Origin of the sequence: Streptomyces sp. NPDC127197, assembly GCF_042672405.1 — a bacterium.
Taxonomy (GTDB): Bacteria; Actinomycetota; Actinomycetes; order Streptomycetales; family Streptomycetaceae; genus Streptomyces; species Streptomyces flavusporus.
The window spans coordinates 1-55,215 of sequence record NZ_JBHXVG010000007.1; the positions used below are offsets into that span (position 1 = coordinate 1).

55 protein-coding genes and 3 pseudogenes (1 of these 58 only partly in view) are annotated in these 55,215 nt (G+C 71.1%); 34 read left to right on the forward strand and 24 right to left on the reverse strand.

Translation table 11 applies throughout. The annotated features are described in order from the left end of the window. Together ACFVJQ_RS12990 and ACFVJQ_RS12995 are read right to left on the reverse strand one after the other, a co-directional pair. On the reverse strand, positions 1-407 hold a 407-nt coding region (locus ACFVJQ_RS12990; protein ID WP_385783362.1), incomplete at its 3' end, for a (2Fe-2S)-binding protein. 252 nt (positions 408-659) lie between these two features. After that, positions 660-1,475, reverse strand: a complete 816-nt coding sequence (locus ACFVJQ_RS12995) for an SAM-dependent methyltransferase (protein WP_385515745.1) — start codon at positions 1,473-1,475, stop codon at positions 660-662. 193 nt (positions 1,476-1,668) lie between these two features. Here ACFVJQ_RS12995 and ACFVJQ_RS13000 point away from each other — a divergent pair, with 193 nt between their 5' ends. The 4 genes and pseudogenes from ACFVJQ_RS13000 to ACFVJQ_RS13015 all read left to right on the forward strand — a co-directional run. Then, the gene (locus ACFVJQ_RS13000) at positions 1,669-2,355 is read left to right on the forward strand and encodes a transcriptional regulator (protein WP_385783366.1); all 687 of its coding nucleotides are present in this window, start codon (positions 1,669-1,671) and stop codon (positions 2,353-2,355) included. Further along, on the forward strand, positions 2,352-3,329 hold the full coding sequence (locus ACFVJQ_RS13005) for a threo-3-hydroxy-L-aspartate ammonia-lyase (RefSeq protein WP_385515743.1): 978 nt from the start codon (positions 2,352-2,354) through the stop codon (positions 3,327-3,329). The genes ACFVJQ_RS13000 and ACFVJQ_RS13005 overlap by 4 nt, the downstream gene beginning before the upstream one ends. A 140-nt stretch (positions 3,330-3,469) precedes the next feature. Continuing rightward, complete coding sequence (locus ACFVJQ_RS13010; RefSeq protein ID WP_385515742.1) at positions 3,470-3,835, forward strand: cupin domain-containing protein; 366 nt, start codon at positions 3,470-3,472, stop codon at positions 3,833-3,835. An 85-nt stretch (positions 3,836-3,920) separates the two neighbouring features. Continuing rightward, a pseudogene (locus tag ACFVJQ_RS13015) lies at positions 3,921-4,323 on the forward strand (short-chain dehydrogenase); the annotation flags it as partial. On the opposite strand, the gene ACFVJQ_RS13020 reads toward ACFVJQ_RS13015, so the two are convergent. Next, entirely contained in the window at positions 4,324-5,685 is a 1,362-nt protein-coding gene (locus tag ACFVJQ_RS13020) for a VWA domain-containing protein (RefSeq protein WP_385783370.1), read from the reverse strand. Then, on the reverse strand, positions 5,682-6,539 hold the full coding sequence (locus tag ACFVJQ_RS13025) for an AAA family ATPase (RefSeq protein WP_385783807.1): 858 nt from the start codon (positions 6,537-6,539) through the stop codon (positions 5,682-5,684). The genes ACFVJQ_RS13020 and ACFVJQ_RS13025 overlap by 4 nt, the downstream gene beginning before the upstream one ends. A 130-nt stretch (positions 6,540-6,669) precedes the next feature. Between ACFVJQ_RS13025 and ACFVJQ_RS13030 the strand changes: the two are divergent. From ACFVJQ_RS13030 to ACFVJQ_RS13045, 4 genes and pseudogenes are all read left to right on the forward strand, one after another. Then, positions 6,670-7,010, forward strand: a pseudogene (locus ACFVJQ_RS13030) (TetR/AcrR family transcriptional regulator); the annotation flags it as partial. 260 nt (positions 7,011-7,270) lie between these two features. Continuing rightward, positions 7,271-7,948: an ABC transporter permease gene (locus ACFVJQ_RS13035; RefSeq protein WP_224735913.1), complete on the forward strand. Its 678-nt coding sequence runs from the start codon at positions 7,271-7,273 to the stop codon at positions 7,946-7,948. Further along, positions 7,945-8,616 carry an ABC transporter permease gene (locus ACFVJQ_RS13040; protein WP_385515738.1) on the forward strand — a complete coding sequence of 224 codons (672 nt, stop codon included), beginning with the start codon at positions 7,945-7,947 and terminating at the stop codon, positions 8,614-8,616. The genes ACFVJQ_RS13035 and ACFVJQ_RS13040 overlap by 4 nt, the downstream gene beginning before the upstream one ends. Then, a complete protein-coding gene (locus tag ACFVJQ_RS13045; RefSeq protein WP_385515737.1) occupies positions 8,613-9,554 on the forward strand; it encodes an ABC transporter substrate-binding protein in 942 nt (313 codons plus the stop codon). Before ACFVJQ_RS13040 ends, ACFVJQ_RS13045 begins: the two co-directional genes overlap by 4 nt. Positions 9,555-9,573: 19 nt before the next feature. Here ACFVJQ_RS13045 and ACFVJQ_RS13050 read toward each other — a convergent pair whose 3' ends face one another. Beyond that, positions 9,574-10,728, reverse strand: a complete 1,155-nt coding sequence (locus ACFVJQ_RS13050; protein ID WP_385783374.1) for an ATP-binding cassette domain-containing protein — start codon at positions 10,726-10,728, stop codon at positions 9,574-9,576. A 245-nt stretch (positions 10,729-10,973) separates the two neighbouring features. On the opposite strand from ACFVJQ_RS13050, the gene ACFVJQ_RS13055 reads away from it, so the two are divergent. Beyond that, the gene (locus ACFVJQ_RS13055) at positions 10,974-14,111 is read left to right on the forward strand and encodes a family 78 glycoside hydrolase catalytic domain (RefSeq protein ID WP_385783377.1); all 3,138 of its coding nucleotides are present in this window, start codon (positions 10,974-10,976) and stop codon (positions 14,109-14,111) included. Here ACFVJQ_RS13055 and ACFVJQ_RS13060 read toward each other — a convergent pair. The 6 genes from ACFVJQ_RS13060 to rhaI all read right to left on the reverse strand — a co-directional run bounded on the left by ACFVJQ_RS13060 (position 14,084) and on the right by rhaI (position 21,870). Continuing rightward, positions 14,084-14,785, reverse strand: a complete 702-nt coding sequence (locus tag ACFVJQ_RS13060) for a lactate utilization protein C (RefSeq protein WP_385515734.1) — start codon at positions 14,783-14,785, stop codon at positions 14,084-14,086. The two genes, ACFVJQ_RS13055 and ACFVJQ_RS13060, sit on opposite strands and share 28 nt — an antisense overlap. Further along, positions 14,782-16,260 (reverse strand): LutB/LldF family L-lactate oxidation iron-sulfur protein, encoded by a 1,479-nt coding sequence (locus ACFVJQ_RS13065; RefSeq protein ID WP_385515733.1) that lies wholly within the window; start codon positions 16,258-16,260, stop codon positions 14,782-14,784. Before ACFVJQ_RS13065 ends, ACFVJQ_RS13060 begins: the two co-directional genes overlap by 4 nt. Beyond that, complete coding sequence (locus ACFVJQ_RS13070; protein WP_385515732.1) at positions 16,257-17,012, reverse strand: (Fe-S)-binding protein; 756 nt, start codon at positions 17,010-17,012, stop codon at positions 16,257-16,259. The genes ACFVJQ_RS13065 and ACFVJQ_RS13070 overlap by 4 nt, the downstream gene beginning before the upstream one ends. 72 nt (positions 17,013-17,084) lie before the next feature. After that, on the reverse strand, positions 17,085-18,533 hold the full coding sequence (locus tag ACFVJQ_RS13075; RefSeq protein WP_385783382.1) for a rhamnulokinase family protein: 1,449 nt from the start codon (positions 18,531-18,533) through the stop codon (positions 17,085-17,087). After that, positions 18,530-20,569 carry a bifunctional aldolase/short-chain dehydrogenase gene (locus tag ACFVJQ_RS13080; RefSeq protein WP_385783385.1) on the reverse strand — a complete coding sequence of 680 codons (2,040 nt, stop codon included), beginning with the start codon at positions 20,567-20,569 and terminating at the stop codon, positions 18,530-18,532. Before ACFVJQ_RS13080 ends, ACFVJQ_RS13075 begins: the two co-directional genes overlap by 4 nt. A 140-nt stretch (positions 20,570-20,709) precedes the next feature. Next, positions 20,710-21,870, reverse strand: a complete 1,161-nt coding sequence (gene rhaI / locus ACFVJQ_RS13085; RefSeq protein ID WP_385515729.1) for an L-rhamnose isomerase — start codon at positions 21,868-21,870, stop codon at positions 20,710-20,712. Between the two features lie 272 nt (positions 21,871-22,142). Here rhaI and ACFVJQ_RS13090 point away from each other — a divergent pair, with 272 nt between their 5' ends. The 9 genes from ACFVJQ_RS13090 to ACFVJQ_RS13130 all read left to right on the forward strand — a co-directional run bounded on the left by ACFVJQ_RS13090 (position 22,143) and on the right by ACFVJQ_RS13130 (position 31,964). Further along, positions 22,143-23,660 carry a sugar ABC transporter ATP-binding protein gene (locus ACFVJQ_RS13090; RefSeq protein ID WP_385515728.1) on the forward strand — a complete coding sequence of 506 codons (1,518 nt, stop codon included), beginning with the start codon at positions 22,143-22,145 and terminating at the stop codon, positions 23,658-23,660. Further along, positions 23,657-24,697, forward strand: coding sequence for an ABC transporter permease (locus ACFVJQ_RS13095; RefSeq protein ID WP_385515727.1), 1,041 nt, complete (start codon positions 23,657-23,659; stop codon positions 24,695-24,697). The genes ACFVJQ_RS13090 and ACFVJQ_RS13095 overlap by 4 nt, the downstream gene beginning before the upstream one ends. Next, positions 24,690-25,673 (forward strand): ABC transporter permease, encoded by a 984-nt coding sequence (locus tag ACFVJQ_RS13100; protein WP_385515726.1) that lies wholly within the window; start codon positions 24,690-24,692, stop codon positions 25,671-25,673. Before ACFVJQ_RS13095 ends, ACFVJQ_RS13100 begins: the two co-directional genes overlap by 8 nt. 107 nt (positions 25,674-25,780) lie before the next feature. Further along, entirely contained in the window at positions 25,781-26,863 is a 1,083-nt protein-coding gene (gene rhaS, locus ACFVJQ_RS13105; RefSeq protein WP_385515725.1) for a rhamnose ABC transporter substrate-binding protein, read from the forward strand. Positions 26,864-26,879: 16 nt separating this feature from the next. Then, on the forward strand, positions 26,880-27,200 hold the full coding sequence (locus ACFVJQ_RS13110; RefSeq protein ID WP_385515724.1) for an L-rhamnose mutarotase: 321 nt from the start codon (positions 26,880-26,882) through the stop codon (positions 27,198-27,200). A 15-nt stretch (positions 27,201-27,215) separates the two neighbouring features. After that, the gene (locus ACFVJQ_RS13115) at positions 27,216-28,646 is read left to right on the forward strand and encodes a BNR repeat-containing protein (protein ID WP_385783391.1); all 1,431 of its coding nucleotides are present in this window, start codon (positions 27,216-27,218) and stop codon (positions 28,644-28,646) included. A gap of 79 nt (positions 28,647-28,725) precedes the next feature. Then, positions 28,726-29,751: a LacI family DNA-binding transcriptional regulator gene (locus ACFVJQ_RS13120; protein ID WP_385515722.1), complete on the forward strand. Its 1,026-nt coding sequence runs from the start codon at positions 28,726-28,728 to the stop codon at positions 29,749-29,751. A 103-nt stretch (positions 29,752-29,854) separates the two neighbouring features. Continuing rightward, positions 29,855-31,156, forward strand: coding sequence for an alpha/beta fold hydrolase (locus tag ACFVJQ_RS13125; RefSeq protein ID WP_385783394.1), 1,302 nt, complete (start codon positions 29,855-29,857; stop codon positions 31,154-31,156). 64 nt (positions 31,157-31,220) lie between these two features. Beyond that, positions 31,221-31,964 (forward strand): PIG-L deacetylase family protein, encoded by a 744-nt coding sequence (locus tag ACFVJQ_RS13130; RefSeq protein ID WP_385783397.1) that lies wholly within the window; start codon positions 31,221-31,223, stop codon positions 31,962-31,964. Between the two features lie 7 nt (positions 31,965-31,971). Here ACFVJQ_RS13130 and ACFVJQ_RS13135 read toward each other — a convergent pair whose 3' ends face one another. Then, positions 31,972-32,172 carry a DUF5999 family protein gene (locus tag ACFVJQ_RS13135; protein WP_385515719.1) on the reverse strand — a complete coding sequence of 67 codons (201 nt, stop codon included), beginning with the start codon at positions 32,170-32,172 and terminating at the stop codon, positions 31,972-31,974. Between the two features lie 149 nt (positions 32,173-32,321). On the opposite strand from ACFVJQ_RS13135, the gene ACFVJQ_RS13140 reads away from it, so the two are divergent. Beyond that, a complete protein-coding gene (locus ACFVJQ_RS13140; RefSeq protein WP_385783401.1) occupies positions 32,322-33,143 on the forward strand; it encodes a pentapeptide repeat-containing protein in 822 nt (273 codons plus the stop codon). 96 nt (positions 33,144-33,239) lie between these two features. Next, positions 33,240-33,965 carry a DUF2470 domain-containing protein gene (locus tag ACFVJQ_RS13145; protein ID WP_385783404.1) on the forward strand — a complete coding sequence of 242 codons (726 nt, stop codon included), beginning with the start codon at positions 33,240-33,242 and terminating at the stop codon, positions 33,963-33,965. On the opposite strand, the gene ACFVJQ_RS13150 is transcribed toward ACFVJQ_RS13145, so the two are convergent. The 4 genes from ACFVJQ_RS13150 to ACFVJQ_RS13165 form a co-directional block, all read right to left on the reverse strand. Continuing rightward, positions 33,933-35,132 (reverse strand): lactonase family protein, encoded by a 1,200-nt coding sequence (locus ACFVJQ_RS13150; protein WP_385783407.1) that lies wholly within the window; start codon positions 35,130-35,132, stop codon positions 33,933-33,935. The genes ACFVJQ_RS13145 and ACFVJQ_RS13150 overlap by 33 nt on opposite strands. Positions 35,133-35,245: 113 nt before the next feature. After that, the gene (locus ACFVJQ_RS13155; protein WP_385783410.1) at positions 35,246-36,292 is read right to left on the reverse strand and encodes a hypothetical protein; all 1,047 of its coding nucleotides are present in this window, start codon (positions 36,290-36,292) and stop codon (positions 35,246-35,248) included. Positions 36,293-36,337: 45 nt separating this feature from the next. After that, on the reverse strand, positions 36,338-37,594 hold the full coding sequence (locus tag ACFVJQ_RS13160; protein ID WP_385515714.1) for an aromatic acid exporter family protein: 1,257 nt from the start codon (positions 37,592-37,594) through the stop codon (positions 36,338-36,340). A 46-nt stretch (positions 37,595-37,640) separates the two neighbouring features. Next, positions 37,641-38,135, reverse strand: coding sequence for an FBP domain-containing protein (locus ACFVJQ_RS13165; protein WP_385783413.1), 495 nt, complete (start codon positions 38,133-38,135; stop codon positions 37,641-37,643). Positions 38,136-38,321: 186 nt separating this feature from the next. Here ACFVJQ_RS13165 and ACFVJQ_RS13170 point away from each other — a divergent pair, with 186 nt between their 5' ends. After that, complete coding sequence (locus ACFVJQ_RS13170; RefSeq protein WP_385783416.1) at positions 38,322-38,594, forward strand: hypothetical protein; 273 nt, start codon at positions 38,322-38,324, stop codon at positions 38,592-38,594. 16 nt (positions 38,595-38,610) lie between these two features. Here the strand turns inward: ACFVJQ_RS13170 and ACFVJQ_RS13175 are convergent, their stop codons facing one another. The 3 genes and pseudogenes from ACFVJQ_RS13175 to ACFVJQ_RS13185 form a co-directional block, all read right to left on the reverse strand. Continuing rightward, positions 38,611-39,639: an SDR family oxidoreductase gene (locus tag ACFVJQ_RS13175; RefSeq protein WP_385515711.1), complete on the reverse strand. Its 1,029-nt coding sequence runs from the start codon at positions 39,637-39,639 to the stop codon at positions 38,611-38,613. Positions 39,640-39,963: 324 nt separating this feature from the next. Further along, positions 39,964-40,621 (reverse strand): annotated as a pseudogene (locus ACFVJQ_RS13180) (HAD family hydrolase). A 76-nt stretch (positions 40,622-40,697) separates the two neighbouring features. After that, on the reverse strand, positions 40,698-41,735 hold the full coding sequence (locus ACFVJQ_RS13185) for a PHP domain-containing protein (RefSeq protein WP_385515709.1): 1,038 nt from the start codon (positions 41,733-41,735) through the stop codon (positions 40,698-40,700). 149 nt (positions 41,736-41,884) lie between these two features. Between ACFVJQ_RS13185 and ACFVJQ_RS13190 the strand changes: the two genes are divergently transcribed. Further along, positions 41,885-42,121, forward strand: a complete 237-nt coding sequence (locus ACFVJQ_RS13190; protein ID WP_385515708.1) for a hypothetical protein — start codon at positions 41,885-41,887, stop codon at positions 42,119-42,121. Between the two features lie 12 nt (positions 42,122-42,133). On the opposite strand, the gene ACFVJQ_RS13195 is transcribed toward ACFVJQ_RS13190, so the two are convergent. Next, positions 42,134-43,366: a ricin-type beta-trefoil lectin domain protein gene (locus tag ACFVJQ_RS13195; protein ID WP_385515707.1), complete on the reverse strand. Its 1,233-nt coding sequence runs from the start codon at positions 43,364-43,366 to the stop codon at positions 42,134-42,136. 138 nt (positions 43,367-43,504) lie between these two features. Next, positions 43,505-44,050 carry a VanZ family protein gene (locus ACFVJQ_RS13200; RefSeq protein ID WP_385515706.1) on the reverse strand — a complete coding sequence of 182 codons (546 nt, stop codon included), beginning with the start codon at positions 44,048-44,050 and terminating at the stop codon, positions 43,505-43,507. 214 nt (positions 44,051-44,264) lie between these two features. On the opposite strand from ACFVJQ_RS13200, the gene ACFVJQ_RS13205 reads away from it, so the two are divergent. The 6 genes from ACFVJQ_RS13205 to ACFVJQ_RS13230 are packed head-to-tail and all read left to right on the forward strand — an operon-like array spanning position 44,265 to position 48,005. Continuing rightward, the gene (locus ACFVJQ_RS13205; protein WP_385515705.1) at positions 44,265-44,447 is read left to right on the forward strand and encodes a hypothetical protein; all 183 of its coding nucleotides are present in this window, start codon (positions 44,265-44,267) and stop codon (positions 44,445-44,447) included. Next, on the forward strand, positions 44,444-44,896 hold the full coding sequence (locus ACFVJQ_RS13210; RefSeq protein ID WP_385783421.1) for a monovalent cation/H+ antiporter complex subunit F: 453 nt from the start codon (positions 44,444-44,446) through the stop codon (positions 44,894-44,896). The genes ACFVJQ_RS13205 and ACFVJQ_RS13210 overlap by 4 nt, the downstream gene beginning before the upstream one ends. Then, positions 44,889-45,149, forward strand: coding sequence for a hydrogenase subunit MbhD domain-containing protein (locus ACFVJQ_RS13215; protein WP_385267607.1), 261 nt, complete (start codon positions 44,889-44,891; stop codon positions 45,147-45,149). The genes ACFVJQ_RS13210 and ACFVJQ_RS13215 overlap by 8 nt, the downstream gene beginning before the upstream one ends. Next, complete coding sequence (locus tag ACFVJQ_RS13220) at positions 45,146-45,898, forward strand: MnhB domain-containing protein (RefSeq protein WP_385515702.1); 753 nt, start codon at positions 45,146-45,148, stop codon at positions 45,896-45,898. The genes ACFVJQ_RS13215 and ACFVJQ_RS13220 overlap by 4 nt, the downstream gene beginning before the upstream one ends. Beyond that, complete coding sequence (locus ACFVJQ_RS13225) at positions 45,898-46,245, forward strand: sodium:proton antiporter (RefSeq protein WP_385515701.1); 348 nt, start codon at positions 45,898-45,900, stop codon at positions 46,243-46,245. Before ACFVJQ_RS13220 ends, ACFVJQ_RS13225 begins: the two co-directional genes overlap by 1 nt. Beyond that, the gene (locus tag ACFVJQ_RS13230; protein ID WP_385783426.1) at positions 46,245-48,005 is read left to right on the forward strand and encodes a complex I subunit 5 family protein; all 1,761 of its coding nucleotides are present in this window, start codon (positions 46,245-46,247) and stop codon (positions 48,003-48,005) included. Before ACFVJQ_RS13225 ends, ACFVJQ_RS13230 begins: the two co-directional genes overlap by 1 nt. Here ACFVJQ_RS13230 and ACFVJQ_RS13235 read toward each other — a convergent pair whose 3' ends face one another. From ACFVJQ_RS13235 to ACFVJQ_RS13245, 3 genes are all read right to left on the reverse strand, one after another. After that, positions 48,006-48,668 (reverse strand): DUF4230 domain-containing protein, encoded by a 663-nt coding sequence (locus ACFVJQ_RS13235; RefSeq protein ID WP_385783429.1) that lies wholly within the window; start codon positions 48,666-48,668, stop codon positions 48,006-48,008. It abuts the gene before it with no gap. A gap of 99 nt (positions 48,669-48,767) precedes the next feature. After that, positions 48,768-49,142 (reverse strand): anti-sigma factor antagonist, encoded by a 375-nt coding sequence (locus tag ACFVJQ_RS13240; RefSeq protein ID WP_385515698.1) that lies wholly within the window; start codon positions 49,140-49,142, stop codon positions 48,768-48,770. 171 nt (positions 49,143-49,313) lie between these two features. Next, positions 49,314-50,264 (reverse strand): NADP-dependent oxidoreductase, encoded by a 951-nt coding sequence (locus ACFVJQ_RS13245; RefSeq protein ID WP_385515697.1) that lies wholly within the window; start codon positions 50,262-50,264, stop codon positions 49,314-49,316. A 71-nt stretch (positions 50,265-50,335) separates the two neighbouring features. Here ACFVJQ_RS13245 and ACFVJQ_RS13250 point away from each other — a divergent pair, with 71 nt between their 5' ends. From ACFVJQ_RS13250 to ACFVJQ_RS13275, 6 genes are all read left to right on the forward strand, one after another. After that, positions 50,336-51,316 carry a GlxA family transcriptional regulator gene (locus tag ACFVJQ_RS13250; RefSeq protein ID WP_385783432.1) on the forward strand — a complete coding sequence of 327 codons (981 nt, stop codon included), beginning with the start codon at positions 50,336-50,338 and terminating at the stop codon, positions 51,314-51,316. A 265-nt stretch (positions 51,317-51,581) separates the two neighbouring features. After that, positions 51,582-53,318, forward strand: a complete 1,737-nt coding sequence (locus tag ACFVJQ_RS13255; RefSeq protein WP_385783435.1) for an ATP-binding protein — start codon at positions 51,582-51,584, stop codon at positions 53,316-53,318. Further along, positions 53,315-53,725: a roadblock/LC7 domain-containing protein gene (locus tag ACFVJQ_RS13260; RefSeq protein ID WP_385515694.1), complete on the forward strand. Its 411-nt coding sequence runs from the start codon at positions 53,315-53,317 to the stop codon at positions 53,723-53,725. The genes ACFVJQ_RS13255 and ACFVJQ_RS13260 overlap by 4 nt, the downstream gene beginning before the upstream one ends. Then, positions 53,722-54,093 carry a DUF742 domain-containing protein gene (locus ACFVJQ_RS13265; protein WP_385515693.1) on the forward strand — a complete coding sequence of 124 codons (372 nt, stop codon included), beginning with the start codon at positions 53,722-53,724 and terminating at the stop codon, positions 54,091-54,093. Before ACFVJQ_RS13260 ends, ACFVJQ_RS13265 begins: the two co-directional genes overlap by 4 nt. Next, the gene (locus ACFVJQ_RS13270; protein ID WP_224737533.1) at positions 54,074-54,679 is read left to right on the forward strand and encodes an ATP/GTP-binding protein; all 606 of its coding nucleotides are present in this window, start codon (positions 54,074-54,076) and stop codon (positions 54,677-54,679) included. Before ACFVJQ_RS13265 ends, ACFVJQ_RS13270 begins: the two co-directional genes overlap by 20 nt. Then, positions 54,676-55,215, forward strand: the 5' portion of a protein-coding gene (locus tag ACFVJQ_RS13275; RefSeq protein WP_385783439.1) for a cytochrome P450. 705 nt of this gene lie beyond the right edge of the window; the window shows 540 of its 1,245 coding nt (coding positions 1-540); it begins with the start codon at positions 54,676-54,678; its stop codon lies off the right edge, out of view. The genes ACFVJQ_RS13270 and ACFVJQ_RS13275 overlap by 4 nt, the downstream gene beginning before the upstream one ends.

Below are 55,215 nucleotides of genomic sequence, written 5' to 3' on the forward strand. Positions count from 1 at the left end.
CCCTCGGCGATGAGCGAGACCGCCGACATGATCTGGCCCGGGGTGCAGTAGCCGCACTGGAACGCGTCATGCCGGGCGAACGCCTCCTGCATGGGATGCAGCTCCCCCTTCGGGCACAGGGATTCCACCGTGGTGATCTCACGGTCCTCGTACTGCGCGGCCAGCGCCAGACACGACACCACACGCTTGCCGTCCACCAGCACCGTGCAGGCCCCGCACGCGCCCTGGTCACACCCCTTCTTGGCGCCGGTCAGGCCCAGGTGGTCGCGCAGCGCGTCCAGCAGCGTGACACGTGAGTCGATCTCCAGCCGATGAGCTGTGCCGTTGACAGTGAGAGTGACATCAACCCGGGAGACACCAGGCGGTGACTGGCCGGCCGACCGTGCCTCGGTTTCCACATGCTTCATGGCGCCTCAATTCTGGGTGAGTGCGCGTCACACTTCGCCGGCGACTCGGTGGCCGACAAGCAGCAGCCTGGACAACCCGGGAGGGTCCGGCAAGTCGATCAGCTCGGTCAGGTCGAGTCTGCGCACCTCGGTGTTTCCGTCGACGGCGTGTGCCACCGTCTGCGCTCTGACACGACCTGACCGACGGGACGCCGACGGGGCGCGGCACCGCGAACATGGCCGAATCCGGATCCTGACGGCGAATCCGGGCTCCTACAGCCGGCGTCCCACCCCGCAGTACGCGTCGACGGGCTGGGCCGGGGCCGAGGAGTCCGGGCGCCACTCGGGAACCTGGACGACACCGGGCTTCACCAGTTCGAGCCCGTCGAAGTAGCCGGCGATCTCCTCGACGCTGCGCACGTAGTACGGCACTGCGCCGCTCGCGTTGTACGCCTCCGACGCGGCGATCATGCCTTCGCTGGTGGACGTGCTGTCGCTGATGACCAGATGACTTCCCGACGGCAGTCCCGCCATGAGTCGGCGCACCAGGTCGCGCGCCTGGTCGTAGTCGGCGACATGGCCCAGCGTGTTGAGGATCATCAGGGCGATCGGCCGGGAGAAGTCGAGTGTGCCCTCGGCGGCCTTGAGGACGGCCTCGGGGTCGTACAGGTCGGCGTCCAGATAGGCCGTCCTGCCTTCGGGTGTGCTCGTGAGCAGGGCGTGGGCGTGTGTCAGCACGATGGGGTCGTTGTCGACGTACACGATGCGGGAGTCCGGGGCCACGCGCTGCGCCACCTCGTGCGTGTTGTCGGCGGTCGGAAGCCCGGTGCCTATGTCCAGGAACTGCCGGACGCCCTGCTCTCCGGCCAGGTAGCGGACGGCCCGCCCCAGGAAGTGCCGGCTCGTGACCGCCACGTCGACGAGGCCGGGGAAGATCTCCTTGATGTGGTCCCCGATCTCCCGGTCGACCTCGTAGTTGTCCTTGCCGCCGACGAAGTAGTTCCAGAAGCGGGCCGAATGCGGCTTGGACGTGTCGATCCGGGTACGCGTCTGCGCGGCAGCGATGATCTCGGGGTTGGAGTCCGACACGGCAGAGCCTCCTGCAGTTTGATGGTGGTGATCAGATCACCAACGTAGGCGAACTTGCCGCTCATGCTGCGGCGTTGGGGGACTTGCCTCCCGCGAGCCACGGCGTTTTCCGGCCATTGCCGTTGCCCTCCCCCCGAACCCTCCGGTTAGACTGTGAGTCCAGCGTTGGATTTTCAGTCCAAGGGAGTGCGGTGTGGTCGAACACGACCCGGACGCCGAGCGGGACGCGATCATCGGCGCCCTCGTCCCGGTGGTTCATGGCATCGCGGCGACCTTCGGGCCCGTGTGCGAGGTCGTGCTGCACGACTACCGGCAGCCGGAGAAGTCGGTGGTCGCGGTCGCCGGTTCGGTCACCGGGCGGGCGGTGGGCGGGGCGATGAGTGAAATCGGTATGCGGGTGCTCGCCCGCGGCGACGAGGCGCGCGACGAACTGAACTACGTCACGCGGACCGGGACCGGGCAGCTGCTCAAGTCGTCCACGATAGTGCTGCGCGACTCCGCGGGAGCGGTGTTCGGAGCCCTGTGCGTCAACGTGGACGCCGGCGCGGTCCGGCAGGCCCACGCGCTGCTCGGCGCCCTCGCCGGCATCGGCGGCGACCCGGGGCCGGCGCCGGTCACCACCTTCGGCAACGACATCGACTCGGTCGTCGACGCCATCCTCGACGCCCACCAGCTCCGCCAGCACCAGACGTGGGCCGGCCTCGACCGCACCGAGCGCCTCGCGTTCTTCCGCAGCCTGGACGAACACGGCGCGTTCGCGGTGCGCCGCGCGGTCGAGCAGGTCGCCGCCCGCCTCGGCATCTCCCGTGCCTCCGCCTACAGCTACCTCTCCCAGGCCAGAGCCGTCACCGACCCGACGTCCAAGGGGGACAACCAGTGACGACCACCACTCCGCCCGTCACGATCGACGACGTCCGGGACGCCGCCGCCCGGCTCAAGGGCGTCGCCCACCGCACGCCGGTGCTGCGCTCCCGGACCCTGGACGCGCTCGTCGGCGCCGAGGTCTTCCTCAAGTGCGAGAACTTCCAGCGCGTGGGCGCCTTCAAGTTCCGCGGCGCCTACAACACCGCCTCCCGGCTCACGCCCGAACAGCTGGCCCGCGGCATCGCCGCCTACTCGTCCGGCAACCACGCCCAGGCCGTCGCCCTCGCCGCCCGTGAACTGGGCACCACCGCGGTGATCGTCATGCCCGAGGACGCCCCGCCCGCCAAGCGGGACGCCACCCTCGGCTACGGCGCGGAGATCGTCACGTACGACCGCTACACCGGCGACCGGGTCGCCATCGCCGAAGGGCTGGCCGCCGAGCGGGGCCTCACCGTCATCCCGCCGTACGAACATCCCCACGTGATCGCCGGGCAGGGCACGGCGGCACTCGAACTCCTCGAAGAAGTAGGGGAGTTGGACGCGCTGATCACGCCGGTCGGCGGCGGCGGGCTGATCGCCGGGAGCGCCACCGTGGCCAAGGGAATGCACCCCGGCATCCGTGTGATCGGCATCGAGCCGGAGGCCGGCGACGACACCAAGCGGTCCCTCGCGGCAGGCCACCGGATCGCCATTCCGGTGCCGCGCACCATCGCCGACGGGCAGGCGCTGCACACGCCCGGTGAGCTGACCTTCTCCGTGAACCGGCGGCTCGTCGACGGGATCGAGCTGGTCGGTGACGACGAGATCCGGGACGCGATGCGCTTCGCCTTCGAGCGGCTGAAGATCGTCGTCGAGCCGAGCGGCGCCACCCCGTTGGCCGCCCTGCTCTCCGGCCGGGTGGACAGACTTCCGCGCCGGATCGGCGTGATCGTCTCCGGTGGCAACGTCGACGCCGACCGCTTCGCACGGCTCTGCGCGGGAGGCGAGTGAGGGAGGTGGCGGGCAGGGGGCGTACGGGCGGACGATGAAGGGGAGGGGCTCGGCCCCGCCGGTTCCGCTCACGACCCACGGGAGCGGGAGACGGAGACCGGCCCCGGCCGCAACAGGCGCGGCCGGAAAGGAGGACCCTCATGTTCGAGGTGAAGACGCTCGACAAGCCGGACGAGCGGCGCGACTTCCCGCGCGGTCACCTGGAGGCCGTCCACCTCACGGGACTCGACTTCGCGGTGGCCACCTTCGAGCCGGGCTGGCGCTGGTCGGAGTCCATCGCCCCCATCGCGGGGACCGACTCCTGCCAGATCCACCACAACGGCTACATCGTCCAGGGCCGTCTGCGGATCCGTATGGACGACGGCGCCGAGGGCGAGGTCGGCCCCGGCGACGTCTTCGTCTGCGGGCCCGGACACGACGCCTGGGTCGTGGGCGACGAGCAGGTCGTGGCGTACGACTTCGCGGGAGCCATGGCGACGGAGTACGCGAAGTCCTCGGAGAGCTAGTAAACCCAACAGGGGTGAACCGCGCAGGCCCGTCTCGCGTGGCCTGCGCGCTCGCCTGATGGAAACCGATCGGTTTATTGTCGGCCCTCGCACGGTCACGCACCCCGACGCCGTACTGCTCGCTCTGGAGGTGAGCGACCCGGCCTCGGTGGCGGCCGCCGTGGCGCAGGCGCAGGACGTCACGATCCTGATCAACAACGCGGGTGCCTCGGTGAACGCGGACTTCCTCGACTCGCCCGTGGACGACGTCCGCCGCGAGTTCGAGACCGCGCGGCATCGACGTCACCGGTCTGCACGTCGGATACGTCGACACGGACCTGACCGCCGGGATCGACGCGCCGAAGTCCACCCCCGAGAGCGTGGCCGCCCAGGCCCTCGACGGCATCGAGTCCGGCGCGTTCGAGGTACTGGCCGACGACATCTCACGTCAGGTCAAGGCGGGGCTGTCGGCCGACCTCGCGGCGCTGTATCCCCAGCTGGCCGCCTGATCAGACCGGCAGCAGGCGGGCGATCAGCGTGCTGAGCTGCTGCGCAGTGCGGCACTCGTGCATCTCGACCAGGTCGGCGTAGGCCGGGGCGGCGGAGTCGCCGGTGCCCCACTGGGGGCGCGGCTCGGGGTTCAACCAGTACACGCGGCGGGCCCGTTCGGCGATCTGCCGTACAGCTGCCAGGTTGGGGTCGCTCATGTTCGTACGGGCGTCCCCGAGCACGAACACGGTCGTCCGCGGGCCCACCGCGTCGCCGTACCGTTCCGCGAACTCGCCCAGCGCGACGCCGTAGTCGCTGCTGCCGTGCCAGCCCGTGAGCCGCGCCTCGGACCGGATACGGGCGCCCAGTCCCTCGGAGTCGGCGGCGCCGTGCACCAACAGCCCCGTCACCTCGTCGATGCGGTTGACGAACGCGAACACCCGCAGCTTGCTGAACTGGTCGTGCAGCGCCTGCACCAGCAGCATCGTGAAGTCCGAGAAGCCGGACACCGAGCCCGACACATCGCACAGCAGCACCAGTTCGGGCCGGACCGGGCGGCGTCGGCGCAGCACCGGCCGCATCGGCACCCCGCCCGTCGACAACGATCCGCGCAGGGTCCGCCGCAGGTCGATGCTGCCCCGCGCGGCACGGCGCCGACGGGCGGCCAGGCGGGTGGCGAGCTTGCGGGCCAGCGGCGAAACGGTCCGACGCAGCTCGGCCAGCCGGTCCCTCCCGGCGTACAGGAAGTCGACCCGGTCGGCGGTGGGCGCAACCGCCCGCCGGGCGATCTCCTCCCGGCCACGCCGCTCGGCGACCCGGCGCCGCGCCTCCGCGGCCACCTGCCCGCGGAAGACCTCGATGCGCCGCCGGATCTCGTCCTCCAGCAGCCGGTCGGTGAAGCCCGCATCACCCGGCCGCGCCCGCACACTGTCGCGGACCCGTGCGAGCAGCGTCTGCGGGCGGATCCGGTCCAGCGTCTGGTACGACGACCAGCCGTCGGACGCCGGTGAACTCCCGTATCCGCCGAAGCCGTCGACGGCCTCGGCCGCAAGCCGGCCCAGCAGCGCGGTGTCGCCCGCGGCGAGGGCTGCCGCAATCCGGTCGCGCAGTTCGTCCCGGTCCGCCGTACCGGCCTGGGGTGCGCCGACGCCGCGCGGGAAGTACAGGTCGAAGACCGGGTCGAACACCTGCCGTTGGCCCGTGGTGTGCAGCAGCGTCGCCGCCAGCCCCTCGCGCAGCAGCTCACGGTCCGCGAGCCCCAGGGCCTCCACCGCCCGGGCCGCGTCCACGGTCTCGCCGGTGCCGACCCGGACGCCGTGCGCGCGGAGCGCGGCGACGAACCCCGTCAGCCGGGACGCGACATCCGACGGCTCGGTTGTCATACGGCGTCCAGGTCCAGCTTGGCCCCCGCCTTGAGGACGTCGTCCTGATGCTTGAGGAGGACGCCCAGGGTGTCCCGTACGACGCTCTCGTCGAGCCTGTCGGCGCCGAGCGCGAGCAGGGTGCGCGCCCAGTCGACGGTCTCGGCGACCGACGGCACCTTCCGCAGGTCCATCGCGCGCAGGGCGCCGACCACCCGGACCACGGACTCGGTCAGCGCCGCGTCGATCCCGGGGACCTTCAGCCGGACGATCCGCCGTTCCAGCTCCTCCTCGGGGAAGCCGATATGGAGGAACAGGCAGCGGCGGCGCAGCGCTTCGGACAGCTCACGGGTCGCGTTGGAGGTGAGGACGACGAAGGGGCGGCGCGTCGCGGTGATCGTGCCCAGCTCCGGGACGGTGACCTGGAAGTCGCTGAGCACCTCCAGGAGCAGACCCTCCACCTCGACGTCCGCCTTGTCGGTCTCGTCGATCAGCAGCACCTTGGGGTCGTCGCCCCGGATGGCGGTCAACAGCGGGCGGGCGAGCAGGAACTCCTCGCTGAAGATGTCCGTGCGGGTCTCGTCCCAGGTCTCGTCGCGGCCGGCGGTGATGCGCAGGAGCTGCTTGGCGTGGTTCCACTCGTACAGCGCCCGTGACTCGTCGACACCCTCGTAGCACTGGAGCCGCACGAGTTGGGCCCCGGCCACCTGTGCGACGGCCTTGGCGAGTTCCGTCTTGCCGACGCCCGCCGGACCCTCCACGAGCAGCGGCTTGCCGAGTCGGTCGGCGAGGAACACGGTCGTGGCGACCGCGGGTGAGGCCAGATAGCCGGTCTCGGCGAGGCGTGCGGAGACATCGTCGACGGACGTGAACAACCGGGCCTCCGGCGGTGCGGTGAATCGGAACCAGCACCTATCTAAGCGCTTGTTCACCCATGCTGTCACGAGGGCTCCCTCGATACACCGATCGGTTTCCTCCGGTGCTGCGACGCGGTAGCCTCGCCGTGTGGCCACGACAGGCAAGGCGTCCCCCCGGAGCGGATGCTCGACGCGGCGGCGGAGCTCTTCTACCGCGACGGCGTCTCCATCGGCGTGGAGGCACTGTGCCGGACTGCCGGTGTCTCCAAGCGGACCCGGGGCACCCGGCGCACACGGTCGCGCGCGACGCCAAGGAGTGGCTGAAGGCGGTCTTCCGTGGCCCAGGCCCAGCTGGGCGGAGCGCGCGATCCGGAGCTGCTGGCCCGCCAGTTGATGCTGGTCTTCGACGGGGCGAGCGCCCGCGCCGGCGCCCGGGTGGAGACGCTGGACGACGGGCTGGCCACGGTCACGGTGACCGCGCTCCTCGAGCGGCGGGCTTGGAGTAGAAAAGGGGCGGCCGCCGCAGCAACCGCCCCTCGTGGTCGCCCCGCTCACGCGGCCACGCCACTGCCCCGACCGCCGGTGCCCGCGGCCCGCGTCGTGCCGTCGCCAGGCTCGTGCCCAGCGTCACCGTCGCCGCGACCCCGACGACCGCCGCCCAGCATCTGCTCGGGGAGCGTACTCGGCGACACCCCCGTACGGGTCACCACAACGAGGCGACCCGACGGCCCGCCCGATGCAATGGACGGGTGACCGCGACCCCGGACGACTGTCTCGCGCGCAACGAGTGGATCTGTGGCGACTATCTGAGCAGCCGCCGCGAGATCCTCCTCGACGCAGTGGTCCAGCATGTGCAGCTGACGTCGGTCTCGGTTCTCATCGGCCTGGCCATCGCCCTGCCGCTGGCGGTGCTGGGGCGACGGTGGGGCTGGGCGGCCGGGCCCGTCCTCGCCGTGACCACGATCCTGTACACGATCCCGTCCCTTGCCATGTTCTCGCTGCTGCTGCCGCTGTACGGGCTGTCCTCGACGCTCGTGGTGGCCGGGCTCGTGCTGTACTCGCTGACCCTGCTCGTGCGCAACATCCTCGCCGGTCTGCGGGCGGTCCCCGAGGACACCCGGCAGGCGGCCCGCGGGATGGGCTACGGCCCCGTCCGGCAGCTGCTCACCGTCGAACTGCCGCTCGCCCTGCCCGCCGCGATGGCCGGACTGCGCATCGCCACCGTTTCCGCGGTGTCGCTCGTGACGGTGGGCGCGATCGTGGGCTTCGGTGGACTCGGAAATCTGATCTACTCCGGAATGAACACGTACTTCAAGGCGCAGGTGCTGACGGCGTCGGTGCTGTGTGTGGTGATCGCCGTCGTCGCGGACCTGCTTCTGCTGGGCGTCCAGCGACTGATCACGCCGTGGACGAGGGCCCGTCCATGAGTACGCTCGCCGACACCTGGGCCTGGCTCACCGACCCCGCGCACTGGTCGGGCGCCGAGGGTGTCTGGCACCGGCTGCTGCAGCACCTCGTCCTCACCGTCGTCTGCCTGGTCGTCAGCTGCCTTGTCGCCCTGCCCGTCGCCCTCGTCCTCGGCCACCTGGGCAAGGGCGGCGCGCTCGCCGTCAACATCTCCAACGTCGGCCGCGCGGTCCCCACCTTCGCGGTTCTGGTGCTCCTGCTGCTGACCCCGATCGGCAAGTGGGGCGAGGGGCCGACAGTCGTCGCCCTGGTGCTGTTCGCCGTACCGCCGCTGCTCACCAACGCGTACGTCGGGATGCGGGAGGTCGACCGCAGCACCGTGCAGGCGGCACGGGGCATGGGGATGACCGGCCGACAGGTGATGTTTCACGTGGAACTGCCCCTTTCGCTCCCGATGATCCTGAACGGCGTGCGGATCGCCGCCGTCCAGCTCGTCGCCACGGCCACGATCGCCGCGCTGGCGGGCGGGGGAGGGCTGGGCCGGATCATCACCGCAGGATTCAACCTGGCCAGTACGCCGCAGGTGGTGGCCGGTGCCGTGCTCGTCGCCGGGTTCGCGCTGATCGTCGAGGGCGTCTTCGAGATCGCCGAGCGGCTGGCACCGGCGTGGGCGAGGGGTTCGGGATGAGATGCCGTACCACCCTGGTGGCCGTTCTGCTTCTGCTCCCGACCGCCTGCGCCACCGGCCCGTCCCTGGAGAACCAGGGCGAGGTGACCGCACCGCCCGGCGACAGCCGGCATCTGACCGTCGGCTCCGCCGGATTCACCGAGAGCGACCTGCTCGCCCAGATGTACGCCCTGCTGCTGAACCAGGCCGGTTACCAGACCTCGCTCCTCACCGTCGCCAACCGCGAACTGTACGAACCGGCCCTCGAATCCGGCCAGATCGACGTGGTCCCGGAGTACGCGGCCACCTTCGCCGACTGGCTCAACGCCAAGGCCAACGGGGCCGACGCCCCGCCGGTCGGCTCACCCGACCTCGACGCCACCATGACAGCACTGCGCCGCCTCGCCACGCCCCGCGGTCTGAGCGTCCTCGACCCCGGCCGGGCCGTCGACCAGAACGCCTTCGCGGTGAGCGCCTCCTACGCCCGACGCCACGACCTCAGGACGCTCAGCGACCTCGGCGCCTCCGGCCTCCGGGTACGCCTCGCCGCCGGCGACGAATGCGTCCAACGCCCCTACTGCGCACCGGGGTTGAAGAAGACCTACGGCATCGACATCATCGCCGTCGACCCCAAGGGCGTCGGCACCACCCAGGCCAAACGGGCGGTGCAGAGCGGCCAGGACCAGATGGTGCTGACCACCACGACCGACGCCACCCTCGACGAGTTCGGCCTGGTCCTCCTCGCCGACGACAAGCACCTCCAGAACGCCGACTACGTCGTCCCCGTCGTCAACCGCTCCCACGCGGGCGGCCCCGGCCCCACCAAGGCCCTCGACAGGCTCAACGACGTCCTCACCACCGCCGATCTGGCGTCCATGAACCAACAGGTCGACAGCTGGCGCCGACTGGCGACGGACGTGGCCCGGACATATCTGGAGGACAAGGGGCTGCTCAAGTAGGCGGGCCGGCACCGGTCGGTCAGGCGTCGGCCACCGAGTCGAACGTCACCTGACCTCGCGACACGCCCAACGCGTCCGCGTCCACCAAGCGTCGCAGTGCCTCGTGCAGCTTGGCCGGGGTCAGCACACCGAGGAAGCGGGCGCCGTCCAGGACCGCGACCCAGCCGGCGTCGTGCTGGAGCATCACGCCGAAGGCCTGCTTGAGCGGTGCGCCCACGGGAACCCAGGCGTTCATCCGGTGCGCGAGGTCGCCGACCGTACCACCCGCCCCGAGCTCGTCGATCCCGGCCCAGCCGTGCAGATCGCCGTGCGCGTCCAGGACCACCGCCCAGCGCGCGCCCTCCGAGCGCAGCCGGTCGGCGGCCTGCCCGGCCGGCTCGTACAGCCGGGCGATCGGCGGCTGTTCCAGGTCGCCGGGCTCGATCGCGGTCACCGACAGCCGCTTCAGCCCCCGGTCGGCGCCGACGAACTCCGCGACGTACGGCGACGCCGGCGTGCCCAGCACCGCTCCGGGCGTGTCGAACTGCTCGATGCGCCCCTGCCCGTACACGGCGATCCGGTCGCCGAGCCGCACCGCCTCCTCGATGTCGTGCGTCACCAGCAGCACCGTCTTGCGCACCGCCGCCTGCATCCGCAGAAACTCGTCCTGCAGCTGCTCCCGCACGACCGGATCGACCGCGCCGAACGGCTCGTCCATCAGCAGCACCGGCGGATCGGCGGCCAACGCCCGTGCCACGCCGACCCGCTGGCGCTGACCGCCCGACAACTGGTGCGGATAGCGCGGGCCGTACGTATGGGGATCCAGCCCCACCAGATCGAGGAGCTCGGCGGCGCGGGCCCGCGCCCTGGCCCGCTTCCAGCCGAGCAGTGCGGGCACGGTCGCCGTGTTGTCGAGGATCGTGCGGTGCGGGAACAGGCCCACCTGCTGGATGACGTAGCCGATCCGCCGCCGCAGCAGTACCGGGTCGACGGTGGCGATGTCCTCGCCACCGACGAGGATCCGGCCCGAGGTCGGTTCGATGAGCCGGTTGACCATCATCATGGTCGTCGTCTTGCCGCACCCGGACGGGCCGACGAGCGTCACGAGCTCGCCCTCGGACACCTCGAAGGACAGTCCGTCCACGGCCGTCGTCCCGTCCGGATACCGCTTGGTGACCTGCTCGAACCGGATCATGACCTCACGCTAACGGCGCTGCCCGGCGCCCGCTCACCGACGGCGTCCCACTGGTTGGTGAACGGTCCATTCCGATTTTGAACTGTTTCAATCCGCTCCTGGCCAGGGCGGGGCGCTGGGGCGTTCTGTTTGATTCTGGTGGCAACTCCCGCTGCTGGTGGCATGGACAGTGGCCACGGTCGCCACTACCTTCAACCGCCGATCGACTGAATCGATACAACTCCGACCGGCCGAAGGGACACGGCATGAACGACGGAGTAGGCGGCACCCCCCGCGACGGAGTGCGGCGCAGAACGGTCCTCACCACGGCACTGGGCGCCGTCCCCGCGGCGATCGCCGGTGGCGTCGCAGGCGGGGGCGCGGTATCGGCCGTTCCCGCCGACGCCCCCGCCTCCGACCGCACCTCGGTCACGGGGCTGACGGTCGAGCACCGGACGAACCCGCTCGGCATCGACGCCGACGTCCCGAGGTTCGGCTGGCGCATGGCCTCCGCAGCCCGCGGCCGGCGCCAGTCGGCGTACCGCATCCTTGTCGCGACCTCGGCCGAACGCCTGCGGCGCGGCCGCGCGGACGTCTGGGACAGCGGCCGCGTCACCTCGGCCGACTCGGTCGCCGTGCGCTACGCGGGCCCCGCCCTGCACGCCTCCACCCGCTACCACTGGACGGTGAAGGTCTGGGACGAGACCGGCCGCGCCGTCCCCGCCGCCCCGACCGCCCACTTCGAGACCGGCCTGCTCAGCACCGACGGCATCGCAGGCTGGAACGGCGCCCGGTGGATCACCATGGCGGGCAAGCAGCCCAACAGCCCCGGCGCCCCGCTGCTGCGCCGGCAGACCCGGCTGACAGGGCGTCACGTACGCGACGCCCGGCTCTACCTCTCCGCCCTCGGTGTGTACGACGCCTACGTCAACGGCCACCGGGTCGCCGTGCCGCAGGGCGACGGCACCACCCACGAGCTGCTGACGCCGGGCTGGACCAACTACGACAGCACCGTCAACTACTTCACCTACGACGTCACGGACCTGGTCGCGGGGGAGCGGCACCAGGGGCACGTCACCCTCGCGGCCGTCCTCGGCAACGGCTGGTACAACGGCCGTGTCTCCGACAACAGCACCTACTACTCCGCCGACGGCAACCGCCTGGCCCTCAAGGCCAAGCTCCTCGTCCGGTACGCCGACGGATCCGAGCAGACGATCGTCACCGCACCCGGCGACGACTGGAAGGCCACGGACACCGGCCCCTACCGCGCCGACGACATCTACGACGGCCAGACCTACGACGCCCGCAGGGAACTCCCGGGCTGGACGGCGAACGGCTTCGACGCCGCTGACTGGGCGGGCGTGACCGAGCACGACTTCACCTCCAGGTTCCCCGACGCGAAGCTGGTCGCCTACCCCGGCGAGAGCGCCCGCCTGATGCCCGAGTGGGACCGCAGGCCGCGCTCCATCACCGTGTACACCGGCGTGTCCGGCCAGGACGGCAGCCCCAACGGCAAGGGCCGCATCGTCGTCGACCCCGCCCGCACGGTCACCGACCCGGCCACCGCGGCCACCGCTGCCGTGACCCTGCACCCCGGCGACACCGCCGTGATCGACCTCGGCCAGAACATGGTCGGCGTACCCCGCTACACCCTGCGCGGCCCGGCGGGCGCCCAAGTCGCCTGCAAACCCGGCGAGATGCTCAACGACGACAGCGCCGGAGCGGACGGCCCCGTCGGCTCGGTCTACCGGGCCAACCTCCGCACCGCCAAGGCCACCAGCACGTACATCCTCAAGGGCGACCCCGATGGCGAGACCCACCAGGACTCGCTGACCTTCTACGGCTTCCGCTACGTCTCCGTCACCGCGACCGACACCGTCACCCTCACCGAGTTCACCGGCAGGGTCGCCACCTCCGCCCTCCGCGACATCGGGACGATCACCACCGACGACGCCGACGTCAACCAGCTGATCAGCAACGTCCGTTGGGGCCAGCGCGGCAACTACCTGTGGGTCCCCACCGACTGCCCGCAGCGTGACGAACGCTGCGGCTGGACCGGCGACACCCAGCTCTTCTCCAACACCGGCCTCTACAACGCCGACGCGGTGAACTTCCTCAGCCACTTCCAGGACACCCTGATCGACTCGCAGCGGACCTACGGCGCGGACGGCGCCCAGTTCACCTGGATCGCACCCGGCGCCCGCTACAACGAGCCGATTCCGGCGAGCGGTTGGGCCGACTGCGGGGTGGTCGTCCCGTGGACGATCTGGCAGATGTCCGGCGACACCACCGTCATCGACCGCAGCTGGGCCGCGATGCAGAAGTACATGGACTGGATCCGGCAGCGCACCGGCGACAGCTACGCAGGACAGGGCGCGATCTTCGGCGACTGGCTGGCCTTTCAGGACACCAGCACCCAGTTCATGAGCGACGTGTACTACGGCTACAGCGCCCGGCTCATGGCGGACATGGCGCGTGCCACCGGCCGCGACGCCGAGTTCCGTGCGTACGAGGAGCTCTTCTCCCGGATCAAGCGGGCGTTCGTCGCCAAGTACCTCGCCACCGACGCGACCACGGGCGAGGTCACCGTCCGTTCCAGCCTGGGCGAGGCACCGCCGTGGATCGGAGGCAAGCCCGAGGACAACAGCCAGACAGCCCTGCTCTGGGTCCTCAAGCTCCGCCTCTACGACACGGAGGCCCAGCGCCGCCGACTCGTCGCCCTCCTCGCCGAGAACATCGGCAACGACGAGGCCTACAAGGAGGCCCACCCCGACAGCACGCGCGTGAAGTACGCGGAGAACACCCTCTCCGTCGGCTTTCTCGGCGTGAACGTCCTCGCCCCCGTGCTCACCGACGAGGGCCGCGTCGACCTGGCGTACAAGCTGCTGCACCAGGACGCCATGCCGTCCTGGCTGTACTCGGTGAGAAACGGCGCGACCACGATCTGGGAGCGCTGGAACTCCTACTCGAAGGAGGACGGCTTCGGCCCGGTCGACATGAACTCGTTCAACCACTACTCCTACGGCGCGATCATGGAGTGGATGTACGAGAGCATGGCCGGCATCGCCAAGGACCCGGCCCACCCCGGCTTCCGGCACTTCTTCCTCAGGCCTCACCTCGACGCGACCGGCAAGGTCACGCGGGTGGCCGGGTCGCATCTCTCGCCGTACGGCGAGATCGTCAGCGAGTGGCAGGCGGACGGCCGCAGGCTGACCTACCGGGCCGCGGTGCCCGCGAACACGACCGCGACCCTCCGCATCCCCACCACCGACCCGTCGACGGTCCGCCAGGGCCGGACACCCCTCTCCCGGGTGGAGGGCGTGAAGTACCTGGGCTTCGCGGACGGCACCGCCTCCTACCGACTCCCGTCCGGCCGCTACGACGTGACGTCCGCGCTCGCCTGACCGCCCACCAGCACCACCTCCAGGGTGCGCGGACCGTGCACCCCCTCGACCCGGTCCAGCTCGATGTCGCTGGTCGCCGACGGACCGGAGATCCACGTCAACGGGCGGGCCGGGTCGAGGCGTTCGAGGGCCTGCGGGACGGAGGAGACGACCTGGTCCGGGACCCGCACCACACAGATGTGGTGGTCGGGGACGAGGGTGATGCGGCGGCGGCCCTGGTCGGGGGAGCCGTCGAGGACGATGGTGCCGGTCTCGGCGACAGCCACCGCACACGCCGTGACCACGCTGTCGACCTGGTCCAGTTCGTGCGGGGTGCTCTCCGCCCGGTCCGGGATCCGCTCGGCGTCGCTCGCCGCGAGCCACTCCACCTCCAGGCCCGGCGGCACGAGCACCGTCTTCGAGCCTCGCGCGGCGAGCATCCCGGCGATCGTCGCCGCGAGATCGGCGGGAGTGCAGCGGTGCACGATCGCCCGGTAGTCGGCCAGGTTCTCGGCCAGCAGATCCACGGTCTCCTCGACACTCCGGTCGCCGTGCGCGTGCAGATAGTCGCGGGCAATGGCCTGCTCGTACTGGGGGTCCCTCCCAGGCCGTTCAGGCACTGGGGGAGTGTCGTCCTGTCGTGCGGCCGCCAGTGCCCGTTGTACCCGGCCCAGGATCCGTTCCCTGCTGCTCACTTCGCGCCGTCCTTCCCGCCGTTAGTCCGCTGCCACCAGTCCCGGAACGGCTCCTTGGGCACCGTCGGCAGATCCCGGGTCCCGCTCCACGCCTTGCCCGGGCCGGGGAGCGACCGCGGATGCAGGCGGCGGGTGCGCGAGGCGAGCCGCTGGCCGGTGCGCAGGACACCCGGATGGCTGAACGCCCAGCGCGCCGCCCGCATCGCGGCCCGCTCGGCGGCATGGCCCTTCGCGGGCTTCAGCACCACCTTGTTGCCCTGCCGCGTCACCTGACCACCCTCCACGACCCGCTCCCGCAGATGCACCAGCACCTCGGGGATGTCGATGGCCACGGGGCACACGTCGTAGCAGGCGCCGCACAGCGAGGACGCGTACGGCAGTGAGGCGTCGATCTCGGATGCCGTGCCCCGGAGCTGCGGGCTGAGGATCGCGCCGATGGGGCCCGGGTAGACCGAGCCGTACGCATGGCCGCCCGCCCGCTCGTACACCGGGCACACGTTGAGACACGCCGAGCAGCGGATGCACCGCAGGGCCTGGCGACCGACCTCGTCGGCGAGCGTGTCGGTGCGGCCGTTGTCGAGCAGGACCAAGTGGAAGTTCGCAGGCCCGTCCTCGTCCGTCGTACCCGTCCACATCGACGTGTACGGGTTCATGCGCTCGGCCGTCGACGAGCGGGGGAGTGTCTGCAGGAACACCTCCAGGTCCCGCCACGTGGGCACGATCTTCTCGATGCCGACGACCGAGATCAGCGTTTCGGGCAGGGTCAGGCACATCCGCCCGTTGCCCTCGGACTCCACGACCACCAGCGTGCCGGTCTCGGCGACCATGAAGTTGGCGCCGGAGATGCCGACCTTGGCCCGCAGGAACTTCTCGCGGAGGTGGAGGCGGGCCGCCTCGGCGAGTTCGGCGGGTGTGTCGGTCAGGCCTTCCGGAGCAGGGCGGCCCCACTCGCTCATCTCCTTGCGGAAGATGTCCCGGATCTCGCCCCGGTTGCGATGGATCGCCGGGACGAGGATGTGCGAAGGCCGGTCCTTGCCCAACTGCACGATCAACTCGGCGAGATCGGTCTCGTAGGCGTGGATGCCCTCTTCGAGAAGGGCCTCGTTGAGCCCGATCTCCTGAGTGGCCATCGACTTGACCTTGACGACCTCCGACTCACCGGTCGCCTTGACGAGGTCCGCCACGATCCGGTTGGCCTCGTCGGCGTCCGCGGCCCAGTGGACGGTGCCGCCCGCCGCCGTCACCGACTCCTCCAACTGCACGAGGTATCGGTCGAGATGACGGAGCGTGTGGTCCTTGATCCGCTTCCCGGCCTCCCGCAGCGCCGCCCAGTCGGACACCTCCGCGACGGCCTTCGCACGCTTGGCGCGGATGGTGTGCGTGGCGTGTCGCAGATTGCCGCGCAGGGTCGGGTCGTGCACGGCCTCGTGCGCGGCCTTCGGAAAGGCCGGCATCCCCACGAACGTTCCGCTCATACGGCCGGTTCCTCCTCCGTGCTCGCCAGGATCTCTGCGATGTGCACCGGCCGCATGCCGGTCCGCAGCCGGGCCATCGTGCCGCCGATGTGCATCAGACAGGAGTTGTCGGCCGCGCACAGCACCTCGGCCCCCGTCGACTCGGCGTTGCGCACCTTGTCGGCGCCCATCGCCGCCGAGACGTCGGAGTTCTTCAACGCGAACGTGCCGCCGAACCCGCAGCACTCCTCCGCTCCGGGCAGCTCCACCAGCTCCAGCCCCTGCACGGCCTGGAGCAGCCGTCGCGGCCGGTCGCCGAGTCCCAGCCCGCGCAGCCCGTGGCAGGTCGGGTGATAGGTCACCTTGTGCGGGTAGTACGCCCCCACGTCCGTCACGCCGAGCACGTCCACCAGGAACTCCGTCAGCTCGTACGTCTTCGGCACCACGGGCGCCAGCGTGGCGGAGAGGGTGTCCCCCCGCCCCTCGGCTCGCGCCCGCTCACCCATCCGCGGATACAGCTCCCGCACCATCGCCCCGCACGACCCGGACGGCGTGACGATCGCCTCGTACTCCCCGAAGACATCGGAGAAATGCCGGGCGAGCGGCTCGGCCTCGTGCCGGTATCCGGTGTTGTAGTGCGCCTGCCCGCAGCAGGTCTGCGCCATCGGGAAGTCGACCTCGACGCCCAGCCTGGTCAGCAGTTTCACCACGGCGCGCCCGGTGTCCGGATAGAGCGTGTCGTTGACACAGGTCAGGAACAGGGCGACACGCATCGCGGCTCCTTGTGATCGATCATCGGATGAGTGCAGGGTAGTGCGGGCGCGCGGCCCGGGGGGAGACCCCGCTCACCGTCGGGTGAGCCGGGCCTCCGCCTCGTCCCAGCGTGCCGTGTCCCCCCGCGGCTCGTAGCGCGTCAACGGCTGCGTACGGGTGAGCAGTCGCCGCCCGTCCGTGAGGTCCCCGACCAGCCCATGGGCCCGGGCCTGGACGAGGACGTTCCCGAGGGCGGCGGCCTCGGTCGGGCCGGCCACCACCGGCAGCCCGCAGGCGTCGGCGGTCAGCTGGCACAGCAGGGCGTTGCGCGTGCCGCCCCCGACGACGTGCACGACGTCGACCGGGTGGTCGGCCAGCCGCTGCGCCTCCGCGATCGCCCTGCGGTGCGCGAGGGCGAGCGAGTCGAGGATGCAGCGCGTGATCTCGGCGGGCGACTCGGGCACCGGCTGCCCCGAGGCGCGGCACGCCTCGGCGATCCGCTCCGGCATCCGGCCCGGCGCGAGAAACGCCGCGTCGCCCGCGTCCACGACCGACCGCAGCGTCGGTACCCGGGACGCGTCGAGCAGCAGCTCGCCCAGGTCCGGGTCCCCCCAGGCCCGTACGCACTCCTGGAGCAGCCACAGCCCCATGATGTTCCGCAGATAGCGGACCGTGCCGTCCAGCCCCAGCTCGTTGGTGAAGTTGGCGGCCCGGCTCTCCTCGCTCAGCACGGGGGCATCGAGCTCCAGCCCGGCCAGCGACCACGTGCCGGTACAGATGTACGCGAACCGTTCACACCCGGCCGGCACGGCGGCCACCGCGGACGCGGTGTCGTGCGACCCGACGGTCGTCACCGGCACCGGCCCGCTCAGCCCCGTCTCCTCCAGCACCTCGGCCCGCAGCACACCCGCCGGATCACCGGGCTGTCGCAGCGGCGCGAACAGCCCCAGGTCGATACCGAGCCGCGCGGCGATGTCGTACGACCAGTCACGTGTCCGGGGATCGATCAGCTGGGTGGTGGAGGCGTTGGTGAGCTCGGTGCCCTGCTCGCCCGTGAGCCAGTACGCCAGCAGATCGGGGATGAGCAACAGCCGCCGGGCATGAGCCAGTTGGGCCGATTCCTGCGCTGCCGTCAGCTGGTACAGCGTGTTGAAGGGGGCGTACTGCAACCCGGTCGCCGCGTACAGCTCCTGCGCCGGGACGGTCGCCCACACCTTCTCCGCGACCCCCTCGGTACGGGAGTCCCGGTAGTGCACGGGGTTGCCGAGCAGTGCCCCGTCCGCGTCCAGCAGGCCGTAGTCCACGGCCCAGCTGTCGATACCGACGGAGTCGACCTGCCCGGCCGCCCGCAGCCCGTCCAGCACCCCGGCATACAGACCGAGCACGTCCCAGCGCAGCCCTTCCGGTACCCGGACGGGCCGGTTGGGGAAGCGGTGCGCCTCGGTCAGCTCCAGGCTGTCCGGGCCGACGCGGCCGACCATGACCCGCCCGCTGGACGCGCCCAGGTCGACCGCGGCGTACGACTTCACGCCCGCGCTCATCGCAGGAAGGCGGCCGCGACGCCGGCGTCGACCGGAATGTGCAGCCCGGTGGTGTGGGTCAGGTCCCCACCGGTCAGCGCGAAGACGGCGTTCGCGACATGGTCCGGGAGCACCTCGCGCTTGAGGATGGTCCGCTGGGCGTAGAACTCGCCGAGCTTCTCCTCCTCCACGCCGTACACGGCGGCCCGCTGGGCACCCCAGCCACCGGCGAAGATCCCGGACCCGCGCACCACACCGTCCGGGTTGACCCCGTTGACGCGGATGCCGTGCTCGCCGAGTTCGGCGGCCAGCAGCCGCACCTGGTGGGCCTGGTCGGCCTTGGTGGCGGAGTAGGCGATGTTGTTCGGCCCGGCGAAGACGGCGTTCTTCGAGGCGATGTAGACGATGTCACCACCCAGCCCCTGAGCGATCATCACCCGGGCGGCTTCCCTCGACACGAGGAAGGAACCGCGCGCCATGATGTCGTGCTGGAGGTCCCAGTCCTTGGCCGAGGTTTCCAGCAGCGGCTTGGAGATGGAGATCCCGGCGTTGTTGACGACCAGATCAACCCCACCGAAGGCCAGCACGGCCGCCTTGAAGGCGTCGGCGATCTGCTCCTCGGACGTCACGTCGACGGTCACAGGGACAGCCTTGTCAGGACCGCCGAGCTCCTCGGCGACAGCCTGGGCGTTCTCGGCGTTGAGGTCGGCGACGACCACACACGCACCCTCGGCGACGAGCCGGTGCGCGATGGCCTTCCCGATCCCACTGCCCGCCCCGGTCACCAGCGCGACCCGCGTCGCGAGCGGCTTGGGCTTCGGCATCCGCTGGAGCTTGGCCTCTTCGAGGGCCCAGTACTCGATGCGGAACTTCTCCGACTCCTCGATGGGCGCGTACGTCGAGACGGCCTCGGCCCCACGCATCACATTGATGGCGTTGACGTAGAACTCGCCCGCGACCCGGGCGGTCTGCTTGTCCTTGCCGAAGGAGAACATGCCGACACCCGGGACCAGCACGATCGCCGGGTCGGCGCCGCGCATGGCGGGGGAGTCGGGCAGGGCGTGCCGCTGGTAGTAGGCGGCGTACTCCTCGCGGTACTCGGCGTGCAGCTCCTTGAGCCGGGCGATGGCCTCGTCCAGCGGAGCGGTGGGCGGCAGGTCCAGGACGAGCGGCCGCACCTTCGTACGGAGGAAGTGGTCCGGGCACGAGGTGCCCAGGGCCGCGAGACGCGGGTGCTCGGCGCTCGCGAGGAAGTCGAGGACGACCTCGGAGTCGGTGAAGTGACCGACCTGCGGACGGTCCTGGGAGGCGATGGCGCGGATCACCGGTGCCAGCGCCGCGGCACGCTCCCGGCGCTCGCCGGCGCCCAGCGCCGCGTAGCCCTCGATCACCGGCCCGAAGGGCTCCGGCTTCCCACGCTCGGCGAGAAACGCTTCCGCGGTCCGGATGATGTGCAGCGAGTTCCGCTCACACTCCTCGGAGGTGTCCCCCCAGGCGGTGATCCCATGCCCGCCGAGGATGCACCCGATGGCCTGCGGGTTGGCCTCCTTGACCGCGGCGATGTCGAGCCCCAGCTGGAACCCGGGCCGCCGCCACGGCACCCACACCACGGTGTCACCGAAACACTCGGCGGTCAGCTTCTCGCCGTCGGCGGCACAGGCCAGCGCGATACCGGAGTCGGGATGCAGATGATCGACGTGCGCGGCCTCGACGAGCCCATGCATGGCGGTGTCGATGGAGGGAGCCGCCCCGCCCTTGCCGTGCAGGCAGTAGTCGAAGGCGGCGACCATCTCGTCCTCACGCTCGACGCCCGGGTAGACGTCGACGAGCGCCCGCATACGGTCCAGCCGCAACACGGCCAGCCCACCCTCGGTGAGCGTACCGAGGTCGCCCCCGGACCCCTTGACCCACATCAGCTCGACGTCACCACCGGTGACAAGGTCGGTGTCGGTGCCCTTCGCGGAGGCGTTGCCGCCGGCGTAGTTGGTGTTACGGGGATCGGAGCCGAGCCGATGCGATCGAGCGAGGAGGGCGGCGGCTTCGGGATGGGTTGCCATGAACTTTCAGTCCTTACCAGAGAGGGGGAGTGCACTTACCTAGGGGCGCGGGGCTGTGTTGAATTTGCGGCTACCGCCGCGTGGGCGCGACCAGCCACAACGGACCCGCAGTCCACGACGAAACAGATCCCGGCAGACGCTTACGCGCCCCAGCCGGCCTGCTGCCCACCGACCCGCTCCTCAGCGATCTTCTCGGCCCACCCGGACCGGGCATACGCACCCATGGGGTCAGCGTCCAGCCCCATCTCCGCACGCACCTCGGCAAGCAGCGGCCGCACATCCGTGTTGTACGCGTCCATCAGCACGGCGTTGGCGCCCAACACATCCCCCGCCCGCTGCGCAGCACCCAGCGCGTCCCGATCCACGAGCAGCGCCTTCGCCGTGGCCTCCTGCACATTCATCACCGACCGGATGATCGCCGGAATCTTGGCCTCGATGTTGTGGCACTGGTCGAGCATGAACGCGACCTCGGGCGAGAACCCACCCCCACGCACCACCTCGTACATGATCCGGAACAACTGGAACGGATCCGCGGCCCCGACCATGAGGTCATCGTCCGCATAGAACCGCGAGTTGAAGTCGAACCCCCCGAGCTTCCCCTCCCGCAGCAGCGTCGCGACGATGAACTCGATGTTGGTCCCGGGCGCGTGATGACCCGTGTCGACAACGACCTGCGCCTTCTCCCCGAGCTTCAGACAGTGCGCGTACGCCGTCCCCCAGTCCGGCACATCCGTCGTGTAGAACGCCGGCTCGAAGAACTTGTACTCCAGCAGCATCCGCTGCCCGTCCCCCAGCCGCTCGTACACCTCGGCCAGGCCCTCCGCCAGCCGGTCCTGCCGCGCCCGGATGTCGTCCTGCCCGGGATAGTTGGTCCCGTCGGCGAACCACAGCTTCAGGTCCGTGGACCCCGTCGCGTCCATGATGTCGACGCACTCGAGCAGGTGGTCCACTGCCTTCCTGCGCACCGCCGCATCCGGATGGCAGATGCTGCCCAGCTTGTAGTCGTCGTCCTGGAAGGTGTTGGAGTTGATCGCTCCCAGCTTCACACCGCGATCCTCGGCGTACTTCGCCAGCGCCCCGTAGTCGTCCACCTTGTCCCAGGGGATGTGCAGGGCAACCGTCGGCGCCACACCGGTGAACGCGTGCACCTGCGCCGCGTCGTCCAGCTTCTCCTGCGGCGTCCGCGGAACACCGGACTGCGCGAACACCTTGAACCGCGTCCCCGAGTTCCCGTACGCCCACGACGGCGTTTCGACTGCCTGCGTCTTGAGTGCGGCCTTCACCGCGGCGAGCTCGGTCACTGAGGGCTCCTGTGACGTCGGGTCGGAAAGTCAATTGAACGGCTTCGTTGTGAAACGATTCAAGACGGGAACGTATGAGCCCTCCGGAGGGGTGTCAAGCCCTGCGGCCAAGGGTGTTTCTCGTGACCCGGTCGTGACCTTCGTTCATCGAAACTTTTTCGACACGGACCCATTGACGTGACATGCGCTCCATGCCTAACGTCCCGGCAACCAAGTTGAAACCTTTCACGACGCCGAGAGGGCCGTCCCGCCGGCGTCGTCGAGGAGCCCCCATGACCCACCCGTCCACCACGGGTCCGGCCCCGGTTCTTGCGCTCAGGGACATCTCGAAGTCCTTCGGCGCGGTCCGCGCCCTGCGGGACGTCTCCCTGGAGCTGTTCCCCGGGGAGGTGCACGCCCTCGCCGGGGAGAACGGCGCGGGCAAGTCGACCCTGATCAAGACGCTCGCCGGAGTGCACCGGCCGGACGCCGGCCAGGTGCTGCTCGACGGTCAGCCGGTCGTCTTCCACGGCCCCGGCGACGCCCGCGACGCCGGCATCGCCGTGATCTACCAGGAGCCGACCCTCTTCCCCGACCTGTCGATCGCCGAGAACATCTTCATGGGCCGCCAGCCGCGCCGCGCCCTCGGCCGCATCGACCACAAGGCCACCCACGCCGCGACCCTCGCCCTGATGCAGCGCCTCGGCGTCGAACTCGACCCCGACCGCCCCGCGCGCGGCCTGTCCATCGCCGACCAGCAGATCGTCGAGATCGCCAAGGCGCTCTCCTTCGACGCCCGCGTTCTGATCATGGACGAGCCGACCGCCGCCCTCACCGGCAGCGAGGTCGCCCGCCTCTTCGGCGTGGTCCACACCCTGCGCGAACAGGGCGCAGCGGTGCTCTTCATCTCGCACCGCCTCGAGGAGATCTTCCAGATCTGCCGGCGGGTGACCACCCTGCGCGACGGCGCCTGGATCTCCAGCGAGCTCCTCGACGGCATGACGGAGGACGACCTCGTTCGCCGCATGGTCGGCCGCGACCTCGACGAGCTCTACCCCAAGCAGGACGTGCAGCCGGGCGAGGTCGCCCTGAGCGTGCGCCGGCTGACCCGGGAGGGCGTCTTCACGGACGTCTCCTTCGACGTACGGCGTGGCGAGATCGTCGGCCTCGCGGGGCTTGTCGGCGCGGGCCGTACGGAGGTCGCGCGGGCCGTGTTCGGCATCGACCGCTGGGACGCCGGTGAGGTCGAACTGGACGGGCGGAAGCTGATCAACGGCGCCCCCTCCACCGCGATGGCCGCCGGCCTCGCGCTCGTCCCCGAGGACCGGCGCGCCCAGGGCCTGGTGATGGACATGTCCATCGAACGCAACATCGGCCTGACCGGACTTCGTACGACGGTGAAGGCCGGCTTGATGGACCGCGGCGCCGAACGCAGCCGGTCCCTGGACTGGGCCGTCAAGCTCCAGGTCAAGTACGCCCGGATCGCCGACACCGTCGGCACGCTGTCCGGCGGCAACCAGCAGAAGGTCGTCCTGGCCAAGTGGCTCGCCACACGGCCCAAGGTGTTGATCGTGGACGAGCCGACCCGCGGCATCGACGTCGGAACCAAGGCCGAGGTGCACCGGCTGCTGAGCGAACTGGCCGCCGACGGTGTGGCCGTCCTGATGATCTCCTCCGACCTGCCCGAGATCCTCGGCATGGCCGACCGCGTGCTGGTGATGCACGAGGGCCGGCTCACCGCCGAGATCCCACGCTCCGACGCCACCGAGGAATCCGTGATGGCCGCAGCCACCGGGAGGGCCGCCGCATGACGGTGATCACCCCGAACAAAGCCCCCGTCGCCGAGGTGCCCAAGTCCAGCGGCACCCGCCTCGTCGACCGCGTCTTCAAGATGCGCGAACTCGCCATCCTGGCCGTCTTCGTGGTGATGATCGTCATCACCCAGCTGGGCAACAGCGAGTTCCTCACCGAGCAGGGCATCAAGGACCTGCTGCTGAACGCGACCATCCTGGTGCTGGTGGCCGTCGGACAGTCGCTCGTCGTCATCACCCGCAACGTCGACCTGTCGGTCGGATCGACGCTCGGCATCAGCGCCTTCGCCGCAGGTACGTATCTCCAGGGTGGCGGCAACTCGATGGTCGCCATCCTCCTGGCAGTCCTGATGGGCATCGGCTTCGGTCTGCTGAACGGCCTGCTCGTCAGCCTCGGCCAGGTGCCCGCGCTCGTCGTGACGCTCGGCACGCTCTACATCATCCGCGGCATCGACTCCATCTGGGTCGGCTCCCGCCAGATCACGGCGGCCGACCTGCCGGACGGCTTCGTCGACTTCGGCTCCGGCGGCATCCTTGCCGTGCCGTGGCTGGCGCTGATCGCCCTCGCCGTCCTGGTGGCGACGGCGTACTACCTCAAGCACTTCGGCAGCGGCCGCGAGCTGTACGCCCTCGGCTCCAACCCCGAGGCCGCCCGCCTCGCCGGCATCCCGGTCCGCAAGCGGATCCTCGCCGCGTACACCTTCTGCGGTGCCCTCGCCGGGCTCGCGGGCGCGCTGTACCTGGCCCGGTTCGGCAACGTCGACTCCGGCACCGGCAACGGCTACGAACTCACCGTCGTCAGCGCGGTCGTGGTCGGCGGCGTCGTCTTCACCGGCGGCTCCGGCAGCGTCTACGGCGCGGCCCTCGGCGCGCTGCTGCTGACCTCCATCAACAGCGTGCTGCCCGCGCTCGGCGTCAGCTCCGTGTGGGTGCTCGCGATCAACGGCATCCTGCTCATCCTCGCCATCGCCGTGGACCGTGTGGTCGCTCTGCGGGTGGCGTCGGCCCTGAAGAAGAGGAACGCCCGCCATGCCTGAGTCCTTGACGCGCGCCGTCCGCTGGGACACGGTCGTCGGCGCCCTCCTGATCGTCCTGCTGCTGCTGTCGTTCTCCTTCGTGGACGGCTTCGGCAACGCGCTGAACCTGTCGTTCCTGATCGGCAACACGCTGCCCATCGCGCTCATCGCCCTGCCGATGACGCTGCTGGTCGTCTCCGGCGAGATCGACCTCTCCGTCGCTTCCACGGCCGGCCTGTCCGGCGCGGTGATGGGCGCCCTGTGGAACCAGGGCATGACCATCGAGACGATCATCCCCATCTGCCTGCTCCTGGGCGTGGTGTGCGGACTGATCAACGGCCTGCTGGTCACCAAGCTCGGCCTGCCGTCCCTCGCCGTCACCATCGGCACCCTCGCCGCCTACCGGGGCGTCGCGCAGATCGTGCTCGGCTCCGACGCGGTGACCGACTTCCCCAGCCAGTACCTCGACTTCGCGGCCGGACGCATCGGCGACACCTTCATCCCGTACGCCTTCCTGCCCTTCCTCGTCCTGCTGGCGATCGCGGTGGTCGCCCTGCACGCCACCCCGTTCGGGCGGTCGCTGTTCGCGATCGGCGCCAGCGAGGAGGCCGCGCGCTTCGCCGGTATCCGGGTCAAGCGGCAGAAGCTGATCCTGTTCACGCTGACCGGCCTGATGGCCTCGCTCACCGGCATCTTCTGGGCGCTGCACTACGCCAGCGCCCGCTACGACAACGCCACCGGCCTCGAACTGTCCGTCGTCGCCGCGGTGCTGCTCGGCGGCATCGACTTCGACGGCGGCAAGGGCACGCTCGGCGGCGCGATCGCGGGAGTCTTCCTGCTCGGCGCGCTGCAGAACGTGATGAGCCTCCAGGACGTCTCCGCCCAGTCGCAGATCGTCGTCACCGGCGTACTGCTCGTCCTCTCCGTGCTCGGCCCGCGGGTCGCACGCCAGATTTCCGTCGCGAGGGCGGCTCGCTCCGCTGGAAAGCCCGTTTGAAAGCTGCCGGCCATCTGTAGCTGGTCGTGCCCACGCGGCGGAGCCGCACATCGATACAGTCCCGCGCCCCTAGGGGCATCCACTCACCCTCGTCAAAAGGATCCGACATGCGCAAGGCATCCATCCGCCGCACCTGCGCGGCCCTCGCCGCCGTCACCTCGCTCGCCCTCGCCGCCACCGCCTGCGGTGGCACCACCAAGGAGGACGTCGCGAACGAGGGTGGCTCGGCCGCCACGGCCGGCAAGGCCGACCCCAACGCCGAACTCAAGAAGGGCCTGACCGTCGGCTTCCTGCCCAAGCAGGTCAACAACCCCTACTTCACCACCGCCGACAAGGGGGGCGAGGCAGCCCTGAAGGAGCTGGGCTCCAGCTACAAGGAGGTCGGCCCGTCCAGCGCCACCGACACCTCCGGGCAGGTCTCCTACGTCAACACGCTCACCCAGCAGCAGGTCGACGCGATGGCCGTGTCCGCGCAGGACCCGGGCGCCCTGTGCACCGCGCTCAAGCAGGCCATGAGCAACGACATCAAGGTCGTCACCTACGACTCCGACACCAAGCCCGACTGCCGCAACGCCTTCGTCTCGCAGGCGTCCGCCGAGGACCTGGGCCGCACCGAGGTGCAGCTGCTCGCCGAGCAGATCGACTACAAGGGCGAGATCGCGATCCTGTCCGCCGCGCAGACGGCGACGAACCAGAACACCTGGATCGAGTTCATGAAGGACGAGCTCAAGGATCCCAAGTACAAGGACATGAAGCTCGTCAAGGTCGCCTACGGCAACGACGACGCCCAGCAGTCCTTCCAGCAGACCCAGGGCCTGCTCCAGGAGTACCCGAACCTGAAGGGGATCATCTCCCCGACCACCGTCGGCATCAAGGCCGCCGCCCAGTACCTGTCCGGCTCGAAGTACAAGGGCAAGGTCAAGCTGACCGGCCTCGGCACCCCCAACGACATGCGCAAGTACGTCAAGAACGGCACCGTCGAGGCGTTCGAGCTCTGGGACCCGGCCAAGCTGGGCGAGCTGGCCGCGCGTACCTCCGTCGCCCTGGTCTCGGGGCAGATCACCGGCAAGGAGGGCGAGACCTTCACCGCCGGTGACATGGGCGAGTACACCATCGGCAAGGACGGCGTGATCAGCCTCGGCAAGCCGACCGTGTTCGACGCCAAGAACATCGACCAGTTCAACTTCTGATTCCTGGGGGCTGTTGATGCAGCGCGTGTGCTTTCTTCTGAAGGTCCGGGCGGACCGCCTCGACGAGTACCGCGAGCGGCACGCCGCCGTGTGGCCCGAGATGCTCGAGGCACTCTCGGCCACCGGCTGGCACAACTACTCCCTCTTCCTGCGGGAAGACGGCCTGCTGGTCGGTTACTTGGAGACCGAGGACTTTGCCGCCGCCCAGGCCGGCATGGAAGCCACCGAGGTCAACGCCCGTTGGCAGGCGGAGATGGCGCCGTTCTTCGAATCGCTGGACGGCGCCCGGCCCGACGAAGCGATGAAGCCCCTGGCCGAAGTCTTCCACCTAGCCTGAGCCGGAGTTGCTGTCATGAGAAGACGTACCGTGCTCGCCACGGCCCTGCTGAGCGCCGTGGCCGGCCCCGGCCTCGCCGCCGGTACTGCCCGGGCCGCCGACCCGGGCCCCTCGGTGACCCTGACCGGCACCACCACGCTCGACAGCCAGGCCATCTTCTTCGTGTCGTACGACGGCCTGGTCAACAACAACGCCTTCCAGAAGAACGGCCTGCTGACCTACAAGGGCTACCAGTACGCCGTCTGGTACACCGCCGACCGCAACGCCGTCGTCGGCCGCCGTGCCCTCGGCGCCACCACCTGGTCCACGGTCAAGGTCGGCCACACCCTGCGCTACAACGACTCCCACAACGTCATCTCCATGGGCGTCTCCAAGGTCGACGGCCGCCTCCACCTCAACATGGACTCGCACAGCGACGGCTTCACCTACGTCAAGTCGGTGGCCGGCCTCATGGACAACCCCGGCGGCCTGAGCTGGACCACGAGCCGCTTCGGAGCACCCCAGTCCACCCTCGACGGGCTGACCCTGACCTCGCAGTTCACCTACCCGCAGTTCATCTCGACGCCCGACGGCAGGCTCCAGCTCAGCTACCGCGTCGGCATCTCCGGCAACGGCCGCAACGCGCTGGCGGAGTACGACGGCACGAAGTGGACCGCGCTGGGGGAGTGGACGAGCTCCACCGGGACGTACACGAGCGAGCACGGCTCCAGCACCGCCCGCAACATGTACCTGCACGGCATCGACTACGACCGCAACGGGCGCCTGCACTCCTTCTTCACCTGGCGCGAGCAGAACGGCGCCGTGATGTGCAACGGCGGCGGCATCACCAACCACGACACCGGCTACGTCTACTCCGACGACCGCGGCCGCACCTGGCGCAACAACGCCGGCACCGTCGTCGGCACCACCGGCGGCTCCGACCGGGTCTCCGTCACCGACGCCGGCCTGGTCGTCGACCCGCTCAACCCGGACCACTCCCTGATGAACCAGGAGAGCCAGTTCACCGACTCCGCCAGCCTCCCGCACGCGATCATCAGCTACGTACCCGGCCGCTTCGGTCAGTGCACGACGAACTACGTCGCGAACCGTACCGCCGACGGCCGCGCCTTCCACGTCCGGAAGAACTCCTCGGGCACCTGGCAGAAGACCGAGATCCCGGTCCCGCTGAACTCCAGCCAGCGCACCAAGCTGATCCTGGACAAGTACGACAACGCGTACGCGATCTTCCCGTTCTGCCGGATCGCCGGAGCCTCCAAGGCCTCCGGATACACGGACTGGACGATGCTGTACGACGGCGTCACCGCCGGGCTGAACGCCTTCGGCGAGGTCGTGATCGACGAGACGCGCATCGCTCAGGACAACTTCCTGTCGATCATGTACCAGGAGAAGTCCAGCGGTACGACACCCTCGGCGCTGCGCAACCTCAACTTCCGCCTGCCTGCCTGACCGCAGCCGTTGTGGGGCGGCATGAAGGTAATGTGAAGTGCTTCCCGCCGCCCCTCGTCTTCCTGGAGGTCCCTGCCCGATGGCCCAGTCGGTGGGTATCAAGGACGTCGCCCGCGCCGCCGGAGTCTCCGTCGGCACGGTCTCGAACGTCATCAACCGTCCGGACACGGTCGCGACCGAGACCCGGGCGCGGGTGCAGTCCGCGATAGACCGGCTGGGTTACGTCCGCAGTGAGTCCGCACGCCAACTGCGCGCGGGCCGCAGCCGGATCATGGGCCTGCTCGTCCTCGACATGGGCAACCCGTTCTTCGTCGACGTCGCCCGCGGCGCCGAACGGGCCGCACGCGAGGCCGGCCTCGGCGTCATGGTCTGCAACAGCGCCCAGGACCCGACGGAGGAGGCGGAGTACCTCTCCCTGTTCGCCGAGCAGCGGGTGCGCGGCGTGCTGCTCACCCCGGCCGACGCCACCGGCCGGAACATCGACACCTTCCGCCGCCACAACATCCCCTTCGTCCTCGTCGACCGGGTCGCCGAGGGCACCACCGAGTGCTCCGTCTCCGTCGACGACGTGGCGGGCGGCGCCCTGGCCGTACGCCACCTGGTGGACGCCGGGCACCGCTCCATCGCGTACGTCAGCGGGCCGCCCGGCCTGAACCAGGTGCGCGACCGGCGTACCGGCGCCCTGAACGCGCTCGCCGAGGCCGGCCTCGGCCCCGACGCGCTGCGCGAACTGCCCACCGAGCGGCTCGACGTCGCGGCCGGCCGGGACGCCGGCGCCCGCCTCCTCGGCCTCGCCGAGCGCCCCACCGCCGTCTTCTGCGCCAACGACCTGCTCGCCCTCGGCGTCCTGCAGGCCATGTACGCGGCCGGCGTCGGCGTCCCCGACGACCTCGCCATCGTCGGCTACGACGACATCGAGTTCGCCGCCGCCGCGGCCGTCCCCCTCACCTCCGTACGGCAGCCCGCCGTCACCATGGGCGCCCTGGCCGCCGAACTGCTCCTGGAGGAGACGGAGGCGGAAAGCGCGCCGACCCGGCACGAGCACCGGCGGGTCGTGCTCCAGCCGGAGCTGGTGGTGCGCCGCTCCAGCCTCTCGGGCCGCTGAACCGCCGGTCAGCAGCCGTTCATGATCCCCGGTCCAGCCGGGCGGACGCGCATGTGCTGAACTGGGACGCGGCCCGCACCGTCGTCCGCACCCGGGAGACCCGTTGAGCGTCAGCTATCGCCAGCCCGGCGTCGTCCTCACCGACCGCCACTTCACCGTGCCCCTCGACCACGACGACCCGGAGGGCGAGACGATCGAGCTGTACGCCCGCGAGGTCGTCGCGAGCGACAAGGCGGCCCAGGACCTGCCCTGGCTGGTCTACCTCCAGGGTGGCCCCGGCTTCGGGGCGAACCGTTTCATCGGGAAGCAGGCCTGGCTCGGCCGCGCCCTGAAGGAGTACCGCGTACTCCTCCTCGACCAGCGCGGCACCGGCCACTCCACCCCCGCCAACCGCCAGACGCTCCCGCTGCGCGGCGGCCCGGCCGAGCAGGCCGCGTACCTGGCGCTGTTCCGCGCCGACTCGATCGTCCGTGACTGTGAGGCGATCCGCCCCGCGGTCACCGGCGGCGCCCCCTGGACCGTCCTCGGCCAGAGCTTCGGCGGCTTCTGCACGGTGACCTACCTGTCGACCGCCCCCGAAGGGCTGCGCGCCGCCGTCATCACCGGCGGACTGCCCGCGCTCGACGCGCACGCCGACGACGTCTACCGGGCCGCCTACCCGCGCATCGAGCGCAAGGTCATGGCGCACTACGCGCGCTACCCGCAGGACGTCGAACGCGCCCGCCGCATCGCCGATCACCTGCTGACGCATGACGTGGTCCTGCCCAACGGCTACCGGCTCACCGTCGAGGCCTTCCAGTCCCTCGGCATCCTGCTCGGCGGCTCCGAGGGCGGCCACCGCCTGCACTACCTCCTGGAACAGGCCTTCGTCCGCACCCCGCAGGGAGCGGTCCTCTCCGACGCGTTCCAGGAGGAGGTCCAGGGCGTGCTCTCGTACGCGAGCCACCCCCTGTACGCCCTCGTCCACGAGGCGATCTACGGCCAGGACGGGCGGCCCACCGACTGGTCGGCCGAGCGGGTCCGCGCGGAGTTCGGGCAGTTCGACGCCGCCAAGGCGCTCGGGGGCGACGGACCACTGCTGTTCACGGGGGAGTCCGTCCACCCCTGGACGTTCGACTGCGACCCGGCTCTGCGCCCCCTGCGCGAGACCGCCGACCTGCTCGCCGCCCGCACCGGCTGGCGGCCCCTGTACGACCCGGCGCGCCTCGCCGCCAACGAGGTGCCGGTCGCGGCGGCGATCTACCACGACGACATGTACGTCGACACCGCTCACTCGCTCGAGACCGCCCGCACGATCCGCGGCCTGCGGACCTGGGTCACCGACGAGTTCGAGCACGACGGGGTACGGGCGTCGGGCCCGCGGGTCCTGGACCGACTGATCGCGCTGACGCGGGACGAGGTGTGAGTCCGGGGGCGCGGACTGGGGAACTGTCCGGCATGATCCGCCGGACAGACCGTACTCTGCGGGCATGACCGAACCGACGATCACTCAGCTCCAGCCCATGCCGGACGACTGGCAGCGCGCCCTCGCGGTCGTGGCGCACCCGGACGACCTCGAGTACGGCTGCTCGGCGGCGATCGCCACGTGGACCGACGCCGGACGCGAGGTGGCCTATGTCCTGGCCACCCGTGGCGAGGCGGGCATCGACACCCTGGAGCCCGCCAGCTGCGGCGCGCTGCGGGAGCGCGAGCAGCGGGCGAGTGCGGCCGTCGTCGGTGTGTCGGTGGTGGAGTTCCTCGACCACAAGGACGGCGTCATCGAGTACGGCATCGCCCTGCGCCGTGACATCGCCGCCGCGATCCGCCGGCACCGGCCCGAGCTGCTCATCACCCTCAACCACCGGGACACCTGGGGCGGCGTCGCCTGGAACACCCCGGACCACGTGGCCGTCGGCCGCGCCACGCTCGACGCGGCCGGCGATGCGGGCAACCGGTGGATCTTCCCGGAGCTCGTCGAGCAGGGCCTGGAACCCTGGAACGGCGTCCGATGGGTCGCCGTCGCAGGTTCCAGCAGCCCCACGCACGCCGTGGACGCCACGCCCGGCCTGGAGCGCGGGGTGCGCTCGCTGCTCGAACACCACGCCTACATCAAGGCGTTGACGGACGAGGACCCGGAAACGTACGTCCGGGGCTTCCTGACCGGCTTCGCGGAGGAGACGGGGAAGCGGTTCGGGGGCAGGCCCGCGGTGGCGTTCGAACTCTTCGGCCGGTGACAGGGGGTCAGACGGCCACGGTCAGCGGCCCGACGACGCGGTGCGGGTTCACGACCCGTCCGTCCGGCAGGAGTTCACCGGTGTCGTCGAAGACGATGGTGCCGTTGCACAGCAGGTTCCACCCCTGCTCGGGGTGGGCCGACACGATCATCGCGGTGTGGTGCTCGGGGCTGTCGGCGGTGGGGCAGGGTGGCTGATGGCGGCACATGACGTCTCCTCGATCCAGTCGGCTCCTGACCGCGGTCGGCTCGTATCTCTGTAGTAGCCGAAGCTGTTTTCCGTTGTGTGAGGGGACCCCCACAGGGCCGGAAATTCGTCGGTGAGTTTTCCTTTCGGGCGGGCCATTAGGCTGAGGGCATGCAAGACCATTCCGACGACCTGGCCGACCTGCGCGGAGACTGCGCGAACTGCTTCGGGCTGTGCTGCGTCGCCCTGCCCTTCGCCGCCTCGGCGGACTTCGCGATCGACAAGGACGCCGGAAAGCCCTGCGCCAACCTGCGGGGCGATCACCGGTGCGGCATCCACGCCACGCTGCGGCAGAAGGGCTTCACCGGCTGCACGGTCTACGACTGCTTCGGCGCCGGACAGCGTGTCTCGCAGGTCACCTTCGGCGGACAGGACTGGCGGACCGGCTCCCGGGAGCACGCCCGTCGGATGTTCGACGTGTTCCCCGTCGTGCGGCAGCTCCACGAGCTGCTGTGGTACCTGACCGAGGCGCTCACCCTGCCCGCCGCCTGGCCCGTCCACGCCGACCTGCGGCGGGCCCTGGAGGACACCGAGCGGCTCACCCGGCTGAGCGCCGACGACCTCGGCGCGCTGGACGTGGGTGCGCACCGGCAGGAGATCAACGTTCTCCTGCTGAAGACCAGCGAGCTGGCCCGGGCGGGCGCACGCGGGCGCCGGAAGAACCGCCGGGGCGCCGACCTGATCGGCGCCCGTCTCAAGGGTGCCGACCTGAGCGGCGCGAACCTCCGCGGTGCTCTGCTCATCGCCGCCGACCTGACCGGCGCCGATCTGCGCGGCGCGGACCTGATCGGCGCGGACCTGCGCGACGCCGACCTCACGGACGCCGATCTGACGGGCGCGTTCTTCCTGACCCAGCCGCAGGTCAATGCGGCCCGGGGGACGGCGGGCACCCGCCTGCCGGCATCGGTGCAGCGGCCCGCGCACTGGGGCTGACGCCCCCGGCGCACAGCAAACGCAATGGTCCTGCCTGGTTGGCGTACGCCTGGATCTTCGATAGGTTAGGCAAGGCTTACCTAAGGAGGAACTGGGATGGGTGACAGCCACGCCTGGGCTGCCGTGCCCGCCGCGGCGGAACGGGCCCGATCGGTGCTCGCCACCTCGTGGTCGTGCGCGGTGACCACGGAGGGCGTCCGTGAGGAACTCGTCGGCGCGCACAGCGTGGCCGAGGACGGGCGGGTGATCCTACAGGTGCCCGAGGACAGCGCGCTGCTCGCGGCCACGATCTGCGCGCCCCGCGGGGAGCCGTCCGCCGTCCTGGAGTTCGCCGACGTGGCGCCCGTCCCGATGCGCAACCGCATCCGGGCCCGGCTGTGGCTGGCCGGCTGGTTCGCCGTCGAGGAGGGCCACCTGGCCTTCCGGGCCACCCGGGTGGTGCTGCGGCAGACGTCCGGCGCGGTGGTCGTCGACCTCGACGAGTTCGCCGCCGCCTCACCCGACCCGCTGGCCACCGCCGAGGCCCGGCTGCTGACCCACCTCGCCGACGCCCATCCCGACGCGGTCGAGCGCCTCACCCGCCTTGTCGAACCCGGCAGCCTGCACGGCGTGGTGCGTGTCCAGCCGCTCGCCGTCGACCGGCACGGACTGACGCTGCGGATCGAGCGCCGCCGCGCCCACGGCGATGTGCGGCTGCCCTTCCATGCGCCCGCCGACGGCGTCGCGCAGCTCACCGAGCGCATGCACGTGCTGCTCGCGCAGGCGAGCGCCGCCTCCTGCCCCCGAGCCCTACAGCGGCAGCGCACAGACGGCGACGGGTGAGGTGAACGGCTCGCCCGCGAGCCGCAGTTCACCGTTGTCCGTGTTCACGCGGAAGACGCTCACGGTGCTGGACCTCTGGTTCGCCACGAACAGCAGTGCGCCGTCCGGCGAGAAGGCGATCTGCCGCGGGAAGTCACCCGACACCGGAACCGTGTCCAGCAGCCGCAGCCGGGCGCCGTCGGCCTCCACCGCGTAGCGCGCGAGGCTGTTGTGGCCCCGGTTGGCGAGATACGCGTACGAGCCGTCCGCGGTGACGAGGATCTGCGCCGGGTAGTTGGTGCCCTCGCCCGCCCCGGTGGACTGGGCCTCGCCGACGGTCAGCCGTCCGGTCGCCGGGTCGTAGGCGCAGACCGCGACCGTGTCATCGACCTCGTTGGCCAGATAGGCGTGCCGCCCACCGGGGTGGAAGGTGAGGTGGCGCGGACCGGCGCCCGGCCGGGTGCGGGCCTGCGACACCTCGCGGAGCGTGCCTCGGCGCTGGTCGAGGCGGTAGGTGTAGACGGTGTCCGTGCCGAGGTCCACCGCGAGAACATGGCGGCCGTCCGGGCTGGTGACGATCTGGTGGGCGTGCGGGCCCTCCTGGCCCGGCCCCGGAGCCGGAGTGGAGTGCGTGACCAGGTCGGTGCGCTCGCCGAGCGCGCCTTCGGCGTCGATCGGGTGCACGGCCACGCTGCCGGAGGTGTAGTTGGCACTGAGCAGCCACCGTCCGCTCGGGTGCACGGAGAGATGGCAGGGGCCTGCGCCGCCGGTGCTGCGGCTGCCGAGGATCTTGCGGTCGGACAGCCGGACGGCGGTCACGGCGCCGTCCTCACGCTCGTTCACCGCGTACAGGGTGCGGCCGTCCGGGTGCACCGCGAGATACGACGGATCGCCGATGCCGGTGAGGGTTCCGGCGCCGGTGATGCCGCCGGTCGCCGGATCGTAGGTGGCCAGGCCGATGCCGGTGCCGCCGCCGTCGACGGAGGTGTAGGTGCCGAGGCAGAGCGGACGGGGGCCGGAGGGCGGCTTGGGCGAGGCCTGCCCGGAGCCGCCCGGCGACTTCTCGGGGGTCTCGTCCGCCGGTGTGCTTCCGCAGGCGGCCGACGCCGGCAGCGCCGCACCTGCCAGAGCCCCGACCAGGCGCCGCCTGCTCCAGCCGCCGCGCGACACCCGCGCACCCCTGCCCATTCCCGCACCTCAGCTCATCGGTTGGCCCCGTCGTGACAGCCACCTTGGCGCGGATCACCCGTCAAGTGCAAGAACGGCAACGCCGATTGCGCATAGTGCAACGAGGGCGGGGGCTACCAGTCGCCGTCCTCGACCGGCTTGCCCTGCGCGTCCCCCAGCGGTTTCACCTGGTGCGGGGAGGGGTTCTGCCAGGGCTCGTGATCGTCGCCGAGCCAGTCGCCGACCGGCTTCACCTGGCCGAGGGCGTCGGTGGGGGCGAGGTCCTGGGCGTCCTCGTCGTAGTACTCGTACCACGGCAGGCCCGCACGGGTGTACGCCGCCCGGTCCACGGGCGACGGCGGGGGAGCCTCCCCGGTGATGCGGCGCCACTCCGGCGGCGTCACCAGATGCACGAAGACCCGCCCGGCAGGCTCCTCGGCCCAGTCCGACAGTGGACGCTCGTCCCGGTAGACCTCCTGGCGCATCGAACCGCCGACCCCCAGTCCCATCGCCGCGGCGGCCCGGGGACGACCGCCCGCAGGCGCCGCCGAGGGGGCCGGCATCGCGCCCGGAGCGGGCGGCGCGGCCCCGTAGCCCGGGGCGGACAGGGGCATGGCCCGCGCCTGCTCCGCACGGCGCCGCTCCTGCTCGCGCCAGGTGGCCAGCGCGTCGCCGTTCAGCGGGAACGACTGCAGCTGTACGCCGCCCCAGACCTCCTCGCCCGTGACCTGGCCCTCCACGGTCGCCCCGATGCCCAGCGGCACCGCCACGAACTGGCGGACCGTGCCCTTCCCCGAGTTGATGCCGTCCAGCCACGGCTGCCGCGGCAGCACGACGTAGTTCTGCGGATCGCGGGCGAGCCGGTCGCTCCACGGCTTTCCCGAGACCGCGCACACCTTGCCCACCCCGACCTGCAGAGCGGCGGGCTCGGTCGTGCCCGCGAAGCTCAGCCACATGGCCTCGCGCAGATACACCGGCAGCATCACGCCGCCGCGCGCCCGCCACTGGTCGGGCACCGTCTCCGGGTAGTCCGCCACCCGTCGGATCGGGAACTCGCCGAGCCCCGGCGGCAGCGGATGCGTGCCCGTCTCGGGCAGCCGCAGCGTGCGGACGAACCGCACCGCCACGCCGCCCGGCAATCGCAGCGTGTTCCCGTCGATCCGCACGGTGGTGTCGGCCATCTGCCCGCTCCCTCGCATCCGGTGCCGGCCCGTTCCGGCGCTCCCTCACCAAGAACGCCCGCTCATCCCGGTACGGTTCCGCCACAGCTGCTCCTGAACACCCATGCGCTCACGCAGCCGGGTGAGCCTCGGCAGGCGTTCGCGCTGCTCCCGGGTGTGGCGGTCCAGCTCCTCCAGCAGGCGGCGGGTGCGGTGCTCGGTGTCGAGTTCATCGAGGATGCGGTTGACCTCGGTCAGTACAGCGCCGTACAGCTGCCACTGGTGGGGATCGCGCCGGACCTCGTCCAGGAGCAGCTGGGCCAGCTTGTCCCGGCTGCCCGCAGCCGTACGCAGCTCGTTGGTCAGTCGCGACTCCGCCGACTCGGCGCTGACGCTGACATGCGTGGTGACCAGCACCGCGAAGCTGACCACGGCGTCGCCGATCTGGCACAGAAGCTGCTCGACGACGGCACCCGACTCCTTCTCGAACAGCGGCTCCGGTTCGCGTTCCTTCGCGAGGTCGGTGAGGGTGCGGGCGAGGACCCGCAGGACGACGGTGCAGATCTCCAGCGTGTCCAGACCGGTGCGCAGCACCACCCGGTGCAGCAGACCCTCACGCACCCGCGGATTGAGCCGCAGACTGTCCTCGGCCTGCCGCAGCGCCGCGTCCACCTCCACGATGTCGTGGTCCAGCCGCCGCGCCTCGTGCAGCCGTTCGGCCGCGAGGTCGACGGGGGTGCGGCCCGCGGCCTCCTCGCCGACATGCAGCATCAGCTGCCGCATCCGGCGGGCCAGCCCCTCGATCGACGCCCCCGCCTCGCCCACCCACACCGGCGGTGGCAGCAGCACATTGCAGGCGAGGCCGACCACCGCGCCGATCAGCGTCTCCAGGATCCGCGCCCACGCGGTGTCGCCGACGGTGGTGACCCCGAGGACCAGCATCGCGCTGATCGCCACCTCGGGGACGTACTCGTCCACCCGCACCAGATGCCCGACCGCCAGCGCGGCGATGATCAGCAGAGCGAGGCTCCACCAGGTCAGGCCCACCAGGAGGCTGAAGGCGATGGCGACCAGGACCCCGGCCACCACCGAGTTCACCCGGCGGATGCCGTTGGTGAGCGTGGCGTACAGGGTGACCTGGACGACCAGCAAGGCGGTCAGCGGCGCGGTGAGCGGTGCCGCCTCGGGGCTCAGGCGCAGCGCGATGACATACGCGACCGTCGCCGCGGCCGACGACCGTAGCGCCTGTACGACCACGGGATCCCGGAGGGCCTTCCGCACAGACCGCACGAGGGGTGCCGACCACTCTCGTACAACTCGCATGCCTTGGCCTGTTCCCTTTCCCCACAGGCATCGAACGTATCGAGCGTCAGGCGTGCAGCTTGTCGAGGAAGGCGGACAGGTTGCCCGTCGTCCGGGCGATCTGTTCCTCCGGCGTGAGGCTCTCCTCGAAGCGGGCCCCGGATTCCGAGACCTTCTTGCCCCGCACGTAGAGGGAGCAGGCGAGGTCGGTGCACATGTAGACACCGACGGAGTTCCCCTCGCGGCCCGCCGCGCCCGCCTTGCGGGCCGTCATCAACGTCACGCCGCCCCGCGGATGCGTCGTGAGACAGAGCGAGCACATGCTGCGGTGCAGATAACCGCGCTGCGGGGGCGGGAACCGCAGGGTCACTCCGACGAGCCGCCCCTCCCGCTCGGCGACCAGATAACTGCGGTCGGGTGCGCCGGGATCTCGCCAGCCGAGGAAATCCAGATCGTCCCAGGGGCGTTCGCCGAGGTCACGCGGGACGGCCAGTCGTTTGGCCTCTCCCTTGGAACAGTTGATGAAAGAGGTGCGGATGTCCTGCTCGGTGAGCGATCGCATGGCAGTCTCCGGGGCTTTCGCCAAAAAGCTAGGGGTCCTAGGTACTGGCCTAGGTTAGGTAGCCCCGACGCGGGGCAGCCACTGGATTTCCGGAGGACTGAGCACCGGCTCATCACGACGTGCGGTTTCGTCGCCATGGCCGGCGGTACTCGCGTGTGCCTGGGGACGACACGAAGGGAGCCCGTCGTGAGCCACCATCGACACGAGGAACCCGGCCGCAGCCCCGACCCGGTGTCCAGGGACCTGCCCGACCAGCAGGCCCGCGAAGGCGAGAAGGACCCCTGGGAGGTGCCCGCCCCCGCAACGGACCGCGGCAGCGACGAGACGGCCGAGGCCGAGACCGAGGAGCCGACCACCGATGTCCCCGACACGGACGAGGCAGGGACGGGCAGACAGGGTGCCCCGCACTCGGCCACCGTGCACCCCGAGCACCCGGCACCGGACGAGTCGACGGCCTGACCGCGCCGCGCGTGCGTCAGCCGACCTTGCGACCCCGCATCGGTTCCGTCCGTGCCCCCGCCCCTTGCTGGAGCCCCTGCAGGAACTCCTCGATCACCTCGGTCGCCGTGTACTCCGGCTGCCAGCCGAGTTCGGTGTGCGCGCGGTGGCAGTCCATGAGCGGCAGCCGGACGACGGCGTCGAAAAGGTGCGGGGAGGCCGGCAGCAGATGCAGTCCCCACGCGGCGGCGATCGCCGAGCGGGCCGCGGTCCGGGGCAGCCGTACCGGGCGGCTCCCGAGCAGCTTGCCCAGCAGTGCCGCGTCGACCGGCGGCTCGGCCGCCAGATTGAAGGCGCCCCGGGCGTCCGAACCCACCGCGAGCAGATACGCCCTGGCCGCGTCGTCGGTGTGCAGTGCCTGTACGCGCAGCCCGGGTATGTCGGGCAGGAACGGCAGCAGCTCGGGACGGGCCAGCGGCCCCGGAAGGAACTTCCCGCCGAAGATCCGGCGCTGCTCGCTCGCCGACTCGCGTTTGAACAGGAAGGCGGGCCGCATCCGCACCACCCGGATCCCGGGGTGCTCGCGCTCGAACGTGTCGAGGGTGCGTTCCAGGTAGGCCTTCTCCCGGCAGTACGCGGCGTCCGGCCAGCCGTGTGTCGGCCACGACTCGTCCACGGCGTCGTCCTTGGGCCCCGGCGAGTAGGCGCCCACCGAGGAGGCATGGACCAGCGTCGGCACGCCCGCCGCGGCGACCGCGTCGAAGACCCGGATGCCGCCGAGCACGTTCGTGCGCCAGGTCGTGGCCGGATCGTGCGTCGGCTGGAAGGCCCAGGCCAGATGGATCACGGCGTCGGCGCCCAGGAACTCCCTGACGAGATCGACCTGTTCGGACGCGATGTCGACCGCCGACCAGTCGGTCTTCGGCGGCTGCCACTCGGGAAACCGACGCGCCAGCCCCAGCACGGACCCGACCTGCGGGTCCTCCGAGAGAAGGCGTACGACACTGGTGCCGACGTTGCCGGTGGCGCCGGTGACGACGATCCTGTTGCCCGCTGCGTTGCTCACGTTCGGCTCCTCTCGGGCGTACTCCGCCGCGAGGGACCGAGTACCCGGACGCGTGAGCGCATACGCAGCAATGTGCACGCAGGGGAAAGCCCCGACCGGACGGGGGATTCCGGCCGGGGCGGCCATGTGGTGGGCACGGATGGCGGTCGCCTCTCGGCGAAAGGCTCCACAGGGCTTCAGCCGAACGATCGTCCCTGTGGGCAAAAGGTGAGGCCCGGGGACACTGTCCCATCCGCACCCACGGCGTGTTCAACGGGCGGACACCCCCGGGTGTTCCGCCCAGCGCCGCACAGGGCGGTGATGTGTGTCACCTCCGGCGACGGCTCAGCTCAGCGCGCCGTCCGGCAGGGAGGCGAGCAGATGGGCGGGGTCGTCGTAGATCGCGTCCGCCCCGGACTCCTCCAGGTCGGCCCGCGGGATCCCGCCGCAGAGCACGCCCACGCAGCGCACCCCGGCCCTGCTGCCCGCCTGCATGTCCCACACGGTGTCGCCGACGAACACGGCCCGCTCGGCGGGCACACCGGCGAGCTCGAGGGCGTGGGTGACGGGCTCGGGCGCCGGCTTGCCCGCCGTCACGTCGTCGGGCACTGGCCGTGGCGGTGATCGCCTCGTCCGCGTCGATGGCGCGGCGCAGCGCGGTCAGTTCCGGACCGCCCGCCGAGGTCGCGAGCACCACGGTCCACCCGTCCCAGTGCAGCCGGCGCAGCAGCCGACCGGCGTCGGGCAGTGCGGGCAGCCGGTCGAAGTACTGACCGTAGAGGACCTTGTGCGCGGTGCTGAGCTCGTCGTCGCGCTCCGTGTCCCGGTCGTCGCCGAGCAGGTGCGCGATCAGGTCGGAGGCGCTCAGGCCCACCGCGCGGTGGATGGCGTGCATGGGGATCCGGTGCCCCGCCTGCCGGAAGGCCTCCCACCAGGTCGCGACATGCAGGTGGTTGGTGTCGACGAGCGTTCCGTCGACGTCGAACACGGCCGCGCGGTCCATGGCCAGTCCCTTTCGCTCTGCCTCATCAGCCGCACGAGTACCACGCGGCGGTCCGCCAAGTCGTCCCGCTCATGGGTCACCCCGCCCCGGCCGGAATCCGCCCCTCCCGCGTCCAGGCCAGCAACTCGTCCGCCGGCCACGTCGTCACCACCCGTTCCGCGGGCACCCCGCACTCCTCCGCCCGCGCGCAGCCGTGGATCTGCCAGTCCAGCTGCCCCGGGGCGTGCGCGTCGGTGTCGATCGCGAAGAGAACGTCGGCCGCCACGGCCCGGCGCAGCAGCCGACGGGGCGGGTCGAGCCGCTCCGGGCGGCTGTTGATCTCCACCGCCGTGCCCGACTCGGCGCACGCCGCGAACACCTCGTCGGCGTCGAACTCCGACTCCGGCCGCCCCCGCCCGGTCACCAGCCGCCCGGTGCAGTGGCCGAGGACGTCCGCATGCGGACTGCGTACGGCGGTCACCATGCGGCGGGTCATCGAGCGGGCATCCATACGCAGCTTGGAGTGCACGGACACCACCACGACGTCGAGCCGCTCGAGCAGCTCCGGCTCCTGGTCGAGCGAGCCGTCCTCGAGGATGTCGCACTCGATGCCGGTCAGCAGCCGGAACGGAGCCCAGGTCCGGTTGAGGTCCGCCACCACGTCCAGCTGTTCGCGCAGCCGGTCGGCGGACAGCCCGCGGGCCACGGTCAGCCGTGGCGAGTGGTCGGTGAGCGCTGTCCACTCGTGTCCGAGCGCCGCCGCGGCCCGGCCCATCTCGTCGATCGGACTGCCGCCGTCCGACCAGTCGGAGTGCACATGGCAGTCCCCGCGCAGCCGCGCCCGCAGCCCCTCACCGCCCCGGACCCGCGGGTCGACCCGGTCCGTCTCGTCCTCCAGCTGCTCCAGATAGCCGGGCACCTGCCCGGCCAGCGCCTCCCGCACCACCTGTGCGGTCTTCGGGCCGATTCCCTTGAGGGACTCCAGCGACCCGGCGGCGGCCCGCTCGCGCACCTCGTCCTCCGGCAGCGCCTTCAGCACCCGCGCCGCGCTGCGGAAGGCACGGACGCGGTACGTCGGAGCCAGGGACCGCTCCAGCAGGAAGGCGATCCGGTCCAGGGCCTCGACGGGATCCATCGCCACCTCCTCCGGGGACTCCTCCAGGGTTCCCCAGCAGCGCGGCGGCCGCACGGCGGCCGGCACTCGGCCACCACCGGGGCCACGAGCCGCTCGTCGAGCAGACGCACGAGGGTCGCGACGGCCGGATCCGACTTACGCTCGATGTCATGACCGAAATCGCGAGCCCCCATATCTCCCACCCGCGGATCATGGTGCTCGGCGTTCAGCCCGGGCGGCCGCCCTTCCGCATCGTGGAGATAGACGGTGAAGTGGTCGGGGCGGCGCGGGCCGTCACCGACGTCCTGGAGACCGCCGCCGCGTTCGGCATCACGGTCCACGACCTCGACGATCCGGAGGTGGTGCGATGGGTGGGCGGCGACAAGTTCACCTGGACCCCCCACTAGGACCGGTGGGGCTCAGCCGACCGTCCACTTCTGGTTGGCGCCGCCCGTGCAGGTCCAGATCTGCAACCGGGTGCCGTTGGCCGAGCTGTTGCCGGTGACGTCGAGACACTTGTCGGCCTGCGGATTGACGATGTCGCGCGCCGCGGTGACGACCCATCGCTGGTTCGCGCCTCCCGTGCAGTCCCACAGCTGCACGGTCGAGCCGTCCGCGGTGCCGTGGCCGGTGACGTCCAGGCACTTGCCGAGCGCCCGGATCGTCCCGTCCGAGCCGACGGTCCACTGCTGCGCGCCGGAGCCGTTGCAGTCGTACAGCTGTACGGGAGTGCCGTTGGCGGAGTTCGCCCCGGCGACATCCACGCACTTGCCGGCCAGCCCTCTGATCGCCACGCCGGTCGCCGTGTCGCTGGTCGTCACCGACACATGGTCCACCACGAGCTGCTGCGGGAAGACCGTGGAGCCGTCCGGGTCGCCGGGCCAGTAGCCGCCCACCGCCAGGTTCATGATCAGGAAGAACGGCTTGTTGAACACCCAGGTCCTTCCGCCCAGGTCGGCGGGGGTTCGGCGCTGGTAGACGTTCCCGTCGACGGACCAGGTGATCGAGTCGGGTGCCCAGTCGACGGCGAAGGTGTGGAAGCCGTCCGCGAAGGCCTGGCCGTTCGGCAGGGAGTAGGCGGCGCCGATGCCGCCCGAGCCGAAGTAGCCGGGGCCGTGGATCGTGCCGTGGACCGTCGAGGGCTCGTAGCCGACGTTCTCCATGATGTCGATCTCGCCCGAGTCCGGCCAGCCGACGTCGCCCAGGTCGTTGCCCAGCATCCAGAACGCCGGCCACATGCCCTGCCCGCGCGGGATCTTCATCCGGGCCTCGACGTGCCCGTACTGCGCGGTGAACTTCCCCGCGGTGTTCAGCCGGGCGGAGGTGTACTCGCAACGGCCGTACCAACACTGGTAGTTGGCCGGGTTCTCGCGGCGGGCCGTGATGACGAGGTGGCCCTGTCCGTCGAGGGCGGCGTTGTCGGTGCCGGGTGTGTAGTACTGCCGTTCGTGGTTGTTGACGTTGTCGCCGGTCTCGATCTGCCACTTGGAGGAGTCGACCGCTGCCCCGGCGGGGCCGTCGAACGTGTCGGAGAAGGTCACCGCCCGGACGCCCGCAGGCTCTGCCCGGGCGGGGGCGATCGCGGCGGACGCGACGAGTACGGCGGACAGCACGGCGAGCAGACAGCTGCGGAACAGGCGTGGCGAGGGCAAGGGTTCTCCCTTCCGTGCGGCGGGCCTCGGGGTGCGGCTGCGCCGACTGAGGTGGAGGGTGAAGGGGTCACCTTGATTCAAGAGGTGGGGTAAGGGGCCGTCAATACCCTGGTATGGACCAATAGTTGAGGCTCGGCCTCAGCGGCGTACATGCACCGCCCGGCCCAGCCGACGCCCCAGCAGCAGATAGCCCGCCAGTGCTCCCACGGTGTTGAGGATGACGTCGTCGATGTCGAAGGCGCGGCCCGTGACCACCGCCCCCTGGGTCAGCTCCACCAGGAGCATGACGACCGCGGTCAGCAGCAGCACGCGCAGGATCCCCCGCGCCCGCGGCGCGAGCACCGGCACCAGTATCCCGAAGGGCACCCCGAGCAGCAGATTGCCGCCGATCTGCCGGATCGCGTCACGCAGCGCCGGCTGGTCCAGATAGGCCTGGAGGGAGCGGCCCGGCCGCAGATTGCTGTGCGTCAGCGCCTCGGAGGCGGGGGAGGGCTGCAGGGTCACCCGGGCCAGCACGACCGCGAAGGCCACCATGACGGCGAAGGCGCACGCCATCGCCAGTGCACGGCCGATCAGGGGAAGCAGCCGCCGCGGTGCGCGCGCCTTCCGGGCGGGGGGCTTGGCGGGCGGCTTGGCGGGGCGTGGGCGGGACAGGATGCGGGACAGCAAGGCTGCACGGGCCATTCGGTCCTCCAGTCTTCAACTTCCCATCTCTGTAAGGCGGTTACCCCCGGACACGACAACGATGCCGCGACCCGCCGCCGCGGTTTCGCCCCCTGCAGCCAGGGCACTCCGCCGGAGACCCGCGCGCGCCGCCCTGGCGTCCACTCGGGCTGGTGCTTTGATGACACGGCGTGATGACACAGCGTGACACGACGAGCCGCGGAGGTGGCCGCCCATGACCCGGCGTACGACTCTGCTCGCGCTGGCCGAGGTACTGGCCTGGTGGGTGCCGCTCACCGGGTTGTGGCTGGTCCTCGTCAGCGCGGTCGACACCCTGGAGCTCGCCGTGGGCGCGGGCTCCGCCGGCGTGTCCGCGCTCGCGGCACGCGCCGCGCGACGGGCGGTGACCGGATCGTGAACGGCTGGACGCTCGCGGCGGCCGTCACGCTCGGTGTCGGTCTGGCGGCCACCCTGTGGGGCGTGGCCACGGGACCGCTCAGCCACCGCGTCGCGGCCCAGAACCTGTCCACCGCCCTCGCCTGTCCCGGTCTGCTGCTGCTCTCCCAGGGCTACGACCGTCCGTCGTACGTCGATCTCGCGCTGGTCCTCGCCGTCCTGGGCCCCGTCGGCACCCTCGTGTTCGCGCGGCTGCTCGTCGGTGAACTGGCCGACGACCCGCCGCCCGCCCGGTGGCCGACCTGGGCGGCCGCCGGCCTCGGCGCGGCCGTCGTCCTGGCGCTGTGCGCGGCGACCGGGCCCGGCCGCCGGACCGTCAAGCTCCTGGTGGCCGGGGCGCTGCTGATCGGCGGGAACCTCGTTGCCGCACACGCGGCGGCCGGGGGATTCCGGGAGGTCCGCCGTGGCTGACGCGGTCGTCGTCATCGCGCTGCTGCTCGTGGCCGCGGGTGCGACCCTCGCCGTCGCGGTCCGCGACCCGGTGCGCCAGGCCCTCGTCCTGTCCGTCCTAGGCGTCGTGCTCGCCGTGCTGTTCACGGCGCTCCAGGCGCCCGACGTCGGCCTGTCGCAACTGGCCGCCGGCTCCGCCGTCACACCGCTGTTGCTGCTGCTCACCGTCCGCAAGGCCAGGCGGCGCGCACAGCAGAAGGGGCGGGCGAGGTGAACCGGCGCGCCCGGCTGTGGCTCGTGGCCGTCGGCGGCTCGGGACTCGCCGCGCTGCTCGTCGCCGCCTGCCTGCAGATGCCGGACTTCGGCGGCGAGAGGCATCCGTACGGCGACCGGGCCGTGCGCGCGTCCCTCGACCGGCACACCGCCAACACCGTCGCCTCCGTCAACTTCGACCAGCGCGCCTTCGACACCCTCGGCGAGCTGAGCATCCTGTTCGCCGCCGTGCTGGGCTGCGTCGTCCTGCTGCGCCAGACCCGCGACGAACACCGCGCCCGGCCCGAACCCGCCGACGTGGACCCGCCGGTACGCCGCTACGCCCTGATCGTCCTGCCCGTCGCCCTGCTCACCGGCCTCTACGTCATCGCACACGGCCAGCTCAGCCCCGGCGGCGGCTTCCAGGGCGGCGTCGTCGCCGCGACCGCCCTGCACCTGCTCTACCTCGGCGCCGACTACCGCGCCCTGGAACGCATCCGGCCGGTCGGTCTGTACGAGGTCGGCGACGCGGCCGCCACCTGCGCCTACCTCGTCCTGGGCCTCGCGGGCGTCCTCGCGGGCACCGCCTTCCTCGCCAACACCCTGCTGCCGTACGGCACGTTCAACACGCTGTCCTCCGGCGGCACCGTGCCGCTGCTGAACGCGACCATCGGCATGGAGGTCGCCTGCGCGGTCGTCGTCCTGCTCGCCCGCTTCCTGGACCAGGCCGTCGAGATCGAGGATGAGAACGAGGACGTGAGGCCGCTGTGATGGACGTACTGCCGTACCTGGTCGCCGCCTGGGTCTTTCTGGCCGGCTGCTACGGGCTGGCCACCAGCCGCAATCTGATCCACGCCGTCGGCTGTCTGTCCGTCTGCCAGGCCGCCACGTACGTGCTGCTGGTGGCCGTCGGCTACCGCGACGGTGCCACCGCTCCGGTGTACTCCGACACCGAGCCCGGCTCCCGCCCGGTCGTCGACCCGATCGTCCAGGCGCTCGCCCTCACCGACGTGGTCGTCGGCGCCACCGTCACCGCCCTGCTGCTCGCGCTGGTCATGCAGACCGCCAAGCGGCACGGCACCGTCGACCCCGACGAGCTCTCCGAGCTGCGCGGCTGATGCACCACCTGCTGCCGCTCCTCGTCGCCGTCCCCCTGCTCGGCGCCGCCGCGCTGGTCGCCGCGGGCCGCAGGCTGCCCCGCGTCGTCGCCGAGACGGCCGGCTGCCTGGTCGCCGGGGGAACCGCCGCGCTCGCCGTCCTCCTGCTGCTCAACTCCTCGCCGCCCAGGACCGAATGGGTCGGCGGCTGGACGCCGGTGAACGGGCAGAGCGTCGGCATCGTCCTGGTCGGCGACGGACCCGGCCTCGGCATGGCCGCGCTCGCCTCGCTGCTCACGCTCGCCGCCCTGGTGTACTCCTGGCACTACTTCGACGAACCGCCCCGCCGGCATGCCGGCTCCTACCCCGCGCTCATGCTGGTGTTCCAGGCCGGCATGTGCGGCTTCGCGATCACCGGCGACCTGTTCAACGCGTTCGTCTTCTTCGAGCTGATGAGTGTCGTGGCGTACGCGCTCACCGGCTACCGCGTCGAGGAGGCCAAGGCCGTGCAGGGTGCGCTGACCTTCGGTGTCGTCAACTCCCTGGGCGCGTACGCCATGCTGATGGGCATCGGGCTGCTGTATGCGCGCACCGGTGAGCTGGCCATGGTGCAGATCGGCCGCGGACTGGACGCGCACGGCGGGCCCGACGCGCTGGTTCTCGCGGGCTTCGTCCTCGTCCTGACCGGGCTGCTGGTCAAGGCCGCCGCCGTGCCCTTCCACTTCTGGCTGCCGGACGCCCACGCCGTCGCCCCGACCCCGGTGTGCATGCTGCTGTCGGGTGTCATGGTCGAACTCGGCGTCTACGGCGTCTGGCGGGTGTACGGGACCGTGTTCGCCGGTCCCGGCGGAATCCCGGCGGCCGACCTGGAACGGGTCCTCGTCGCGATGGGCGCGCTGACGGCGGCCGTCGGTGCCGTGATGTGCTGGTACCAGCGGCACATCAAACGCCTGCTCGCCTACTCGACCGTCGCCCACACCGGTCTGTTCCTGATCGGCATCGGCGTGCTGACCCCGGAGGCGGACGACGGAGTCGCCCTGTACGTCCTCGGCCACGCCGGTGTGAAGGCCGCGCTGTTCGCCTGCACCGGCATCCTGCTCGACCGCCACGGCACCGTCGACGAGCACACCCTGCACGGGCGGGCCCGGCAACTGCGCGGTGTCGCCGTGCTGTTCGCGGCCGGCGCCCTGGGTCTCGCCGGGCTGCCGCCGTTCGGCACGGCACTCGGCAAGGCGGTCACGGAGGAGGCCGCGGGCGGCCCGCTCACCGTGTTGTACGTGCTCGCCTCGGCGGTCACGGCGGGAGCGGTACTGCGGGTCGCCGCGCGTGTGTTCCTCGGCCTCGGGCCCCCGCCGCCGGAGGCGGGGGAGTACGAGACGACCGGCTCCGGGGAGGAGCCCGAGACCCGTGGACGGATCGGTTTCGTGCCCGACACCATGACGGCCGTCCCGGCGCTGCTGCTCGCGGGAGCCCTTGCCGTCGGGGCGACGCCCGGTTTCGGCGACATGGTGGCGCATGCCGTGAACGAGGCCGGCTCCGGCGGGGCCGTCGTCGCCGTGCACTGGACACCGCTCGGCATCCTGCTGGGCTTCGTGTCGACCCTGCTGGCCGTGGGCCTGGCCGCCGTTGCCGTCACCCGCCCGAAGCTGCTCGCCGCCCCGGACCGGGCGCTGCCGCTGCGGCGCCTGCAGTCCGGGCACGTCGGGGACTACGTGGCCTGGCTGCTGGTGGGCGCCACGCTGCTCGGCGTGCTCACCCTGCCCGGCGTTCCGGCCACCTGATCAGGTTCCGTAGGTGACCCGCACCTCCTTGAAGCCGAGGGAGCCCAGCAGGCCTTCCAGCATGGCGGTGGTGTTGGACTCGGCCCGCGCGGTGAGCTCGCTCTCCTTCGCCGCGGCACGGATGTGCCGCACCGCGAGCTGCTGCACGGCCTGTTCGCTGTTCGGGTTGTCCGAAAACAGATCACCCAGCCGGTCGAGCAGACCGCGCTGCTTGGACACGGCGTAGGAGCGGTCGGTGTCGAGGGCGGGATCGCCGAGTGCCGCGTGCGGCAGCCGGAGCGTGGCGGACGTACGGTCCTCGTCGACCGTCACGTCGTCCTCGCCGACCCTGCCGAGGTCGACATAGGCGTCGACGGTGCCCGCGCCGACGTACAGGGTCCGGGTGCCGCGAATCGCGTCGGGCAGATACTTGGTGTCCTTCTCCAGATCGACGACGACCTGGAAGTTGCCGGAGGCGGCGTCGTAACGGCTGATGTCCTGGATCGACTTGAGCAGGGCCGGACCCGAGCGGTCATGCGTCTCGGTGCCGAACAGATCCCGCAGTCCCGGCAGCACGCTCAGCCGGATCCCGGCGAACAGCACGACGAGCACCAGCACGACGGCGCTCACGGCCTTCGCCCAGCCGGGCAGGCGCCGGGGGAGGCGCTTGATGGAAGTCGTCATGGCGACGGTCCTCCTTCCTCCTGTCCACATGCCCCTCAAATCCCTTGCCAGACCGCATGGTTGACCGATGTACGACGGATGAGGGGGAGCGCTGTCCAGTCAGACGGCGGGTGTCCCGGGCCGCGGGAGGGCCGCGTCCAGCGTCGGCTGCGGCGGCAACAGCCGCGACAGGCCGGTGACCCGCAGGACGCGCAGGGTCAGCGGGTGGGTGCAGACGAGGTGGAGTTGCCCGTCGTGGGCGAGGACCCGGCTGCGGGCCCGGTACAGCAGACGCAACCCGGAGGCGTCGAAGAACTCGACCCTGTTGAGGTCGATCACGATGCGGGGGGCGGGCCGCGCCGTCACCTCGTCCAGGTGCGGGAGGATCTCCGCCGCGGAGAGCATGTCGATCTCCCCGCGGAACTCCAGGACCGTGTGCCCCCGCTCCTGGTGGATGCGCAGATGCCGGGTGAGCGGCGCAGCCTCCTGCCCCACGACGACCTCGCCTCCAAGCGGCCTGACGAGCCCACAACTGCAGGCCCCGCCCTGCAAGTTACCTCCGATGGAGTGAATTCCAGCATGTTCGATTGACATATGTCATCGAAATTGAGACTGAGTTCATTCGTGGTTCGGGGGTTCTGCAGGGCGGGGGCGGGAGCCCGGCGGTCAGTCGACCAGCAGGACCAGCTTCCCGGTGGTGCGGCCGGTGTCGCCGAGCGCGTGGGCCTTGGCGGCCTCGGCCAGCGGGAAGGTGCCCGCGATCGTCGCGCGCAGCCGGCCGTCCTCGACGAGCCCGGCGATGGCGTTCATGCCGGTGTGGTCGGCGTCGACGAGCATCCGGACCGCCCGGACGCCGAGCCGCTCGGCCTCCTCGTAGAAGTCGTCCGAACCGACCGGCAGGATCGAGACCACGAGCCCGCCGGGGCGCAGCACGCGCAGCGAGCGCACGGCGGTCTCGCCGCCGATGGTGTCCAGCGCGACGTCGACGTCCCGCACCGCCTCCGCGAAGTCGGTCGTCCGGTAGTCGATCGCCTCGTCCACGCCGATCTCGCGCAGGAAGTCGTGCTTGCCCGCGCTCGCCGTACCGATCACATACGCGCCTCGCGCCTTGGCGATCTGCACCGCCACATGCCCGACCCCGCCGGCCGCGGCATGGATCAGCACCCGCTGTCCCGGCTGCACGTCCGCCCGCTCCACCAACGCCTGCCACGCGGTCAGCGAGACCAGCGGCAGTGCGCCCGCCTGCGTGTGGTCGATCCCGGCGGGCTTCAGTGCGAAGGCGCGGGCCGGGCCGGTGACGTACTCGGCGTGCGAGCCGTGACCGAACGGGTACGGCAGCATGCCGAAAACCTCGTCGCCGGGCTTGAACAGGGCGACGCCGATCCCGGTCGCCTCGACCACGCCGGACACGTCCCAGCCGAGGACGAAGGGCGGCTGCCCCAGGAAGCCGCCGGAGGCGCGGTGCTTCCAGTCGGTCGGGTTGACGCCGGCGGCCCGTACCCGGACCAGGACCTCGTTCGGCCGTGGGGCCGGCCGCTCGATCCGTACTTCCTTCAGTACCTCGGGCCCGCCGAGGACATCCTGACTGATGGCTCGCATGGTGTTCACATCGCTCATGGTGCTCCAGCCTGCCGCGGTCGGCCCGCCGGGAGAATGGCAAGATTGCCAACCTTCGATAGGATCGTGCCATGCATGGCAGTGGCAGTGGCAGTGGCAGTGGCAATCGGCAGACGCACCGGGTCGCGGTCCTCGCGCTCGACGGTGTCTACCCCTTCGAGCTCGGCATCCCGGCGCGCATCTTCGGCGCCGCCGACGGCCGGTACGAGGTGCTGACCTGCACCGTCGACGGCCGCCCGGTGCGCACCAACGCCGACTTCACCGTCACCGTCGAACACGGCCCCGAAGCCCTGGACACGGCGGACACCGTGGTCGTCGCGCCCATCGCACCGCAGTCCGTCTCCACCGACCTCCCGGACGAGGTCGCCGCCGCGCTCGCCCGGATCCGGCCCGGCACCCGCATCGTCTCCATCTGCACCGCCGCCTTCGTGCTGGCCGCGGCCGGGCTGCTGGACGGCCGCAGGGCCACCACCCACTGGCAGCTCGCCGACGAGTTCCGGCGCAGGTACCCGCACATCGACCTCGACCCGGACGTGCTCTTCGTCGACGACGACCCCGTCCTGACCTCGGCCGGAGCAGCCTCCGGCATCGACGTCTGCCTGCATGTGGTGCGCAAGGACCACGGCAGCCGACTCGCCAACACAGTCGCCCGCCGCTGCGTGGTGCCGCCGTTCCGGGACGGCGGGCAGGCGCAGTACATCGAGCGGCCCGTCCCCGAGTCCGGCGCCGCGAGCACGGCCGCCACTCGCGCCTGGGCCCTCGAACGCCTCGACGAACCGCTGACCCTCGACGACCTCGCGGCCCACGCCCGGATGAGCCGACGCACCTTCGCCCGCCGCTTCAACGACGAGGTGGGCCTCAGCCCCGGCCGCTGGCTGATCCAGCAACGCGTCGCCCGGGCCCGGCACCTGCTGGAATCCAGCGACCTCCCCGTGGACACGATCGCCGGCCAGGTCGGCTTCGCCACAGCCGCGTCCCTGCGCCAGCACCTGCACACGGCGATCGGCGTGTCACCCCAGACGTACCGGCGGACGTTCCAGACGACACGCTGACGCTCGGCTGCTCGCCCTCCGCTCGGCCGGGGCACAAAGGCCATATGTCGATTAACGCCTTCCTGGCGGAGAGTGACGGAACCCTCACGTCCGCGACCCCCTGAGGTTGATCCTTTCGGGTCGGAACCAGATAAGCTCCCGTCCGGCGCTGCGAGTTGACGCGATCGCGACGGGTCGGCTCACGGTGCGTACTCATGAGTGCGGTCCCCTTGCACACCCCCCTTGCACATCCCCCCGTTCGATCGTGTTGCTTCGAAGGATGCAGATGGAACTCGCCACTCCGCCCCCGGCGGCGCGGGCCCCTGTCGCCTGGTACAGCTGGTGGCTGATGCCACTGGCCTTAGGAGGAGGAACGGTTGCCGCCACGTTCATGAGCTCGGAGCGAATAACCGCGGCCGTCGCCGGAGCCGCGGCGACCGCGGCGAGCTCCGTGTGCGTACGGCTGCTGATCCGCACCCAGGCGCAACTGCGCCGCGCGGAGGGCAGCTTCCGCACCTCGCAGGCCGAGCACTCGCAGCAGTGGCAGCAGCATGTGGCGGGCCTGGAGCGCAAGCACTCCGCCGAGCGCGCCGCCCACGAGGCCCAACTCGCCGACCAGTCACGGGCGTACGAGACACGGCTGGCCGAGCAGGCCGAGAGCTACGAGGTACGCCTCACCGAGCAGGCCGACGGCTACCAGGCGCAGCTCGCCGAGCAGGCCCGCAGCCACGAGGCGCAGCTCGCCGAGCAGACCGCCGGCTGGCAGGAACAACTCGCCCACCAGCAGGCAGCGGTGGCCCGCCTCGCCGACGAGCAGCTCCCTGACGCGCTGAAGCGGCTGCGCGCCGGTGACGCCATCGACGACCTGCTGCCCTCCGTCAACCAGTGCGCCAAGGTCGCTCCCGAACTCCAGGCCGATCTGCGCAAGGTACTGCGGACCGCCCTGATCGGCGTCGAGGAGGAGTTCAACCGCTCCACCTCCGCCGAGCAGGCCGTGATCAGCATCGGCAACCGCATCCACGTCCTGACCAGCAAGCTCCGCGGCCGGCTGCACGAGATGCAGGGCGAGCACGGCCGGCTGCCGGCCGTCGCGCGCGGCCTGATGGAGCTCGACCAGGCGATCGGCCCCGCCGACTGCCTCGCCGCCAGCATCAGCGTGCTCGGCGGCTCCGACCGGCCGGGCCGGCAGTGGCAGGAGCCGCAGCGCCTGCTCAGCGTGGTCCGCGGCGGCATCGGCCGGATCAAGGAGTTCCACCGCGTCGAGGTGCGCCACCTGCCCGAACTCGGCGTCGACGGCGGCCTGGTGGACCACCTCACGCTGGTCTTCGCCCACCTGCTGGACAACGCCACGCGCTACTCGCCGCCCACCGAGCCGGTGATCGTCTCCGGCAAGGAGGTCCCGAACGGCGTCGGCATCGAGATCCAGGACTCCGGCAAGGGCCTGAGCGAGGAGAAGAAGCGCGAGGCCGAGCACGCCCTCGCCGGTACCGCGCCCGGCGCGGGGCTCGGCGGCATCTCGGAGGACGCGAACATCGGTCTGCGCGTCGTCGGCATCCTCGCCCGCCGGTACGGCATCCGCGTCACCTTCGCGGACTCGCCGTGGCTGGGCACTTCGGTGGTGGTCGTGGTTCCGCACAAGTACTTCAGCCCGCTGCCCGCGGCCGCCTCCGCCGCCCCGGCGGCGACCGCCCCGACGGCGCAGGCCGCCCCGTCCGCCCCGGCCCGCGAGCAGCGCGACGCGGCAGCGGACCCGGCCGACACCGACGACGCCGTGGACACCACGCCCGGCGGCCTGCCCCGGCGCCGCAGCAAGCGGCACGAGGCGGCACGCCACGAGCCGGCCGAGCGCCCGGAGCGGACGGAGGAGACGACGAGCGTTGCCGCCGTTCCGCCCGACGCGTCCTTCGCCGGCCTGGCCGCCTTCGCCACCGCGGGCCGCGAGCCCGGCGAGGAAGGCGCGACGGCCGACCGCTGTGAGTCCACCGAGCAGCACCGCACTGAAGAGAGCGACAAGTCCACATGACGCAGCAGGGAACCGATGTGAGCTGGGCGCTCCGCGATCTGGTGGAGTCGATCCCGGAGATCCGCTTCGCCCTCGTGGCCTCCAGCGACGGCAAGGCCATCACCTCCTACGGCGCCGAGGACCCCGACGACGTCGACCGCTTCGCGGCCGTGGTGGCCGGACTGCAGGCGCTGGCACAGCCGGTCGCCGAGCAGTTCCCCAAGTACGCGGGGCACCTCAGGCTGGCGATGATCGAGGTCGACGGCGGCCACCTCTTCGTCGTACGAGCCGGGGTGGAGACCTATCTCGGCGTCCTCGCCCGGGAAGGCCTCGACCAGGGCCTGCTCGGCCACCAGATGAGGGACCTGGCGCGCAGGATGGGTGAGTTGCTCGGCACCACTCCGCGCCTGGAGGAGCACTCTGGATGAGTGCTCCCCGCCGGCCCACGAACCCGTCCGGTCTCGAGCGCTACTACGTCCTCACCAAAGGACGCAGCGGACCGGGCGGTTCGGCGTCGAGTCTCGACGTGGCGACCCTCATCGTCTCCCGCACCAGCCCCGCACCGGGGATGCAGTACGAGCACGAGGAGATCCTCCGGCGCTGCCGCGATCCGCTGTCGGTGGCCGAACTCGGCGCCCACCTCGGATTGCCCTTCAACATTCTCGCGGTGCTGCTGACGGATCTGCTGGAGGCAGGCCACGTCGAAGCCCGTGACCCCATCCCGGCGCACCACGCCGGCCGCGGGCCGGACCTCGCGCTCCTTGAGGAGGTACTCAGTGGACTTGAAAGGCTTTGACCGTCCCGGTGGGCCGGGTGGCGGGGGCACCCGCTCGGTCAAGGTGATGATCGCCGGTGGCTTCGGCACGGGGAAGACCACCATGGTCCGCTCGGTCAGCGACATCAAGCCGCTCACCACCGAGGAGACCCTCACCCAGGCCAGCGCGGACGTCGACCACCTCATCGGCGTCGCCGACAAGACGGAGACCACCGTCAGCCTGGACTTCGGGAAGATCAGCCTCAACGACAGCCTGATGCTGTACCTGTTCGGCACGCCGGGCCAGGAGCGCTTCTGGTTCCTGTGGAACGGCCTGTTCAAGGGCGCGCTCGGCGCGATCGTCCTGGTGGACACTCGCCGCCTCGCCTCCAGCTTCCGGGCGATCGAAGAGATGGAGCGGCAGAACGTCCCGTTCGTCGTCGCGCTGAACGTCTTCCCCGACTCCAAGGACTATCCGGTCGAGGAGATCCGGGACGCCCTCGACATCTCCCCGCACACCCCGATCGTGGCCTGCGACGCCCGCGACCGGGCCTCCAGCCGTGACGTCCTGGTCACCCTGATACGTCACTTGAAGGAACGCTCTGCCGTCGCACTGGAGTCCCGATGAACGCCCAGCCCTTAAACGATCCCGATACGCCCCGCGGTTGCCCCTTCGGCCATGACACCGAGCTCACCCGGCTGTACGGGCCGGAGGCGGCGACCGACCCGCGCGGCATCTACGAGCGGCTGCGCAAGGAGCACGGCTCCGTCGCGCCGGTGCTGCTGGAGGGCGACATCCCCGCCTGGCTGGTACTGGGCTACCGGGACAGCCGGCGAGTGCTCGACAATCCCCTCCAGTTCCCCCGGGACGCGCGGATCTGGCGGGACTGGCGGGAGGGCCGGATCGCGGACAACTCTCCGCTGGTTCCGATGCTCGCCTGGCGCCCCGACTGTGTGTCCCAGGACGGCGAGGCTCACCGCCGACTGCGCGGTGCCGTCAGCGACGGGCTGCAGTCCGCCGCCGACCGCGGTGTCCGGCGCCACGCCACGCACTTCGCCAACAAGCAGATCGACGCGTTCGCGGACTCCGGCCGCGCCGATCTGGTGGCGGACTACGCCGACTATCTGCCGATGCTCGTGATCGCCCGCGTTCTGGGGCTTGCC

Excerpts from the sequence above, each read along its gene's own strand:
- ACFVJQ_RS13020 (WP_385783370.1), bottom strand. The coding sequence starts at position 5,685 with ATGACAACCGAGCCGTCGGATGTCGCGTCCCGGCTGACGGGGTTCGTC.
- ACFVJQ_RS13040 (WP_385515738.1), top strand. The coding sequence starts at position 7,945 with ATGAGTACGCTCGCCGACACCTGGGCCTGGCTCACCGACCCCGCGCAC.
- ACFVJQ_RS13090 (WP_385515728.1), top strand. The coding sequence starts at position 22,143 with ATGACCCACCCGTCCACCACGGGTCCGGCCCCGGTTCTTGCGCTCAGG.
- ACFVJQ_RS13235 (WP_385783429.1), bottom strand. The coding sequence starts at position 48,668 with ATGACGACTTCCATCAAGCGCCTCCCCCGGCGCCTGCCCGGCTGGGCG.
- ACFVJQ_RS13115 (WP_385783391.1), top strand. The coding sequence starts at position 27,216 with ATGAGAAGACGTACCGTGCTCGCCACGGCCCTGCTGAGCGCCGTGGCC.
- ACFVJQ_RS13055 (WP_385783377.1), top strand. The coding sequence starts at position 10,974 with ATGAACGACGGAGTAGGCGGCACCCCCCGCGACGGAGTGCGGCGCAGA.
- ACFVJQ_RS13080 (WP_385783385.1), bottom strand. The coding sequence starts at position 20,569 with ATGGCAACCCATCCCGAAGCCGCCGCCCTCCTCGCTCGATCGCATCGG.
- ACFVJQ_RS13265 (WP_385515693.1), top strand. The coding sequence starts at position 53,722 with ATGAGTGCTCCCCGCCGGCCCACGAACCCGTCCGGTCTCGAGCGCTAC.
- ACFVJQ_RS13145 (WP_385783404.1), top strand. The coding sequence starts at position 33,240 with ATGGGTGACAGCCACGCCTGGGCTGCCGTGCCCGCCGCGGCGGAACGG.
- ACFVJQ_RS13120 (WP_385515722.1), top strand. The coding sequence starts at position 28,726 with ATGGCCCAGTCGGTGGGTATCAAGGACGTCGCCCGCGCCGCCGGAGTC.
- ACFVJQ_RS13100 (WP_385515726.1), top strand. The coding sequence starts at position 24,690 with ATGCCTGAGTCCTTGACGCGCGCCGTCCGCTGGGACACGGTCGTCGGC.
- ACFVJQ_RS13075 (WP_385783382.1), bottom strand. The coding sequence starts at position 18,533 with ATGAGCGCGGGCGTGAAGTCGTACGCCGCGGTCGACCTGGGCGCGTCC.
- rhaS (WP_385515725.1), top strand. The coding sequence starts at position 25,781 with ATGCGCAAGGCATCCATCCGCCGCACCTGCGCGGCCCTCGCCGCCGTC.
- ACFVJQ_RS13095 (WP_385515727.1), top strand. The coding sequence starts at position 23,657 with ATGACGGTGATCACCCCGAACAAAGCCCCCGTCGCCGAGGTGCCCAAG.
- ACFVJQ_RS13050 (WP_385783374.1), bottom strand. The coding sequence starts at position 10,728 with ATGATCCGGTTCGAGCAGGTCACCAAGCGGTATCCGGACGGGACGACG.
- ACFVJQ_RS13140 (WP_385783401.1), top strand. The coding sequence starts at position 32,322 with ATGCAAGACCATTCCGACGACCTGGCCGACCTGCGCGGAGACTGCGCG.
- ACFVJQ_RS13230 (WP_385783426.1), top strand. The coding sequence starts at position 46,245 with ATGCACCACCTGCTGCCGCTCCTCGTCGCCGTCCCCCTGCTCGGCGCC.
- ACFVJQ_RS13070 (WP_385515732.1), bottom strand. The coding sequence starts at position 17,012 with ATGCGTGTCGCCCTGTTCCTGACCTGTGTCAACGACACGCTCTATCCG.
- ACFVJQ_RS13245 (WP_385515697.1), bottom strand. The coding sequence starts at position 50,264 with ATGAGCGATGTGAACACCATGCGAGCCATCAGTCAGGATGTCCTCGGC.
- ACFVJQ_RS13185 (WP_385515709.1), bottom strand. The coding sequence starts at position 41,735 with ATGGATCCCGTCGAGGCCCTGGACCGGATCGCCTTCCTGCTGGAGCGG.
- ACFVJQ_RS13045 (WP_385515737.1), top strand. The coding sequence starts at position 8,613 with ATGAGATGCCGTACCACCCTGGTGGCCGTTCTGCTTCTGCTCCCGACC.
- ACFVJQ_RS13065 (WP_385515733.1), bottom strand. The coding sequence starts at position 16,260 with ATGAGCGGAACGTTCGTGGGGATGCCGGCCTTTCCGAAGGCCGCGCAC.
- ACFVJQ_RS13160 (WP_385515714.1), bottom strand. The coding sequence starts at position 37,594 with ATGCGAGTTGTACGAGAGTGGTCGGCACCCCTCGTGCGGTCTGTGCGG.
- ACFVJQ_RS13165 (WP_385783413.1), bottom strand. The coding sequence starts at position 38,135 with ATGCGATCGCTCACCGAGCAGGACATCCGCACCTCTTTCATCAACTGT.
- ACFVJQ_RS13225 (WP_385515701.1), top strand. The coding sequence starts at position 45,898 with ATGGACGTACTGCCGTACCTGGTCGCCGCCTGGGTCTTTCTGGCCGGC.
- ACFVJQ_RS13155 (WP_385783410.1), bottom strand. The coding sequence starts at position 36,292 with ATGGCCGACACCACCGTGCGGATCGACGGGAACACGCTGCGATTGCCG.
- ACFVJQ_RS13135 (WP_385515719.1), bottom strand. The coding sequence starts at position 32,172 with ATGTGCCGCCATCAGCCACCCTGCCCCACCGCCGACAGCCCCGAGCAC.
- ACFVJQ_RS13150 (WP_385783407.1), bottom strand. The coding sequence starts at position 35,132 with ATGGGCAGGGGTGCGCGGGTGTCGCGCGGCGGCTGGAGCAGGCGGCGC.
- ACFVJQ_RS13250 (WP_385783432.1), top strand. The coding sequence starts at position 50,336 with ATGCATGGCAGTGGCAGTGGCAGTGGCAGTGGCAATCGGCAGACGCAC.
- ACFVJQ_RS13260 (WP_385515694.1), top strand. The coding sequence starts at position 53,315 with ATGACGCAGCAGGGAACCGATGTGAGCTGGGCGCTCCGCGATCTGGTG.
- ACFVJQ_RS13110 (WP_385515724.1), top strand. The coding sequence starts at position 26,880 with ATGCAGCGCGTGTGCTTTCTTCTGAAGGTCCGGGCGGACCGCCTCGAC.
- ACFVJQ_RS13130 (WP_385783397.1), top strand. The coding sequence starts at position 31,221 with ATGACCGAACCGACGATCACTCAGCTCCAGCCCATGCCGGACGACTGG.
- ACFVJQ_RS13205 (WP_385515705.1), top strand. The coding sequence starts at position 44,265 with ATGACCCGGCGTACGACTCTGCTCGCGCTGGCCGAGGTACTGGCCTGG.
- ACFVJQ_RS13255 (WP_385783435.1), top strand. The coding sequence starts at position 51,582 with ATGGAACTCGCCACTCCGCCCCCGGCGGCGCGGGCCCCTGTCGCCTGG.
- ACFVJQ_RS13190 (WP_385515708.1), top strand. The coding sequence starts at position 41,885 with ATGACCGAAATCGCGAGCCCCCATATCTCCCACCCGCGGATCATGGTG.
- ACFVJQ_RS13200 (WP_385515706.1), bottom strand. The coding sequence starts at position 44,050 with ATGGCCCGTGCAGCCTTGCTGTCCCGCATCCTGTCCCGCCCACGCCCC.
- ACFVJQ_RS13010 (WP_385515742.1), top strand. The coding sequence starts at position 3,470 with ATGTTCGAGGTGAAGACGCTCGACAAGCCGGACGAGCGGCGCGACTTC.